Source organism: Alteribacillus sp. HJP-4, from assembly GCF_042139015.1.
Lineage (GTDB): Bacteria > Bacillota > Bacilli > Bacillales > Marinococcaceae > JBHIKY01.
In genome coordinates this window covers 115344-173014 of record NZ_JBHIKY010000007.1, presented here as the reverse complement: position 1 = coordinate 173014, position 57671 = coordinate 115344, and the positions used below count along the sequence as shown (strand labels likewise).

General features: G+C 42.3%; 47 protein-coding genes, 1 tRNA gene and 1 pseudogene (1 of these 49 only partly in view). 29 read left to right on the top strand and 20 right to left on the bottom strand.

What is annotated here, in order from left to right:
- Positions 1–81 precede the first annotated feature (81 nt).
- Positions 82–3168: a CotH kinase family protein gene (locus tag ACE4RR_RS08815; protein WP_375535047.1), complete on the bottom strand. Its 3087-nt coding sequence runs from the start codon at positions 3166–3168 to the stop codon at positions 82–84.
- 248 nt (positions 3169–3416) lie between these two features.
- Here ACE4RR_RS08815 and ACE4RR_RS08810 point away from each other — a divergent pair, with 248 nt between their 5' ends.
- The 5 genes from ACE4RR_RS08810 to ACE4RR_RS08790 all read left to right on the top strand — a co-directional run bounded on the left by ACE4RR_RS08810 (position 3417) and on the right by ACE4RR_RS08790 (position 8351).
- Positions 3417–4097 (top strand): DUF4956 domain-containing protein, encoded by a 681-nt coding sequence (locus ACE4RR_RS08810; protein ID WP_375535046.1) that lies wholly within the window; start codon positions 3417–3419, stop codon positions 4095–4097.
- 615 nt (positions 4098–4712) lie between these two features.
- Positions 4713–5435: a (Fe-S)-binding protein gene (locus ACE4RR_RS08805; RefSeq protein ID WP_375535045.1), complete on the top strand. Its 723-nt coding sequence runs from the start codon at positions 4713–4715 to the stop codon at positions 5433–5435.
- 15 nt (positions 5436–5450) lie between these two features.
- The gene (locus tag ACE4RR_RS08800; protein WP_375535044.1) at positions 5451–6872 is read left to right on the top strand and encodes a LutB/LldF family L-lactate oxidation iron-sulfur protein; all 1422 of its coding nucleotides are present in this window, start codon (positions 5451–5453) and stop codon (positions 6870–6872) included.
- A complete protein-coding gene (locus ACE4RR_RS08795; protein ID WP_375535043.1) occupies positions 6872–7576 on the top strand; it encodes a LutC/YkgG family protein in 705 nt (234 codons plus the stop codon). The genes ACE4RR_RS08800 and ACE4RR_RS08795 overlap by 1 nt, the downstream gene beginning before the upstream one ends.
- Positions 7577–7637: 61 nt before the next feature.
- On the top strand, positions 7638–8351 hold the full coding sequence (locus ACE4RR_RS08790) for a FadR/GntR family transcriptional regulator (protein WP_375535042.1): 714 nt from the start codon (positions 7638–7640) through the stop codon (positions 8349–8351).
- Between the two features lie 52 nt (positions 8352–8403).
- Here the strand turns inward: ACE4RR_RS08790 and ACE4RR_RS08785 are convergent, their stop codons facing one another.
- The 3 genes from ACE4RR_RS08785 to ACE4RR_RS08775 all read right to left on the bottom strand — a co-directional run bounded on the left by ACE4RR_RS08785 (position 8404) and on the right by ACE4RR_RS08775 (position 10930).
- On the bottom strand, positions 8404–9030 hold the full coding sequence (locus ACE4RR_RS08785) for an FMN-dependent NADH-azoreductase (RefSeq protein ID WP_375535041.1): 627 nt from the start codon (positions 9028–9030) through the stop codon (positions 8404–8406).
- A gap of 66 nt (positions 9031–9096) precedes the next feature.
- On the bottom strand, positions 9097–9522 hold the full coding sequence (locus tag ACE4RR_RS08780; RefSeq protein WP_375535040.1) for a MarR family winged helix-turn-helix transcriptional regulator: 426 nt from the start codon (positions 9520–9522) through the stop codon (positions 9097–9099).
- Between the two features lie 115 nt (positions 9523–9637).
- Positions 9638–10930, bottom strand: coding sequence for a TolB family protein (locus ACE4RR_RS08775; protein WP_375535039.1), 1293 nt, complete (start codon positions 10928–10930; stop codon positions 9638–9640).
- Between the two features lie 130 nt (positions 10931–11060).
- Here ACE4RR_RS08775 and ACE4RR_RS08770 point away from each other — a divergent pair, with 130 nt between their 5' ends.
- From ACE4RR_RS08770 to ACE4RR_RS08745, 6 genes are all read left to right on the top strand, one after another.
- Positions 11061–11510, top strand: coding sequence for a GNAT family N-acetyltransferase (locus ACE4RR_RS08770; RefSeq protein WP_375535038.1), 450 nt, complete (start codon positions 11061–11063; stop codon positions 11508–11510).
- Positions 11511–11573: 63 nt separating this feature from the next.
- Complete coding sequence (locus ACE4RR_RS08765) at positions 11574–13295, top strand: DUF2207 domain-containing protein (protein WP_375535037.1); 1722 nt, start codon at positions 11574–11576, stop codon at positions 13293–13295.
- 30 nt (positions 13296–13325) lie between these two features.
- Positions 13326–13676: a VOC family protein gene (locus tag ACE4RR_RS08760; protein WP_375535036.1), complete on the top strand. Its 351-nt coding sequence runs from the start codon at positions 13326–13328 to the stop codon at positions 13674–13676.
- A gap of 91 nt (positions 13677–13767) precedes the next feature.
- Complete coding sequence (locus ACE4RR_RS08755) at positions 13768–14085, top strand: DUF2680 domain-containing protein (protein WP_375535035.1); 318 nt, start codon at positions 13768–13770, stop codon at positions 14083–14085.
- Positions 14086–14229: 144 nt separating this feature from the next.
- Positions 14230–14658 (top strand): YueI family protein, encoded by a 429-nt coding sequence (locus ACE4RR_RS08750; RefSeq protein ID WP_375535034.1) that lies wholly within the window; start codon positions 14230–14232, stop codon positions 14656–14658.
- Between the two features lie 727 nt (positions 14659–15385).
- The gene (locus ACE4RR_RS08745; RefSeq protein ID WP_375535033.1) at positions 15386–15796 is read left to right on the top strand and encodes a hypothetical protein; all 411 of its coding nucleotides are present in this window, start codon (positions 15386–15388) and stop codon (positions 15794–15796) included.
- 355 nt (positions 15797–16151) lie between these two features.
- Here ACE4RR_RS08745 and ACE4RR_RS08740 read toward each other — a convergent pair whose 3' ends face one another.
- Positions 16152–17027, bottom strand: coding sequence for a LysR family transcriptional regulator (locus ACE4RR_RS08740; protein WP_375535032.1), 876 nt, complete (start codon positions 17025–17027; stop codon positions 16152–16154).
- Positions 17028–17151: 124 nt separating this feature from the next.
- Between ACE4RR_RS08740 and ACE4RR_RS08735 the strand changes: the two genes are divergently transcribed.
- Positions 17152–18249 carry a citrate synthase gene (locus ACE4RR_RS08735; protein ID WP_375535031.1) on the top strand — a complete coding sequence of 366 codons (1098 nt, stop codon included), beginning with the start codon at positions 17152–17154 and terminating at the stop codon, positions 18247–18249.
- 105 nt (positions 18250–18354) lie between these two features.
- On the opposite strand, the gene ACE4RR_RS08730 is transcribed toward ACE4RR_RS08735, so the two are convergent.
- Genes ACE4RR_RS08730 through ACE4RR_RS08705 form a run of 6 tightly spaced genes read right to left on the bottom strand, consistent with a single transcriptional unit; the run spans position 18355 to position 26530 of the window.
- Positions 18355–20166, bottom strand: a complete 1812-nt coding sequence (locus ACE4RR_RS08730) for an IucA/IucC family protein (protein ID WP_375535030.1) — start codon at positions 20164–20166, stop codon at positions 18355–18357.
- Complete coding sequence (locus ACE4RR_RS08725; RefSeq protein ID WP_375535029.1) at positions 20163–21389, bottom strand: MFS transporter; 1227 nt, start codon at positions 21387–21389, stop codon at positions 20163–20165. Before ACE4RR_RS08725 ends, ACE4RR_RS08730 begins: the two co-directional genes overlap by 4 nt.
- Positions 21352–22665, bottom strand: a complete 1314-nt coding sequence (locus tag ACE4RR_RS08720; protein ID WP_375535028.1) for a lysine N(6)-hydroxylase/L-ornithine N(5)-oxygenase family protein — start codon at positions 22663–22665, stop codon at positions 21352–21354. The genes ACE4RR_RS08725 and ACE4RR_RS08720 overlap by 38 nt, the downstream gene beginning before the upstream one ends.
- Positions 22658–23245, bottom strand: a complete 588-nt coding sequence (locus ACE4RR_RS08715) for a GNAT family N-acetyltransferase (protein ID WP_375535027.1) — start codon at positions 23243–23245, stop codon at positions 22658–22660. The genes ACE4RR_RS08720 and ACE4RR_RS08715 overlap by 8 nt, the downstream gene beginning before the upstream one ends.
- The gene (locus tag ACE4RR_RS08710; protein ID WP_375535026.1) at positions 23235–25004 is read right to left on the bottom strand and encodes an IucA/IucC family protein; all 1770 of its coding nucleotides are present in this window, start codon (positions 25002–25004) and stop codon (positions 23235–23237) included. The genes ACE4RR_RS08715 and ACE4RR_RS08710 overlap by 11 nt, the downstream gene beginning before the upstream one ends.
- Positions 25001–26530 (bottom strand): pyridoxal phosphate-dependent decarboxylase family protein, encoded by a 1530-nt coding sequence (locus ACE4RR_RS08705; protein ID WP_375535025.1) that lies wholly within the window; start codon positions 26528–26530, stop codon positions 25001–25003. The genes ACE4RR_RS08710 and ACE4RR_RS08705 overlap by 4 nt, the downstream gene beginning before the upstream one ends.
- Positions 26531–26805: 275 nt before the next feature.
- Between ACE4RR_RS08705 and ACE4RR_RS08700 the strand changes: the two genes are divergently transcribed.
- From ACE4RR_RS08700 to ACE4RR_RS08690, 3 genes are all read left to right on the top strand, one after another.
- Entirely contained in the window at positions 26806–27276 is a 471-nt protein-coding gene (locus tag ACE4RR_RS08700; protein ID WP_375535024.1) for an acyl-CoA thioesterase, read from the top strand.
- Positions 27277–27888: 612 nt separating this feature from the next.
- Positions 27889–28686 (top strand): HAD-IIA family hydrolase, encoded by a 798-nt coding sequence (locus tag ACE4RR_RS08695; protein WP_375535023.1) that lies wholly within the window; start codon positions 27889–27891, stop codon positions 28684–28686.
- Positions 28683–29873: a sn-glycerol-1-phosphate dehydrogenase gene (locus ACE4RR_RS08690; protein ID WP_375535022.1), complete on the top strand. Its 1191-nt coding sequence runs from the start codon at positions 28683–28685 to the stop codon at positions 29871–29873. The genes ACE4RR_RS08695 and ACE4RR_RS08690 overlap by 4 nt, the downstream gene beginning before the upstream one ends.
- Positions 29874–29892: 19 nt before the next feature.
- On the opposite strand, the gene ACE4RR_RS08685 is transcribed toward ACE4RR_RS08690, so the two are convergent.
- Entirely contained in the window at positions 29893–31008 is a 1116-nt protein-coding gene (locus ACE4RR_RS08685; protein ID WP_375535021.1) for a GntR family transcriptional regulator, read from the bottom strand.
- A 241-nt stretch (positions 31009–31249) separates the two neighbouring features.
- Between ACE4RR_RS08685 and arfA the strand changes: the two genes are divergently transcribed.
- From arfA to ACE4RR_RS08670, 3 genes are all read left to right on the top strand, one after another.
- Positions 31250–32746 carry an arabinosylfuranosidase ArfA gene (gene arfA, locus ACE4RR_RS08680; RefSeq protein WP_375535098.1) on the top strand — a complete coding sequence of 499 codons (1497 nt, stop codon included), beginning with the start codon at positions 31250–31252 and terminating at the stop codon, positions 32744–32746.
- Positions 32747–32758: 12 nt separating this feature from the next.
- Positions 32759–34240 carry an L-arabinose isomerase gene (gene araA, locus ACE4RR_RS08675; protein ID WP_375535020.1) on the top strand — a complete coding sequence of 494 codons (1482 nt, stop codon included), beginning with the start codon at positions 32759–32761 and terminating at the stop codon, positions 34238–34240.
- A 296-nt stretch (positions 34241–34536) separates the two neighbouring features.
- A complete protein-coding gene (locus ACE4RR_RS08670) occupies positions 34537–34767 on the top strand; it encodes a hypothetical protein (RefSeq protein ID WP_375535019.1) in 231 nt (76 codons plus the stop codon).
- 157 nt (positions 34768–34924) lie between these two features.
- Here ACE4RR_RS08670 and ACE4RR_RS08665 read toward each other — a convergent pair whose 3' ends face one another.
- Positions 34925–35617 (bottom strand): L-ribulose-5-phosphate 4-epimerase, encoded by a 693-nt coding sequence (locus ACE4RR_RS08665; protein ID WP_375535018.1) that lies wholly within the window; start codon positions 35615–35617, stop codon positions 34925–34927.
- 197 nt (positions 35618–35814) lie between these two features.
- Between ACE4RR_RS08665 and ACE4RR_RS08660 the strand changes: the two are divergent.
- Positions 35815–37532: pseudogene (locus tag ACE4RR_RS08660) on the top strand (ribulokinase).
- Between the two features lie 191 nt (positions 37533–37723).
- On the opposite strand, the gene map reads toward ACE4RR_RS08660, so the two are convergent.
- Positions 37724–38473 (bottom strand): type I methionyl aminopeptidase, encoded by a 750-nt coding sequence (gene map / locus ACE4RR_RS08655; protein WP_375535017.1) that lies wholly within the window; start codon positions 38471–38473, stop codon positions 37724–37726.
- A gap of 133 nt (positions 38474–38606) precedes the next feature.
- Between map and ACE4RR_RS08650 the strand changes: the two genes are divergently transcribed.
- Positions 38607–39134, top strand: a complete 528-nt coding sequence (locus ACE4RR_RS08650; RefSeq protein ID WP_375535016.1) for a macro domain-containing protein — start codon at positions 38607–38609, stop codon at positions 39132–39134.
- Between the two features lie 8 nt (positions 39135–39142).
- Here ACE4RR_RS08650 and ACE4RR_RS08645 read toward each other — a convergent pair whose 3' ends face one another.
- From ACE4RR_RS08645 to ACE4RR_RS08635, 3 genes are all read right to left on the bottom strand, one after another.
- The gene (locus ACE4RR_RS08645) at positions 39143–40495 is read right to left on the bottom strand and encodes a gluconate:H+ symporter (protein ID WP_375535015.1); all 1353 of its coding nucleotides are present in this window, start codon (positions 40493–40495) and stop codon (positions 39143–39145) included.
- A gap of 53 nt (positions 40496–40548) precedes the next feature.
- Positions 40549–41568, bottom strand: coding sequence for a zinc-binding alcohol dehydrogenase family protein (locus ACE4RR_RS08640; protein WP_375535014.1), 1020 nt, complete (start codon positions 41566–41568; stop codon positions 40549–40551).
- Positions 41569–41755: 187 nt separating this feature from the next.
- Positions 41756–42382, bottom strand: coding sequence for a class I SAM-dependent methyltransferase (locus tag ACE4RR_RS08635; RefSeq protein ID WP_375535013.1), 627 nt, complete (start codon positions 42380–42382; stop codon positions 41756–41758).
- A gap of 142 nt (positions 42383–42524) precedes the next feature.
- On the opposite strand from ACE4RR_RS08635, the gene ACE4RR_RS08630 reads away from it, so the two are divergent.
- A complete protein-coding gene (locus ACE4RR_RS08630) occupies positions 42525–43673 on the top strand; it encodes an N-acetylmuramoyl-L-alanine amidase (protein ID WP_375535012.1) in 1149 nt (382 codons plus the stop codon).
- Between the two features lie 219 nt (positions 43674–43892).
- On the opposite strand, the gene ACE4RR_RS08625 is transcribed toward ACE4RR_RS08630, so the two are convergent.
- Positions 43893–43967, bottom strand: a tRNA-Arg gene (locus ACE4RR_RS08625).
- 636 nt (positions 43968–44603) lie between these two features.
- On the opposite strand from ACE4RR_RS08625, the gene ACE4RR_RS08620 reads away from it, so the two are divergent.
- The 5 genes from ACE4RR_RS08620 (at position 44604) to ACE4RR_RS08600 (ending at position 50897) form a co-directional block, all read left to right on the top strand.
- Positions 44604–44897 carry a hypothetical protein gene (locus tag ACE4RR_RS08620; protein WP_375535011.1) on the top strand — a complete coding sequence of 98 codons (294 nt, stop codon included), beginning with the start codon at positions 44604–44606 and terminating at the stop codon, positions 44895–44897.
- A 205-nt stretch (positions 44898–45102) separates the two neighbouring features.
- Positions 45103–46095, top strand: a complete 993-nt coding sequence (locus ACE4RR_RS08615; RefSeq protein ID WP_375535010.1) for a S8 family peptidase — start codon at positions 45103–45105, stop codon at positions 46093–46095.
- 522 nt (positions 46096–46617) lie between these two features.
- Positions 46618–48879, top strand: a complete 2262-nt coding sequence (locus ACE4RR_RS08610; protein WP_375535009.1) for a nucleotide sugar dehydrogenase — start codon at positions 46618–46620, stop codon at positions 48877–48879.
- A gap of 146 nt (positions 48880–49025) precedes the next feature.
- Positions 49026–49979 carry a CpsD/CapB family tyrosine-protein kinase gene (locus ACE4RR_RS08605; protein WP_375535008.1) on the top strand — a complete coding sequence of 318 codons (954 nt, stop codon included), beginning with the start codon at positions 49026–49028 and terminating at the stop codon, positions 49977–49979.
- Positions 49980–50207: 228 nt separating this feature from the next.
- Positions 50208–50897, top strand: a complete 690-nt coding sequence (locus tag ACE4RR_RS08600; RefSeq protein ID WP_375535007.1) for an acylneuraminate cytidylyltransferase family protein — start codon at positions 50208–50210, stop codon at positions 50895–50897.
- A gap of 281 nt (positions 50898–51178) precedes the next feature.
- On the opposite strand, the gene ACE4RR_RS08595 is transcribed toward ACE4RR_RS08600, so the two are convergent.
- On the bottom strand, positions 51179–52840 hold the full coding sequence (locus ACE4RR_RS08595; protein ID WP_375535006.1) for a polysaccharide biosynthesis protein: 1662 nt from the start codon (positions 52838–52840) through the stop codon (positions 51179–51181).
- 199 nt (positions 52841–53039) lie between these two features.
- Between ACE4RR_RS08595 and ACE4RR_RS08590 the strand changes: the two genes are divergently transcribed.
- From ACE4RR_RS08590 to ACE4RR_RS08580, 3 genes are all read left to right on the top strand, one after another.
- Positions 53040–53912 (top strand): alpha/beta hydrolase, encoded by an 873-nt coding sequence (locus tag ACE4RR_RS08590; protein ID WP_375535005.1) that lies wholly within the window; start codon positions 53040–53042, stop codon positions 53910–53912.
- 222 nt (positions 53913–54134) lie between these two features.
- The gene (locus ACE4RR_RS08585) at positions 54135–55346 is read left to right on the top strand and encodes an acyl-CoA dehydrogenase family protein (protein WP_375535004.1); all 1212 of its coding nucleotides are present in this window, start codon (positions 54135–54137) and stop codon (positions 55344–55346) included.
- Positions 55347–55709: 363 nt separating this feature from the next.
- On the top strand, positions 55710–56444 hold the full coding sequence (locus tag ACE4RR_RS08580; RefSeq protein ID WP_375535003.1) for a sulfite exporter TauE/SafE family protein: 735 nt from the start codon (positions 55710–55712) through the stop codon (positions 56442–56444).
- 143 nt (positions 56445–56587) lie between these two features.
- Here the strand turns inward: ACE4RR_RS08580 and ACE4RR_RS08575 are convergent, their stop codons facing one another.
- Positions 56588–57671, bottom strand: partial view of an SLC13 family permease gene (locus ACE4RR_RS08575; RefSeq protein WP_375535002.1) — the 3' portion only. The gene runs 725 nt beyond the window's last position; 1084 of the gene's 1809 nt are visible here — the last part of the coding sequence; its start codon lies beyond the right edge, outside the window — the gene reads right to left on this strand; it ends in the stop codon at positions 56588–56590.

Sequence of the window (57671 nt, the reverse complement as noted above, 5' to 3'; positions counted from 1 at the left end):
TACATACGACTTAGGCGGTGTTTTTCCTGTTTCCTATTATTATATGATCTACTAAGGGACGCTGAATTGTTTTGTTTGACGCTACTGTATTACTTCAAAGCTGTCGATATTTATTCGCTGGCCATTTGAATTTTGATTTTGGCCACCTGTCACTCTAATTGTCAGAGTGTGCTCTCCATAGTCAAGCCCCTCAACTGAATATATCTCCGTTTGGTAGGCGGGTTCTTCAGCGTAGGTATCCACTTCCTCTGGAGCTTCTCCATCAACCTCAACTTCAGCAATTCCCTGTGTCTCAGTTTGATATCCGAACCATCGAATTCCAGTGCCTTCAAATGGAATCTCGATGTAATCTCCTTCCTCATCACTAAAAGTAGCATTTCCATCGTAGTATGTGTCATTTTCTCTGCGCTGCCAATTTCCTTCATAGTGAATCTCCGGATGAGTCTGATTAAAGATTCGAGCTTCATCAGGAATGTCTGTGATAGTCAGGCGAATCATAGATATAACTTCATCTTCTTCATTGTGAATAGTAAGAAGTCCTTCTCCATTCCCTTTGGCTGTGAAGGTATCTTCATTTATGTCCCCTAAACGAGGACTGCTGATTTCCGCATATTGCCCTTGTTCACCAAATGCTTCAGCCAGATTCAAATCTTCTCCTACCTCCAGAGAAATGCTGTCTTCTTCTACATTTTTTCCTTCTACCTGTATAGTTCCAATCTCATCACCATTGCTGTCAGCTACCTTCACCTCGGCTGAAGCGGAGGCATTTGCTGTCAGATTACCATTTTTATCAGTATCGACGTCTTCATTCTCTGTGGAGAGCACTGCCGGCTTACCGTCCACTTCAATTTTGAGAGAGCTGTCAGCAATATATTTTCCAGACCATTCCCCATTTTCGAGGGGCACCTCTTTACCATAAACCTGAATATCATGACCGCTATCCATATTAAATGCAAGATGTAAATATCCACTCACGTCAAATTTATCAACAAGGTGGGCGTACATAAAGTCCGGCCTTTCCTGTCCAAATTCCCGCATTACATTCACATGCTCATGCCACTCATTCATATCTGCTGGTGCTTCCCAGCGTTCAATATTCCGCTCCATTTCTGGTTCATACAACTCTTCATATTCATTCAGTTTCGTCGTTACCCTGTCCGAATTAAAATGTGTATTTAAATAATGAGAAAATTTCCCAGTAAATTCAGCACGGAATTCCTCATTCTCAAGCAGGGATCGAAGCAAAAACGTGGACCAGTCATTTGGATGCCACTCACGGTTGTCTGTGGCTGTGGCAAGATCCAGCGTGTGATGAGCGGAAGTCTCAGGCACTCCTTCCAGACCGTAAGAAAAATCCAGATCAAAAATAGTCCATTTCCATTTCCCGTTTGGTTTCTCTCTCCAATACCTCGTATTATTATGGGGCCAGTCCGTATTTCTTGTATATATCTCAGCAATATTGTAATCAATGAAACTGTCAATATCCATTAATTCATTCACGTTGGCATACACGTCAGGGTCTGAAATATCGTGATCTCTAATGTATTCTTTCATATTTTCATAGTGACGGTTGTTCCCTGAACTTGCTTCTGAATTGTTTTCCAGCAGTTCCAGATTTTCCTCGAGAATACCATATTTATACTCAAAATAATGGTGGTCCACCCGCTCGCGCAGATTATATACACCCCAGTATTCCCCATTTAAATACAGCTGTGCAGGCTGCACTGCCTGAGTTTCTACATTGAATCCATCAATGAGCTCCTGCAGAAATGCATCTCTGAATACGGTTTCGTCCCAGTCGTTTCCAGAGCTGCGCAGAAGGAGGCGATTATATTCACTCTGCTCTTCATTTTCAAAAAGTGGATATGCAAACGTATTTTCAGAGCTGTAATCAGCACGACCGTACAAACGGAAAGACTTCTTAGGCGCATGTCTGCTCGCATTTCCGTGAAGTCTTATTCCTGCCTGCTGATGGATCATCTGTGTTTGATCCGGCTTATACATTTCAACCGTTACTTCTCGTTCCCACTGCTCGCCGGTTTGCATATAATTAGCGTTTTCATGGGGATTATCAGCATTCTCATCATAACCTGGTCCCTGAGCATATATGCCGGTGGTATCTCCGAAAAAATCATCAGGATTCCCAGATACAGACACAATTGGAAAAGTACTTTCCTCTCCGATTACATAAGAATTAGCAGTCAATGCTCCAGGATTATCATAGCGGTCGAAAAACTTTGCTTTTACTACAGTGGTTTCTTCTACTTCAATTGGTTCGGTGTATTCTCTTGAATTTTCATCCGGTTCGCTTCCGTCCAATGTATAACGGATAGTTCCTTCTTCGTTTAATAGCTGACTCAATTCAATGGTTTGAGGGTTTTCGAAAGACCCTCCTTGTTTATTAAACACGACTGCGGCTTCCGGATCCTCTATATCTACATTTTCTACTTGGTCGTATAATGGTGCAAATTCTTCTATATCAAACCCAGGATTCCCCGAAACAAATACTCTCTGAGTCAGGTGAGGAAGGTCAAACAGAGGAGAAAAATCTTCAATGTGGTTATTTCGAAGATTAATATCCTCCAGCTCACTGAGCTCTGATAAAACGGATATGTTTTCAATCTGATTATTTCGCGCATTTAGGGTTATGAGTGAACTCATATTTTCAAGCGGAGCTAGATCTTTAATGCTGTTGCCGCGGACATTTAAGTCAGAAAGTACTCTCATCGAGGAGAGCGGAGTCAAGTCCTTGATGCCTGTATCCCTGACATCCAGAGAATCTAACCGTTCCATACCTTCTATGGAGGACAAATCTCCCAATTGGTTGCCGCGCAAATTTAAGCTCTCTAAGTATATTAAGTCTTCTAGTGGTTCTATATCTTCAATGCGGTTTCCCTGTAAATCCAGATCCCGCACAGTTATAAACTTTTCAATACCTTCTATAGAAGTAATACCTTTATTGCTTAAATCAAGTACATCCACTTCCTGCAGATCTTCCTGCCTTACCGGACCGGCAGGTTGTTCGAGCTCCTCCCGCACAGCGGCTTCAAGATTTTCATCTTCAAAATTTACATCACTGCTGTCTGCCAGGAAAAACACTGCAGCAGCAACAGCAAATGCAATGGGGAGCAGCATCAATGCCGTAATTCTCTTAAATATCTTTTTCAACGCACGGACCCTGCCTTTCTTTACAGCATGCTAATGGAAAATAAGACTTTGTACATTATAACAGAATCCATAATCCGCAGACAGACTCTGTTTAGATAAGCAGTCCTGATTTTTTTCCAAGTGTTTCATCTAAGTGTAAAATCAAGTAAAATAATTCATGACCTACTCTATAACAAATGGTATAGTTATTACTTGGGGTTGGGGGATAAATACTCACATAGGGGACACTTAAATAAGGGGATATTTTAATGAGTCAATTTATGGATGAAATTAGGAATTTTTCGGACTTCACGACGAGGGCAGTAGTGTTAGAAGGGGCAGCAGCAATAGGGTTAAGTTTTCTGCTCAGTCTTATCATTACTTTTTTATATAAAAAGACCCATAAAAGCGGCCGTTATTCGCAATCTTTTGTACATACCATTATTATTATGTCGTCCGTTGTAGCGATCATAATGATCGTAATTGGAAACAATATAGCTGTAGCATTTGGGCTTGTCGGAGCCTTTTCTATTATTCGGTTCCGAAGTGCAATGAGTGATCCGAAGGATATTGCTTTTATTTTTTTTGGAATGGCTGCCGGAATAGCCTGCGGTCTCGGGTTTTATATGCTGGCTGTTATGTTCACGATAGTTTTATCGATCTTAATTTATATTCTCTTCGCATTTGATTACGGCGGTATAAAAGGGTCATATAAATCCTTGAAGATAACAATCCCAGAAAACATGCACTACGAGAATGTTTTTGACGATATTTTCGAAGAATATTTAGAGTATCATCAATTGAATATGGTTGAAACGACGAACCTGGGAACAATGTATCAGCTTACTTATCTAATTGCGAAAAAAGAAACGATCAGTGATAAGGATTTAATGGATGCCATCCGGGAACGCAACTCGAATCTAAAAGTAGCCATTGGAATGGCAGATTAAAATAGAAAATACGGAGAGTGGAAAGAATTACTATATATTTAACGTATTGATCGTGCTGCCTGGCGAAGCGTTTTGACGGAGCATATATTAAAAACTCATAATGAACAAACAATCCAGACAGTTTCCGTAGAATCGTCTGGATTTTGCAATAAATAAATTTACTTTTGTCCCATCTTCTTTTTTGTGAGGTCTTGGGTTATTCGTCTAATTCCACTTCTTTAATAAATGGGATTTCCCGGGAAATATATATGTCGAATTATGGAATAAATGTTATCGAGCAACAGGAATGTGCGGAGTAGAAAAAGACAACTAAAACAACTATTGAAACCGTTCACAAACATTGATATTATGAAATCACTTACATATAGACATCGGATGACCATATGACATTATGTGTATTTTAAGAAGAGGATGAAAGGAACAGTCACTGTAGCGGCAGGATTTATTGAAAGATAAGGCGAATTATTCAGTAAGGCTTACGACAATTTTTTACGTTTTTTGCCTGGGAGGGCCGGTTATGTCTTTATCCCAGGCATTGCTTTTAATACGGGTACACTATTCGTTGGAATAATCACAAATATGGGAAACAAAAAGTCAAAGGAGGGGCAATAATTTATGAAAGTATCACTCTTTATAACCTGCCTGGGCGATATGTTTTATCCTGAAGTAGGAAAAGACATGGTAGAGCTTTTGGAAAGACACGGCTGTGAAGTCGATTTTCCTGAAAATCAAACCTGCTGTGGACAGCCCGCATACAACAGCGGCTATCATAAGGATGCAAAAAAAGCAGCCAGGCATATGATTAAAACATTTGAGCAGTCTGAGGCTGTGATTACTCCATCAGGCTCGTGTGCGGCCATGCTGAAGGAATATCCATCACTGTTGGCGGAGGAAGCTGACTGGAAGGAACGTGCACAAAAGCTTGCGGAGAAAACATACGAGCTTACTCAATTTTTGTACCGAGAACTTCATATTGTGGACACCGGTGCCTCTTTAAAAGGAAATGCCACTTATCATACCTCTTGTCATATGAGCAGGCTTCTCGGAGAAACAGAAGCACCCTACCGCCTGCTCTCGAGCGTAAAAGGTCTTACATTGAAAGAGCTGCCAAACAAGGATGACTGCTGTGGGTTCGGAGGGACATTTGCCGTTAAGATGACTTCCATATCTGAACAAATGGTTGACGAAAAAGCAGAACATATCGAAGAAACAAAGGCTGATATATTAATAGGAGCCGACAGCGGCTGTTTAATGAACATCGGCGGCCGTTTGTCCCGACAGAAGAAATCTGTGAAAGTAATGCATATCGCACAGGTATTAAACAGCAGAGAAATATAAAGAGGAGGGATATTCATGCCTATGAAAATTGGGGAACGCTCTTTTGAAGGGCGTGTGAAAAAAGGTCTGGACGATACATTCATGCGCGATTCCGTTCGTTCGGCGCAGGGAAGGTTCCAAACACGAAAAGCAGCGGCTTCTGAAAAGCTTGGAAATTGGGAGCAGTGGCGGACTTTGTCTGAAGAAATTCGTTCCCATACTCTTGAAAATCTCGATTTCTATTTAGAGCAGCTGAGCAATAATATAGTGAAAAACGGAGGACATGTATTTTTTGCGGAAACGGCAGAGGAAGCTAATCAATACGTGAAAAAGGTTGCTGCGAAAAAAGAAGCAAAAAAAATTATTAAAGCCAAATCGATGGTGACTGAAGAAATCAGCATGAACGATGCTCTTGAAGCAGCCGGCTGCGAGGTAATCGAGTCAGATCTCGGCGAGTATATACTGCAGATTGATGATCACGATCCGCCCTCGCATATTGTAACACCGGCTCTTCATAAAAACAGGGACCAGATCCGGGATACTTTTAAGCGGTTAAAAGGCTATGAAAAAACTTCCAAGCCGGAGGAATTGACTCAGTTTGCGCGTGAACAACTGCGAAAAGAATTTCTGGAGGCCGATATCGGGATAACCGGCTGCAACTTTGCCGTAGCCGAATCCGGCAGCATCTCTCTTGTGACGAATGAAGGAAATGCCCGGCTCTCCACAACGATTCCTAAAACACACATCGCTGTGATGGGGATGGAGCGCATTGTTCCAACATGGGAAGAGCTGGATGTGCTCGTAACTATGCTCTGCCGCAGCGCTGTTGGCCAAAATCTAACAAGCTACATTACAGGATTGAGCGGTCCTCGAGAAGCAGGAGACTTAGATGGACCAGAAGAATTCCACCTTGTCATTGTAGATAACGGGCGCTCCAACATTCTAGGAACGGCTTTTCAATCAGCACTTCACTGTATTCGATGTGCGGCCTGTATCAATGTATGCCCTGTATATCGTCATGTGGGCGGTCACTCATATGGTTCCATCTATCCAGGACCGATCGGGGCTGTGCTTTCCCCGCTTCTGGAAGGGTACGATGATCATAAGGATCTGCCCTATGCTTCAAGTCTATGCGCGGCCTGTACGGATGCCTGTCCTGTTAAAATACCGCTGCACGAACATTTAATTGAGCACAGAAGAGTAATTGCAGAAGAGAAACGTACTCCGCTTTCTGAGTCCTACGCCATGAAAGGGTTTGGTCTTGCCGCAAGCTCTCCACGGCTGTTTGAAATGGCTGCAAAAACAGCACCGGCAATGCTGTCGCCATTTACAAAGGATGGAAAAATAGATAAAGGGCCAGGGCCGCTCGGCGATTGGACAGAAGTCCGCAGTCTGCCGGCCCCAAGTAAAGAGCGTTTTCGCGACTGGTTTAAAAATAGAAAGAAGGGGGACTCCTAATGGCGGAAGGAACGATGCAGAATCGAGAATCATTTTTAAATAATATTGCTGAAAAGCTTGGCAGAGACAGGCGCTCAGAAAATGTAGACAGGCCGCTGTATTCGATTGAACCGCAGTGGGATGTGATGAAGGAGTTTTCAAGAGAAGAACTTATCGGAGTATTGAAGGAACACTGTAAGACTATTCATACAGACGTTAAAGAAACCACTGCTGCTCAGCTGGAATCTGCAATAGATGAAGTAATGGGGGAATATCAAGCAGATAAAGCAGTGACATGGGATGATCCGAGATTTTCTGACTTTGGATTAACTCCCTTTCTCGAACGTTCCGATGTTGATGTGTGGGGGGCTTTTCCAGATGATGAAAATATTAAGATTACTGAAAAAGCGGATGTCGGAATCACCTTTGCTGATTATACTTTGGCTGAATCAGGGACGGTAGTTCTTATGAATGGAGGAGGAAGAGGTCAATCTGTCAGTCTGCTTCCTACTTATTATATTGCCTTAATTCCAGTAAGTACCATCGTTCCAAGAATGACACAGGTAACGAAAAAAATACATGAGAAAGCAGCTGCCGGAAACCGGGTTCCCTCGTGCATCAATTTCATCTCCGGACCAAGCAACAGTGCTGATATTGAGATGAACCTGGTCGTTGGTGTTCATGGGCCGGTCCGGGCTAGCTATATTATCATTCTCGATAGGTAATGGTAATGCCGCTGTGGTACAATAGGCTGAACGAGCACGCAATGAAAGGAACACGCCCTGTATGAGTTTTAAACAAATTCAATCCAAAAAAATTTCCGAAATAGTCAGGGAACAGATTGAAAATATGATTAAAAACGGAGATATTCATCCTGGAGAAAAACTCGATTCTGTCGTTCAGCTCTCAGAACAATTTCAAGTCAGCAGATCAGCAGTGCGAGAGGCACTTAGTGCATTACGGGCGGTCGGCATCGTCACCATTAAGCAGGGGGAAGGAACGTTTGTAAATAATTATGACTTTTCGGATGTTCTCGATCCTTTAAAAGCGGAACGAATTATCTCAAAGAAAGAGATGCTGGAGTTATTTGAAATTAGAAAAATTATGGAAGTGGGCGCTGCCGAACTTGCGGCGATGAATAGACAGCAGGAAAACCTTGCTGCGATGGAAAGAGCACTACAGGACATGAAAAAAGCAAGCGGGAAAGACAATGTCGGGGAGAGTGCGGATGTTGCTTTTCACCTTGCAATTGCAGAGGCCTCTTCTAACAATATTATGGTTGATGTGATGCAGCAGCTTTCCGATACCCTTCGAAAAACTATGTTTGAAAGCCGCCGCGTCTGGCTGTTCTCTGAAAAAAAATCACTGGAGCGGTTATATGAGGAGCATGAGGACATTTATTGTGCCATCGCGCACGCAGATGCAGAACGGTCAAGAACTGCAATGTTAAAACACTTGACTAATGTAGAAGAAGCTTTGAATAAAGGGCTGAACATATAATAAAACGCCTGGATTGCTAATAGTTAAGCAGTTCAGGCGTTTCTCGACTATATTAAAAGCTGCTGGCTGCATCTGCTGCTTGTTCAAGTCCTTCTCCAATAATTTCTTCCGCTCTATCCGGAAATTGATTATGACCTTCCACAATAATGGTTTCGATATCCTTTATCCCAAAAAAATCAAGAATGGTATGAATATAATTTACAGCCATTTCCTTTGAAGCAGCCGGACCTTCAGAATAAACACCTCCGCGGGCGTTTAACACCGCTACTTTTTTATCTTCAAGCAGACCTATTGATCCTTCAGCCGTATATTTAAATGTAGTGCCTGCCTGGCACAGATAATCTATATACGTATGAAGAGCTGCAGGAACAGTGAAGTTCCAAAGTGGAAGTGCAAAGACCACCTTGTCCGCATCCAGGAACTGCTGTAAATACCCTTGGACTAAATCGGCTGCTTTTCTCTCTGCCTCTGTAAGTTCAAGCCCCTGGCTGCGTTTGAACATTCCATTTATTTTATCAGTATCATAGTAAGGAAGGTTTTCTTTGAATAAATCAAGTTCGGTAATGTCATCTTCCGGATGACTTTGTTTATAGTGCTCGAGAAATGTGTCATAAAGTTTAACGCTGACTGATTGATCGCTTGGCCGAGAGTTTGCTTTAATAAATAGTACCTTTTCCAATTGTGTTTCCCTCCATCATATATTTTTTCAGCTCGATAGTTGTTATAGCAACTAAACAATAAAAAATTATTCCACATTTCGGTGGATAATGGATAATAAACGGCGCAGCTCAGTGATTTCTTTATCCGTAAGACCACTTGTCACCATCTTGTGAAACTCCTCTGCGATGGGAATGACTAGTTCCCCGAGATTATGTCCTTTCTCTGTTAATGAAAGTTTTAAGGATCTTTTATCCCCGGCTGTATGAACCCTTTGAATAAAACCTTTTTTTTCCAGGTTATAAGCCATACGGGCAACGTTCGTTTTATCCTTATTCAGCTTCTGTGAGATTTCATTTTGAGTAAGGCCGTTTTGTTCCCAAAGCAGCATCATAATCAAATTTTGTTCAGGAGCTAGATTATAGTCTGATAGCTTTTCTTTAATATACCCTGTTAGCGCAAGGTCAGTTTGATGAATGGTAATACTAATGTAATCACTCAGCGTCCATTTCAATAGATATTCACCTGCCAACATTACTAACTATTCAAGCTGCTGCACAAATTCCATCTTAATAGAACTGCTTATATCCGGTCAAATAATCTGCTTGAACAAAAACAGCTCCTATTTTTTAAGGAGCTGGCCGGAAACGTTTCAGTATATAGGCAAACGCTAAAATAATCAATGAACAGACGGCAAGGCTTCCGGCTAAATTACCTAGTCCGAGCATTCCCCAAGGATCAAACAGAGGCGAAAATAAGCTTGACAAAAATAGAAGACTGCTTAAAACAAAGCTTGTCACTGCCGGCCGGTAAGTTTTCTGCCTGTAGTTCCAAACTATGGTCAAAAGGATGCCAAGTAAAGAATAGAGGCTTATTGCCACATACCTGTTTGAAAAAGCAGCAGCACTGGCATAGAAGAGTGGTGTACCCTGCTCCTCCAGACCATTGATACTTATCCTCTCCGTTTCTCTGTTGTCAAGATTAATAGAATGAAGGCTGTAGTTTACAGGATCTTCAGGCCAATCCCTGTCTTTTAAAAATAACATTCTATCATCTTCATGAAAGAATACAGGTGCTTCTACATTTGTATTGGTATTTGTTAGCCTCTGACGATTCCCTGAGTCAGTGTCAAAAAGGAATAATTCATACTCGTAACTGTCATTTCCAACCGAGTTATCCACCATTACACTATAGGCAAGGGCTTCTCCATCCGGCGAGAGCGTCGGATTATATACTTCCCCGGTAAAGCGTTCCATTTCTGTGGAAATGTCGGGATCATCATTTAAAGAAAAGCTCATTACCTCTTCAGTATCTTCCTCAAAAGAGCTGTATAATAAAAAGCTGTTATTTGGATCTACAGAGAGATTATCCATTATATAGTAGTTCTGCTTCGACAGCTGTTTAGTGGTTTCGCTTTCTCGGTCATAAGCAAATAAATCAAATCCACCTGCAGCTTCTCCATCTTCAGCCTGCCAATCCTCGGCAGCAATTCCTATGTAATAAATCATTTCGCTGTCTGGGGAAAACACAGCATCTTCAATGTGTATATCTTCCCCGGTAATTTGTTCCGTTTTTTTTGTGCCTCTGTCCTGTATAAAAATAGAGGATACTCTCTGGGAAGAAGCGGATAAGTATAATAATTCTTCTCCATCCGGGGAAAATTCCGGGTTGGTCACATCCCCGTCTGGAGAATGGGATACCTGTTCAATATGATTACCTTCTCTGTTCGATGTGTACATCTCCATATCCCCGTTTTCATAATAAGAAAAGGCGATTTCTTCATCGTCGGGGGACATCGCGAGACTCCCAGCAAGTCCGTTATAAAATCTATAAGAGTCGTAAGTAACAGAAATAAGAATGGAAGCGGCCAATAAGATAATTATAGTTATTATGGAAACTAGTAAAACTCTATTACTTTTCATATAATCAATCCACCAGCAATAAAATATAATATGTACGTCTTTAATAATACCATTATCCTATAAAAAGGAATAATGTGCTACAATTATCCTGATATTTTTATCGTGATTAATAAGGGGAATTAATATAGTAATGTATCAGATTAATAAAATTAGTAATCTTGAATACGAAGAGTGGTTTGAACTCATTAAACAGAGTAAAGCCGAGGGCATTCGTTTTCCGCCCAGGCTGGAGAAAGAATACGCAATTGGTATTCATAGATGTCAGCAGCCCGAGGAAGCATTATTCGGTATGCAGGATGATAAGAATAAATTAATTGCTGTCGGAGGCGTGAACTGCGATCCTTATTCTGATTTCGTAAAGGTGGGCAGAGTGAGAAGATTTTTTGTTTCTAAAAAGTGGAGAAGAACCGGTGCAGGGAGTTCACTTCTAGAAGCAATGATTTCTTTTTCCCGCGATCATTATAATTTTCTTGTTCTCTATTCAGATTCCGAAAGCGCTTCTTCCTTCTATGTATCTACTGGATTTGAACGTACTGGGGATTTTCCGTATTCTACCCATATGATGAAGCTTTTGAGATAATTATATGAAACCTTATTTTATTCTCTCGCGTAGATTTATTGAAGGAAAGCGGGTGCAGTTGAAATGACATTTAATCAGTGGATATTTATGTTCATCCCGGCGTTGTTTCTGCTTATGCCTCTGCATGCGTCTGCAGCGGATTATTCCATCACAGGCACGACGATTGATGCGTTTTTGCAGGAAGATGGCAGCGTCGATGTAGAAGAGTCCCACACCTATGAATTTGATGGGGACTTCAATGGAATTACTCGTGAATTATTCCCGAAAGAAGGGACAAATATTACAGATTTAAAAGCTGAGGAAAATGGTGAATCATTAGAGGTGGAAAAAGAGGAAACCATGTACCGGATTTTCCGCGGCGGGGAAGATGAGACCATAACGGTGGATATTTCCTACCATATTGAAGACGGAGTAGATGTTTTCCCGGATACTGCCGACTTTTACTGGCCCTTTTTTGACAGCAGCAATGAATCTGAGTATGAAAATGTAATCGTCACGGTTCACCCGCCCGCGCAGACAGATGAAGTCATTGCGTTTGGATACGATGAAGCATTTGAAACAGAAGAAATCCAATCGAACGGCTCTGTTATATTTGATTTAGGAGAAGTCCCCGAAGGTACGAAAGGAGACATTCGGACAGCTTATGATAAAGAATTGTTTCCTGCGGCTTCTCTCACTGCTGACCAGCCAATGAGAGATAATATTTTAGCTGAGCAGGAAGAGGGAATTGAATCAGCTGCGGCACGTGAACACATGCAGGATCGCCTTACGGTTATAGGCTGGGCAGTACTGCCGGTTATTTCACTTGCCTTATTGGGATTTTGGGTAATGATCTGGATTCGAACTCAAATGAAATATGCGGCGGTCAAACGCGATTTTCAAACGGCAGGAAGAATCCCCAGACAAAAAATGAGTCTGCCCGCGACGCTGGTATATACCAACTATCAATCACTGCCGTCAGAAGCACAGCCTGCCGCTTTATTAGATCTGGTCCGAAAAGGCTATGTAGAAAAACTCTCAGATACGCGCTTTAGGGTCTTGACTCGTGACGGAGCTCTGGCGCATGAGAAGGTGCTGCTGAACTGGCTGTTTGATGAGATTGGAAAAGATGGAGAGTTCAGCTTTGATGACTTAAAGGCTTTTACAAAGAATAAAAAAAATCACGCTGCTTACCGAAGTATTCAAAATAAATGGCAGAAAGAAATTAAGAATGAAGTGAAGATACGGGAACTATATGAAGACTATACAAAATGGCGTTGGATTTTTGGAGTGGCAGGCCTTATTATGATCCCGCCAACTATTATTTTTCCGATTTTTGGTCTGCTGGGAGGTCTGTTCGTGTCCCTTCTTCTCCTGATTGCGCTTATAGCAACAACGGTCTTTTTAAATATCAGGACCGTCGAAGGGGCGGAAATCTCTTACGAATGGCGGAAATTTAAAGAAGAGTTTAAAAACCTTACACCAGCAGAATGGAATGCCTGGTCCGAGGATGAACGAATGCGGGCGTTTATTTACGGCATTGGCATTAACGATAAATCACTGCGCAGGAAAAATGAAGAGCTTTTGTCTTTATTTAAGAATTCTACCGCGAGTGCAGGAGGTTCTCTCCAGTCTGCCGGAACGTATTCAGGAGCGGACCTTACCACGATTGCTCTGGTGGCTCCAATAGCCTCCAGCAGTTTCCAGTCAGCAAACGCTTCAGCCAATCCAGCTGCCAGTTCTTCCGGAGGAACCGGAGGAGGTACCGGTGCGGGAGGCGGTGGCGGTGGCTCTGGCGCATTTTAATAAAGATTTTTTTAGGAGGAGGTGGAATGGATGTTTGAAAGAATTGATACGATCGTGCTTAAAGTAACAGAATTAGAAAAGGCAAGCAGGTGGTACCAAGAGTACTTGGGTCTGAACGAAGTTTTTAAAGGAGAAGGGTACAGGGTACTTCAGGTAGGAGGTGGCGATACTCCTTTAACATTAGAGCACAGGTCCGAAGGCCATCCTATTAAGCAGAACCTTTCCTATCCAATTTTCTTTCCCACGGATCTTGAAGGAGCATATCGGCAGCTGAAGGAGAAAGGCGTAGAAGTAAGTACAATTAAATCAGACGGGACTAATTCATATTTTCATTTTTATGATCCGGATGGAAATCGTCTGGAGGTCTGTCACTGGTCTTGAAAACGGGAGCTCTGTACATGGAAAAATAAACCACACATATATTTCCCTTCTCTATGAACATTAAGAACAATGAATGAAGGAGGGATAATTTATGGTGCGAATGATACTGGCTGCGGCAGTATTTACCTCAGCCATTTTATTCACTGCCCCATTACAGGCCGCAGAAGAGCAGGAGTCAAACGTGGCATTGACGGAGAAGCAGCAAAGTGAGCTGTCTGGCATGTATGATGAGGTGTTTGAAACGAAGAAAGAAATAATGGAAAAGTACGTGGAGTATGGAGTGTATTCTCAGGAAAAAGCAGAGAAGATGAATAAGTATATGGAAAAGCATCACCAGCAGCTTGAAGATAACAATTTTATTCCAACCTGGCCCCATCATCATGGAAAAAAGGCTCATCATCACGAATAAAATATCAAAAGAGATCCAGTTTACAGGGTCTCTTTTTGTGTTGAATCGAGGAAGGCTGGGCGGACATGCTTCTTTTATGGAAGATCAGTAAATTTAACCTGTTATAATCGGCAGAAGAAATCTGATAGCAAAGGGAGAATTACAATGAGCGGTAAAAATGTTAATGATTACCTCGAAGAAGGGATTTATGGGAAAAAAGAAACGAGGCCGGATGAAAAACAGCGTTTTCTCGGAACTTACAGGGAGCGGGTGATCATTGCTCTGACCAAAAAACAGGTTCTCGAAAAAGGTATTTACCCTGAAGTAGAGGAAGCGATGAAAGCCCACCCGGGTGCTACTTTATTAATTAATGGAAAGCTTGCATATGCCACATTATCACCATATACGAAACTGGCATCCCACCACAGTATTCACGCCCGGCGTGTCTCGAACATGAATCGAAAAACGGACATTGGGCTCGTGCTCGATGCTGGACGTGCTGTTGAACATAAAGAAATATTTGTGGAAAAAAAAGAACCGGAGGATAGTGCTGAAGGCGAAAAACCGTGGTGGAAAAAATTATTAGGTATCTGACAACCGGCCAATGGAGCCGGATTTTTGTTTAACAGCTCACAGTATTTTGTTAGGTGTTAATTTCGGAGAACTGTTTCTGCTGACAATAAATCAGCAAAGCAAAAATTGAAAGAGAGTCAACCACTGAGTTCAAAATAATTTCACGTATCATAATTTTAAAAAATATACCCGATATGGGGGCTTACTTATAGGCGGATTTCTAAACTGCGGATTTGCCGTAAGTAATATCGAACTAGATTATTTCTAAATGGGAACTTCTACCATTCTCACTATTGTTATTCAACAATTTTCGTATTACTATAAATTTAATATACAAACAGGGAAATAAAGTGATTCCAATTAGAACCAAAATGGTCGATCAAGCGTTTGACTGTTATTACTTATTAAACCTGCTAATTTCCTTACAGGGTACTCCAAAGCATATCTGCATGCATCATCTACTACTTATACAGCCATCCAGTGTGCAATTTCCTCCTTCTTCCATTGGATCACACATCTAAAAATCCTTTCCGTATCTTTTTTTGAAGTGGAAAAACTACAAGCTTCACCAGGGGAGTCGTTTCTCAAAGTCAAGGTATCATCCTCGAAGCCCTAAAAAATTTACCAGGTATTTAAAATGAAAAATAATCGCTACAAAAAGTAGAAAACTGGGAGGAGGGAGTGTAAAAATATTGAAGAAAAAACTTTCCTATCGATAGTCTATATTATTAAAAGGAGGACCGGGTAAATGAAAAAGAAATTCGGCATTGTTTTGGCGGCTTTTGTTTTGTTCGCTGTTTTTGTTCCTTTAACCGTATCTGCAGAAGTCAGGCCAACCGGGGCAGGAGAATGGGATTATGTAGGGAGTAGTGATTTTAAAAATAGAGATGTAGACCTTGGTCTATGGTTTACTAATTATGTACATTCTGGCGGAGGAAATTTTATGGCTTGCGTAGACCCTACTAAAAGGCAGCATTCATATGCACTTTGGGAATATGATCCTTCAGCTTCAAAAAAAGTAGCTGCGAAAACCAGCAATGGCGGTTGTTTGACATTTAATAATATCGGTTCTTACGTAGATGGTGCGAATAATAAAGCTGAATTTATGCTGTCTACAACTAACCCTGAAGGTGGAGGAGGAGTCACATTCTGGGACTAATCGGTACCAGGAGTCTCAGCATAGAAGCTTCTCTATTTTTATAATTTTCATAACAAATGAGGCCGGGACATAACGGCCTGTGAAAAGTAAAAGCGCTTCCGATTATCAAAAATGATAGTCAGAAGCGCTTTATTTGATCCTGATAATAGATGAAAGTACGACCGGAGTCGCCGCGTCTTGCGGCAAATGGATTGTGGGCTGGATACGGACAGGAGATCCATTATTTTATTAAATTCTGATTGGAGAAAATAGCGGAACCAATGTCCGGAGAACCTGCAGTGGCTACCCGGCTTTCGCCTTCTAGACCTGGTGGCAAACCAAGTTTTTCTTCGATCGTAAAGAAGATATAGCTTTCTCATATCAAGCTGCGAAGCTTATTTATAAACGCATTTCCCTCCATACTTTCATTTTTCCAAATTACATAGGAAGAGGCAGAGGGAAGCTTCACATTTCCGGCGGGCACCTCCAGCATCCTTCCTTCCGCCAGTTCACGCCGGACGGCGGAGCTGGGCAGGATTGAAAAGCCGATTCCTTCTTCAATAAATCGTTTTGTAACGTGAACCTGAGATACTCTCATTGTACGAAAATAAGGGTGCAGGTTTTTTAATTCAACTAAAACGTCCTCCCAATAGTCAGGATGGTTGTGTGTAAGCAGCACAGAGCCCTGAATGATTTCTTCCAGTTCTATCGGCAGGCTGGATTCACTGTCTCCACCATCATGCGGAGATACGATCAAAAGAGGCTCCTCCTGAAATTTCTCTGTGTGAAGTCCCGGAAACTCGTGTTTTTTTCTCGCAAGGCCGACATCTGCTTTTCCCTGCATAATTTCTTCAGGAATATCCTCCGAATCAATAACGTGGATATCCACCTCGACATTTTTATGATCCCTGATAAACTGCTTTACCCAGTACGGTAAATAAGTAGAGGCGAGAAATGGGGAAACAGCAATTGTTAAGGTCAGTTCATAGCCCTGCCGTTTTTTGTCGAGAAGACTTTTTCCAGATTCAAAGGATTCGAGTATACTCCTCGCATGGGGAAGGAAGTCTCGGCCGAATGATGTTAAGTACACTCTTCTGCCCTTTTTTTCAAATAATGGAACACCAAGTTCCTTTTCTAATTGCCGGATATGCACAGTTACCGATGGCTGGGAGATATAGAGCTTTTCTGAGGCTCTAAAGTAATTCTCATAGACAGCTGCTGTAAGAAAGGTTCGAATCCACTGCATATTCATGGCATTCCTCCAAAAATGATTAATAAATTTAATTAATTATACAATAATTATTTAATATTATTAAATGGATCAATCGTATACAGTATAAGTATAATAATTATTTTTATAGGGGGAGAGGATTCCTATGAATAAAGTATTGAAAAAGGGCCTTGAAGGCACTGTGGTTGCAGAAACAACCATCAGTTTAGTTGATGGGGAAAAAGGAAAACTTGTGTATCGCGGCGAACCAGCAGAGATTCTTGCGGAAGATCGAAGCTTTGAAGAAGTCTGCTGGATGCTTTGGAACGGAAACCTTCCAGTGAAAGGTGAATTAGAAAAAGTAAAAAATGATTTCCTACTGAATAGAGAACTTCCAGAGTATGTATTTAATATACTAAGGGAACTCCCGCAGGGGATGCCGATGATGAGTGCCGTCAGGACAGGTATTTCTGCATTAGGAGATGAATATTATCAATGGCCGCCTACAATTAACGAAGCAGTAAAGCTGACAGCTGCTGTGCCGGTAATTATAGCTGCCCGGTGGAGGATGCAGAATGAGCTGGAGCCTGTGCCTCCTCACTCTGAGCTTGACCATGTAGAAAACTTTTTGTATATGCTGACAGGGGAGGTTCCACATCATTCTCATGTCAAAGCTATGACCGCCTATTTTATACTGACCATGGAGCATGGATTGAATGCCTCTACATTTGCAGCAAGAGTCATTGCCTCCACTGAAGCAGATATGGCGTCGGCAGTCACAGGAGCGATCGCCGCAATGAAAGGATCATTGCATGGAGGCGCTCCGAGCGGTGTGTTTGATATGCTCGAACAAATCAAGCATAAAATTAAAGCAGAACCATGGCTTCGAGAACAGATAGAAGGTGGAAAGAAGCTGATGGGTTTCGGACATCGTGTATATAAGACCACAGATCCGCGGGCAGAAGCGTTAAAAAAAATCACTTCTCAGCTGACTCAAGACGACCCCTGGCTGGAGCTTGCCCATTACGTAGAAAACAAAGCTATCACTCTTCTTCATGAATATAAGCCGGGAAGAAAACTTTATACTAATGTAGAATTCTACGCAGCAGCCGTTCTGCGTGCAGCTGACATTCCTGCTGAGCTGTTCACACCGGTTTTCACAGCAAGCAGGATGGCGGGATGGACAGCACATATAATCGAGCAGGCTGAGGATAACCGCATTTACCGGCCACAGGCGATATATAGACCAACTGAAAAGCTTTAAAGTAAATTTAAATAACGTTTTCTTCCGTAAAAGCTACTGTGATAAGAAGAGCATAACAGCTTTTTATTAAGAAAAAGGGTGGATCATTTCTGATCCACCCTTTTCTTAATGATTACTATGAACTTCTTTAGTCCGCATAAAAAATAATGCATTGTCTACGGTGCCATGTTCGGACGCGTGCGGCCGGTCATCACCGTCGGCGTACCCATAATCAAGCATGCGGTTGCGATTCAGGCATAATTTGGTCATTTTCGGCCGGAATAGATTAAATAGTTCAAACCGATCTGCCGATTCAGGGAACTGCTGCTGGTATGCTTCAATACTCTGGGCGGTGAAGCTCCAGAAATCTTTCTCATAGACCAGGTCTGCTTCATCGAGGATATCTGCAAGATACCTGAAATGGCAGATAAACAGTCCGGTAAAAATAAACTGTACAAGCCCCTCCGGACCTTCACTGCGAAGTACTCGTTTCAGATCATCAGGTACATCCGTTAATTCGGGCAGCGGCTGATCACTAATATTTACGTCATCTACAAAGTCTTTCATGATTAAACGGTGCGGAACGTAATCTTTCAGTGACACAATCGTGTTTTGACCGTGCGGAGAAAAAACAGTTCCATATTGGTATAAATAATGAAGCAGCGGCGGCAGTATCGCAGCGCAAAGCTTTTGTATCCACTCTTCTGGAGAAAGCCCTGACCTTTCCATAAGCTCCTGCACAAAAGGCTTGTCCTTGGAATCTTTGTGAAGCAGTGCAGACAGGGTGATGGGATGTTCATCTTCGTCTATTTCGTTGTATATACTTTCACGCCAGACTGTTCCGAGCAGTTCTAAATATTGATAAGGTGCTTTATCGAGAGCATGGTAGGAATCGTGTGAGACATCGATTGTTGCCACTTCACCAAGCAGACCAATGTTGCAGGTGTCTCGTAGAAAGCTGTCTTTTGACTTAATTGATTTAACCCAGTCTGTTACCTTCGGAGCGATCGTGGTTCTCTCACTCGGCAGTCCACGGTAAACCAGTGTATTTAAAATGCTTATTGGCAGCTTTACGTGATACTTTTGTTTTTCATCAATGTTGACAAAGGTCCGGATTGATTGCTGTGGAAGATAGGCATCATTAGAATAACCTAGCGGGATAATGCGGGCGTCTGCCAGGTAGTCAGCAAATAAAGGAATAATGTTGTGTTCCCACTGCCATTTGTGTACTGGTACGAAAAAATATTCTTCCGGCTTCGCTCCTGCCTTCTCTACCTGGGAACGAAAAGTGTGCAGCTCATTGTCAAGAAGCTCCTGCTGCATCAGTCTTTCATAGGACACTTCTTCTGTCGATTGAAAGGTGGCGGCAGATTCGTGGACCGCAATCCAGAAAAGTGTGATAGGCCGCTTATGCTCCGGTGCATAATCGAGATAATCCTTATAATTAAAGCCTATTCTTCCTTTATTATAAGTAATCCATGGGTGACCGCTCATTTCTCCCTCCAGCTCTGCATAATCCATTTCTGCGAGGGTGCCGGCAGTCGTTTGTTTATCCAGCAGATGGCAGTCGGCTACAAGTGTATGGTAATACTCCTTTAATAAATGTCCTGCTGTTTCACTAGTAATTGGAGCATGCTGCTGCAGCTCGATTAAAAAGTCACTTGCTGAAAGTGCCAGTGAGCCGCCATCTTTATTCTTTTCAATTGTATTTTCATAGACATGATAGCTCTCAAAGAATCGAGTTTTTGCCTCGAATGTGTAATGAATGTTTCCCAAGCGGACCTTTAATGACTGAAGACCATTCTCGGTCATCTCTTCCTTCTCTGCCTCAATAATTTTTTCGTATAAAAATTCCTGCAGCATTTTTCCGACGAGGCGGCGGTTGGCTAATTTCCAATTTTCTCTCCGAACAGGGGCAAGCTCACTTGATGAAATCATGTGATATCTTCCTTTCTTTTTCCTGCGTTTGAATAATAGGGGCTTTCTATTTTCTGATTTTCTCCTGATAAATGATAGAGGGCTGCGAAAGCTCCCATGAGTATAAGAGCTCCGGCAAGAAACGGTACAGCATGTCCAGCTGCTGAAGCCGTATAAGCAGCCGCAAGCGGTGCTGTTAACAGGGCAGCATTTTGAAAAAGTAATAAGAGACTGTAAGCATATGAAGTATTGCCGGCGTTTTGTCTATGAAAAAACGAAGCATCTATTGCGGCCTGGCCTGAAGCAAGAAACACACCATATAAAACCCTTGCTGCTGCAAACAGCCAAAGCGCCGAGACACCCCATTGAATAAATAATGTAACACTAAGAATGAAAACGGCCAGGACAGAAAAACTGAGGGCATTATTTTTTGTCACCCACTTATGCATCCACGGCATTACGAGCAGCGCTGCAGCGTTCGGAAGCATAAATAATATACTGCTCATGAATGTCTCGGTGAAAAACGTGTTTTCCGCATAGAGTGTAAAGTAGGGGCGGATGACATTGTTCCCTAAATGAAAAGCAAACACGGCAGCACCGAACAGAAAAAACATGACGACAGGTATGCCGAGACCAGCGCGTTGAAATTTTCGTTTTTTTTCTATACGTACAGGGGAAACCGGAAGCTTTGCTCTTGAAACCCATAAAAGGAGAAAAAGCAACGCATCGATTAACGCCAGCAAGAGAAATACACGCTCCGGGCTTTGATGCATCATTACGACGGCTCCACAGATAGACGCACTAATGATAGCCCCGTGAAAGAGAAGCTGGTAGTGCCTGGACGTTGAAGCCGCACCGTTTGTTTCGGCGAGCAGAGGATATATAAGCAGCAGGCTGCTTTTCACTGTCAGCATCAGCACGGTGATAAAAAGAAATAGCGCAGGCGTATTGGCAAAGGCTAAAGCTCCTGAAAAAAATGGGGAGCATCCAAGTGCAATTAGAAAGAGCCGGCTTGTTCCAATTTTCTGCGACAGCTTTCCCCAAATCGGGGTAGAAATCATAACGGCAAGACGACATGCAAAGATAAAGAAACCTGTGAAAGCTGTTCCGTTAATGGAAAACACCTTTTCAAAGAATTGCGGATAGAACGGAGACAGAAGCACTTCTGAAAAGATGGAAACAAACAGACACAGGCAGAGCAGACGCCTAGCTGCTGCGCTGCCAGCCGAATTGCTGGAAGACATTTTTCCTACGGACAGGATAAACTTCCCGTCCTGCTAACTGATTGATAATAATCGCATTCCGGTGGGCGCCGAGTCCAAGGTCTGGTGCTCCGACTCCATGGGTATGCATTTCTCCGTTTTGGACAAAAACATGGTTTTGTTCATTTGTCTGTCGGACACTATATTGTTCATCAATCTGCAGAAGCCCTTTCTCGTCTCGCTGAAGGAAATGCTCGATTCCTTCTAAGAAGGAAGGAGAAGCCTGTTCGTAGCCTGTTGCAAGAATCAGCTGGTCGGTCTCGACCGTAAGTTTTTCCTGTAAATGAACTTCTTCTAATTCTAATAGGATGCTTCCAGCTTCTGTTTCTTCCACACTTGTCATTTCTGTCTGCGCCTGCAGCAGTGCGCCCTGGGATGTATTTCCGATCGACTGCTCGTACAGCTGATCATAAATAGCAGCTATTGTATCCATGCTGATTCCTTTATAAAGAAGAGACTGCTGTTTAAGCAGCTTATCTTTCGTTTTCGAATCCAGGTGATAGAAATAGCTGGTATATTCAGGAGAGAAGTGCTCTAAACCGAGCTTCGAGTATTCCATTGGAAAAAATCCGGGAGAGCGGGTGTACCATTGAAGCTGGTATCCATGCTCCGGTTTTTCGATTAGTAAATCGAGAAAAACTTCAGCTGCACTCTGTCCCGAACCAATGACTGTAATCGTGTTCTTTTCCAGGATTTTTTCTTTGTTTCTTAAATAGTCTGCAGAGTGGCACATCTTTCCCGCACTGAGAGCTTCGGCAGATTTCGGAACGGTCGGTTTCGTGCCAATTCCCATGGCAAAATGACGGGTGTGATAATATTCGATCGTGTGGTTATCATTATTTTGTACTTTTATTTCATAGAAACCCTGTTCCCCGGAGTAAGTGACGTTCACTACTCTGTGCCCGAACCGGCAGGAGGGGAGCTTAGCAGCTGTCCAGCGGCAGTAATCATTGTATTCCTGGCGTGGTATATGAAACTTTTCATAGAAATAAAAGGCATAAAGTCTATCCTGTTCCTGCAAATACTGAAGAAAGGTGTACGGGCTTTTTGGGTCGGCCATTGTTACAAGATCAGCAAGAAAAGGAACCTGCATCGTCGTTCCGTCAATAAGCATTCCGGCATGCCATTGGAATTCAGGGTTTTCGTCCAGAAACAGTCCTTCCAGCTCCGGAGTCTGATCCAGCAGGGCAGCCAGCCCAAGATTAAAAGGGCCGATTCCGACGCCGATAATGTCATAGATTTTATCCGGTTTATTCATGTCTATTCATCCTTTCAAAGGTTTCACGTCTGCATACCATGAACAGGCCCCGTTTGTCAGGAAGATCGACAGGCTTCACAGGCTCAAATCCGCATTGTTTAAAGACGTGGATCATTTTATCATTTCGTATGTCAGGTTCTGCAACAACTCTGGTGGTTCGTTGATCTTCAAATAGAAATGCAGTCATTTCCTCTAATAGTGGCAGCGCATAGCCTTTCCCGATATCGCTCTCAGGTCCGATTAAGAGGTGGATGCCTTGATCATAAGGCTGTGCATGATAATACCTGCCGATAATATCGTCTGCCGCCCAATATGCTTCCCAATAGCTCATTGAACGGCCATTCAAGCAGCCGATATAGAGTGATTGATGTGTATCAGCGAGAGCTTTTTGCAGGTGATTTTTATATTCTTCTCTTGAGAAATTTAATTGCCAGAAGGGAATCACATGCTCGTTATGCATCCATTCGTGCAGCAAAGAAAAATCCTCTGTTTCTATAACCTTCCGAAATTGAATTTCCTGTCCGAGTACTGGAGAGTATCTTCTGTATGAAAACACCGGCGACTCTGTATTATGAGCCATGGACAACACGCTCCCTCGCATTCAGCGGATTCGTAATATTGACATACACCGATTGAGTAGCTAATGATCCGGTCAATTCATCCATGTCATAAAATCTAGTTAATAGATTTGCTTTTGATGGAATGGTTTCCTCATGCAGCAGACTGTAAAGAAGAGGAGAATCTGGATGTAAGTGGCGCAGGTCGTCAAGCTCGCTGCGGAGCACGTCGATGAGCTCCTCTTCTTCAATCAAACCAGTAGAACCAAAGCCATTGATTAGACCAAATAAATGGTTAATAAAAAAATAATAGCGGAAGCGTTCATCAGCAATCGCATCGCTGCAGATTGTGTCGCTCTTCTTATTCAAGTCCGGCAGGAACGAACGAAGGTGATCTGCTTTGGACTCGCAAAAATAGTAGCCTTGATTATCCCGGTAATAAAATGTTTCCGGATAGCCATCTTTCATTTTCAGCACAGAATTCTGCTGATGGGCCTCTAGTGCAATGCCATGCGTGAAATATAGCCATGCCATTGGCTGCAGTGAGATCGATAAATATTTTCGGAACCAATCTTTACTGATTTCTTCGGTGCTTCGATTCTCATTATTCGAAAGCTCACGGATTATTTCCGTCAGCATGCTGCTGTCTTTTTCAAATGGATCTTGAAACAGGCCGGCAGCAAGAGATACTTCCTTTGCTTTTTCTCCTTGAAAAGGGTTTTGCCGGATGATGGTTTCAAAGCCTGTCTCTGTCTTCCCGTGTAATGTTATATATGCCGGATCCCGTATTACCTGAAAATGAGGAAAATACGAGGCAAGCTCTTCTCCAACCCTGCTGTGCAGAATGTTATCTACTTCCACGCCGCGCTCAAGCTCTTTTAATTGGTTTACTCTAAGAGAATTGGTCACTTTCACAGGTATAGAAAACTTGAACATATAAGGTGAATCTTCATGGTACAGCGTCCGGATTGAAGATGTAGCTGAATAAGCTTTCCCCTGCGCTCCAAGGTATGCCAGTTTTCCATTCTGCATCATGTCAGCAGTTTCAGGATTATATAATAACTGTTCTGCCTGCAACGGGTGAACAGGTATGAGAGAATAATCGTCAGCCTTTAAATAATTATCTTTAAAATTCTCCTCTATCTCTGAATCTTGCAATAGTTCATTTTTGATCATAGTTGTAGCGGTGAGTTCCTCAGCAGAATGCTCTTTGACAATCGAATGATGAGCCCGGAAGTAATGAAGCTGAAAAGCTCCTTTCATTTCGGGAGAATAGTTGTTTCGGTCTGTTTCGCGGTCCATACCCTGCCTGCTTTTAGGAGTGGGATGGAGTAAATGTCCGAGCAGGAGAGACTGCTCTGCTTGAATATATGTTTGGTGTGTGCTGTACAGTGATTCATCACTGCTTCGGCTCTCTAAAAAAGAAGCCGTCAGGTCGTAGCTTTGTAAAATACGCTGCATCATTTCTTCTGTATCTTGATGGTGGTTATGCTCAAGCGCTAATTCCTTTAAAAGCAGGGAGCACAGCAGAGTCACGTCAAGCTCAAGCCAGTCAGGTGCACCCTCAGCTTTGTAATAGAGAGGAAACGAAAACAGATGGCGGTGAGTTATTGATTGGTAACGGACCGGTAAAAACAGCTCCATGTGCTGATTTTTCAATGGTAAATAAAAGCCTTCCGACGCGGACTCTTGTTTTGCCCATGTTCCTTGATTCGTTTCTCTTAAATAACAATTAATAAAGCTCTGCATGGCGGCGTTTGCTGCTAATTGCTCTGCACTCATGCGTAAACCTCCTTTATTTTTTGAAGCTCTATTTCTCGTCCTGTGTCTGTCACTTCCTCAATAAGCTTCTTTATGTGAGACATATTAGTAAGCGGGTTGAGCAGGGTACATTTTAAATACTGAACACCATTTATCCTTGTTTTTGCAATCACTCCCCGACCGGAGGAATAAAGCTGCTGTTGAATATTTTTATTGATTTCATCCTCCAGATGGCTCCCGCGGTATAAGGAATCATGAAGTCGGTAGCGAAAGACTACAGCATTCATTTCCGGTTCTATTACGAGTTCAAGTGCTGGATGCACTCTAATTTCCTGAGCCAAAAGTGCCGTTGAATCAAGTGACTGATCAATCATTGCTCCCCACTTATCTGTCCCGAGGGTTTTCAGCGTTACCAGAACCTTAAGGGCATCAAATCGGCGCGTAGTTTGAACAGAACGGTCTACTAGATGAACAATACCTGCTTGTTTATCATCTTCCGGATTTAAATAATCTGCCTGGTGGGCTAATAGATTGAAAGAATGTTCGTTTTTTACAAGAAAAGCTCCGCAGCTTATAGGCTGGTAAAATAATTTATGAAAATCGACAGTGATAGAGTCAGCATGGCGGATACCTTCAAGCTTATCTGCATGCTGACTGCTCAACACAAGGGCACCTCCAAATGCTGCATCTACATGAAACCAGATATTTTCTTCCCCGGCGAGGTCTGCAAGGGCAGGGAGCGGATCGATGCTGCCAAAGTCAGTCGTGCCTGCTGTTCCAACAATCGCTAGTGGAACGTCCCCATTACTTTTTAATTGCTCAATTGCCTGGATAGTATGTTCGATAAGCATTCTCTTCTTATCGTCTGTAGGTATGGAAATGACAGCTTTTTCTCCCAAACCGAGCTGGGCAGCTGATTTTTTTACTGTAAAATGCGCTTCCTCTGAACATAATATTTTGAAGCGGTGGGCCTGCAGGGGAAGTCCTGCATGTTTCACATCATGTCCAAGCTCATGCAGGCAATAATGATCTCTTGCCATAAGCAGCCCCATATAGTTCGATTGAGTACCCCCAGTTGTAAAAGTGCCGGCTCCTGAAGCGGGAAGTTTATACAGCCTGCAGAGCCACTCTGTCATGTGCTGTTCTGCTGCCGTTGCAGCAGGACTCTGATCCCATGAATCCATGGATTGATTCAGTGCACTAACGATCATGTCTGCGCAGATTGCAGGAATCAGAGGGGGGCAATGAAGGTGGGCCATCGCTTGAGGATGGCTGATGTTCATGGAATGCTGAATGATATTTTTTTTGACAGCTGATAATACATTGGAGAGTGAATGTGGTGATTCTGTATGAAATAGCATCTCTGCAATGTCGCTGTGCAGCTTTTGTTCTGATTTCCACTTATAGGGAACGTCGGAATTCTGGTAAAAATCTGATAGAACTTCAGCTGTATGCTCCAATGCAGCTTTTACGTGGGCAGAACCGGAATGAGACGATATAAAGTCTTGTTGAAATACAGCATTGCGATATTCTTGGACAACTGGCATAGGTTCCCCTCCAGAAATTTTATTTAAAAGATATTGAAAATCATTCTCAATTGATGACTAAAAAAAACAGAGCTGAATGGCTCTCTTTTGAACACCTATCACATTAATTGAAAATGATTATCAACGTCAATAGATTTTTTAACAATTGGTTCTAACGATGTGTAAATCTCAAAAGACGAACTAGGTCTATTCCAACGAATGGATTACTGTTTTCCCAACACCCGTAAAAGGTGTTATTATCCTACTAGCACGAAAAAAAGGAAGTGTAACCTATTATGGAAAAAAGAACAGTACAATATTCGAAATCAATACAAACAAGACTGGTCCTGCCGCCGGACACAAATCATCTTGATACCATATTTGGAGGGAAAATCCTTGCTTATATTGATGAAATAGCCGCTGTAGCAGCAATGAAGCATTCCAACAGCACCGTGGTTACAGCTTCCATAGATTCTGTCGATTTTGTCTCTTCTGCAAAAGCCGGGGAAGCATTAACTCTTGAAGCTTCTCTCACTTATACAGGAACGAGTTCAATGGAGGTTTATGTGAGAGTGACCGCTCATGACATGATACATAATATCGAAAAACTGACGACTGAGTCTTTTCTCACAATGGTAGCGGTAGATGAGGACGGAAACCCTGTGGCAGTACCGGGTCTGCGTCCAGAAACAGAAGAAGAAATACGCTTGTTTGAAACTGCTCCTGCAAGAAGAGAAAGTCGAAAAAATCGAAGTAGAACAAGATAAAAACAGCCGTCTTTCGCTTCCGGGCTCCTCAGATATGGCTGAAGATTTTCGAAAACATGCACCATATTACACCAGCGATTCAGGTTCTTGAAAGAATAAGAATTTGTTGATTTCATCCCTGCAGGCGGACGCTTTCCGTGGGGCTTGTCTTCAACTAATTCAGCCTCAGCGAAGCTTCGTCAGAATGGATTTTCAGACTTCGCTGATCCCAACGGAGTCGCCGCCTTCCGTTCTTCAATCTGAGTATAATCACCATAAGGGTGACTTTGAATATCCCGTTTTGAAATTAATTCAAGGCAAAGAATGACCGTACGAAAGCTGACATGTTTAAGTGTCATCTTTTTTCATAAGAGAAAGTAAAGATTGTGTTGATTTCATCCCTGCAGGCGGACGCTATCCGTTGTCCGCAAAACCTGAAAAACCGGCTTGCTTTGGGCATTTAGCGGAATCAGTTTCCGCAAAACTGTCCGAGCTGTCCAGCTTACTTTTAGATAGCCATACTCTGCGTTCGGTCAATTTCTAACGAGAACAGCGCTTTTAAAAAATAAGAAATTGACAGATTGGCAGTACAAAATTATAATTAACTTATACGTACAAGTTAGGGGATAATCTATGAATCTTCAATTAAAGAACATTCAAGCATTTTTGATAGACATTGATGGTACGGTTTTTACAGGAAATAAGCCGATTGAAGGAGCTATTGACACACTGCTGCACTTACAAAAGCTTGGTATGCCCTTAGCGTTTTTGAGCAACCGCGGTAACATTTCAAGGAAAGAAGCACAGCAGAAGCTTAAGCGGGCGGGACTTGAAGTAAAGCAGGAGGAAATTATTTTATCCTCTTATGTCGCAGCTGATTTTTTAAAGAGTTATTATCCTTCTCAGACTGCCTGGGTGTTTGGAGAGCAGGGGCTGGCCGATGAATTGGAGGAAGCAGGAATCCAGCTTTCTACTGAGCCTGAAAAAGCAGACTGGCTGGTCGTTTCCCTGCATGAAAGGTTAACCTATCGGGACATGAACAACGCCTTCCGGGCTGTAAAGCATGGAGCCAGAATTCTAGCTACAAACAGTGACCGCTCGTTTCCACGGGAAGATGGTGAAGCTATTGATGTGGCAGGTATGCTCGGAGCAATAGAAGCAACAACCAACCGCCGCGCAGATGTCATAGTGGGGAAACCGTCGCATTATATGGCACAAAAAGCGTTACAGCAGCTTGGTATTACGCCAGAAAGGTGTGCCATCGTTGGAGACAGCCTCGGCTCCGACATAGCGATGGGAAGGATGTTCGGATTGAAGACGATACTTGTCTTAACAGGAGGTACGAGTGCGAAAGAGGTGGAAGGATTGGATAATGCCCCCGATTATATTTTTCCATCTATTACATATTTAAAAGACGGAGGAAAGCTATGAACCTTTCGGAAGATATTGTGTCTTTCATGAACGAATGGGATGTATCAGCATTGCCGATCAAACAAATCGAAATAGAAAATGGCAGTATTACGTCGATTGTTCCCTTTATTCGAAGTCAGTCATTTCAGCATGCAATTGTCGTAGTAGACAGACAGACTTACAGAGCAGCTGGGGAAAAGGTAAGAAGGCTGCTGGAAAAGTCCGAATATGCATTGAGCATAATTGAACTTGAGGAAAATCACCTCGGGCAGGTGAACGCAGATGAAGAAACTGTGATGCAGGTTTTTGTTAGCATGCCGGAAGAAGTGGATGTATTACTAGCAGTCGGCGCAGGGACAATTCATGACATCGTCCGGTTTGTCAGCAGTAAAATGAAGCTGCCGTTTATATCTGTTCCTACGGCTGCCTCCGTCGATGGCTTCACATCGAAGGGAGCTCCGCTTATTTTGAAAGGAGTAAAGAAGACGATCCAGACAAGCTCGCCAATTGCAGTCTTTGCGGATTTGGATGTGTTAACGGCTGCACCTTCCCCATTAACCGCTGCTGGTTTCGGTGATATGCTTGGAAAATACACATCACTTTTGGATTGGCGCATTTCCTCTGTCATAGGTCAGGAACCGTTTAGTGACAAAGCTTGCGCTATAACGAGCAGTGCATTACAGGAATGTATCGATCATGTAGAAGATATTGCAGCTGGTACTGAAAAAGGACTCGGAGTGCTGATGGAAGCACTTATAACTTCAGGCATTGTGATGCTGATATTGAATTTTTCAAGACCCGCATCCGGAGCGGAACATCATTTATCGCATTATTGGGAAATGATGCTATTGAAGGAGGACAAAAAGCAGCTGCTGCACGGTGCAAAAGTAGGGGCAGCCTGTCTATTAATCAGTGAGCTGTACCATCGCGAGAAACCTTTTTTAGAAAAAGAAATAGAAAAAGTGAAAACCTGTGATCCGCAGGATAAAGAAGCTCTGCAAAGTGCGATGCAGCAGCTTCCCAAACCATCTCAACTGAAGCTCTATTTAGAAAAAGTCGGCGGCTCGGTGAGCCCAGGTGAATTAGGGATAGAAGAAAAGCTAGTACAGGAAAGCTTATTCGAGGCCATTCACCTGCGTGAACGCTGCACAGGTTTGTGGCTGTTAAACGAAAAAAAATCTGAAGCGCTCGTCTATCCACTGCGATAAAATAAGTTCAGGCTTCTTATTAAGTCTGTGTATTCATTTCTTCAGATTCTAACTTCCTTGTTGATTGTCTAACAACCAACTCAGGCTCATAAACAATCGAGCCTGTCTCTTTTTTCCTGCCGGGCTTATTTTCAATAAGGTCAATCACCATTTCAGCAGCCATTTCCCCCATTCTTGATTTTGGATGCTTGATGGATGTGAATTTAATTTCGGTTGCTTCCGCAAAATGGGAGTCATCATAGCCTACGATGGAGATGTCCTCCGGCACCTTCAAGCCTTGCTTGCGGATTACCTCCAGTATTTGAATCGCCAGTTCATCGTTATAACAGACGATTGCTGATGGCCTGCTAGTTTTCTGCTGCAAAAGCTTCGCTGTTTCTTGGGCTGGCTTCGTAAATTTCTCGCTGGTCGCATAGGTAATAATATTTGTAGGGTCTAAACTGATACCATGCTGGCGGTGAGCTTTTAAAAAGCCTTTCATTCGTCTCGTTCCCTGCAGATCATCACTTTTAAAAATACCGATGATATCTTTGTGTCCGAGATCAAGCAGGTGTTCCGCGGCCATATAACCGCCTTTTTCATCATCCATAATCAGGCTGAGCGGCTCGAGTTCTTCATAATAGGCGTTAATCATCACATAAGGAATCTGCAGATTTTCAAGATTTAAGTAATAATTTATATTCGGGTTTGTAAATGAGCTTTGTGTCGGTTCGGCAATTACCCCTTCAACTTGCTGGCTCAAAATATTTTCGAGAGCAGTTCTCTCTTTTCCCACGTCGTTATTCGTGCTGAAAAGAATAACGTTATACCCTCTGTCACTTAAAATTCGTTCTGCCCCGCGGATAATGTGGGGGAAAATGTAATCGGATAAATACGTAGTGACGATAGCAATGCTTTTACGGGAATGATGCTGAATCAATTTAGAGCGGTCGGCACAAAAAGTTCCTACTCCATGTTCCCGGTACAGCCACCCCTCACTTACGAGCTCACCGATTGCCTGTCTGATTGTGTGGCGGCTGACATTGAATTGATTTACAAGTTCATACTCAGAATTTATTTTTTGGTGGGCCCGGTACGAACCATCCAGTATTTTTGATTTTATATGCTGTTTTACGTTTTTGTATTTAGGAGCCATAGTACACCTCATCTTCCTTCCTATAGACCATACTATTATAAAAAACTTGAACGTACAACTAAAAAAGGATAGAGAATCCTCAAAATTATTAATGAAAGCGATTGCTAAATCTTTCTGGCTGTGTTTAAATAAAAGTATCTTATACGTACAAGTATAGACAAATAGTATTTGTTTTATTCATTGTACGAACATGGCCAAAGAAAGGATGACCGATGTGGCAGCGAACGTAACAAATGCATCTATGATTGTGGATAAAGACTTCACTATTTCTGATATTGACGAACGTATTTACGGTTCATTCATCGAACACCTCGGAAGAGCGGTTTATGGGGGCCTTTATGAACCAGACCATCCACAGGCAGATGAAAGTGGATTTCGAAAAGATGTGATGGAGCTTGTGGAAAACCTTCAGGTGCCTATTGTGCGGTACCCTGGAGGAAATATGGTGTCTGCTTATAATTGGGAGGATGGTGTCGGTCCGAAGTCGGAACGTCCGCGCCGTCTTGAACTTGCATGGAGTACGATTGAAACAAATCAAGTAGGAACGAATGAGTTTGCAGAGTGGGCAAAGAAAGTCAACTCCGAAGTAATGATGGCTGTAAATCTTGGCACCCGCGGTATTGATGCAGCGAGAAATTTACTGGAATATTGTAATCATCCGGGAGGAACCTTTTATAGTGATTTAAGAAAAAAGCACGGATATGACCAGCCTCACAACATAAAAACGTGGTGCCTCGGAAATGAAATGGACGGTCCATGGCAGCTTGGAGGGAAAACTGCAGAGGAGTACGGCCGCCTCGCTTATGAAACCGCCAAAGCAATGAAGATAGTAGATCCCTCGATTGAACTGGTAAGCTGCGGAAGTTCGCATGCAAAGATGCCGACCTTTCCTCAGTGGGAAGCTACCACTCTTGAACATACCTATGAATTTGCCGATTACATTTCTCTTCACCAATACTATGGTAATCACGATAATGACACAGCAAATTATTTAGCCAAATCCCTGGACATGGATAATTTTATTCAATCCGTTATTTCAACCTGCGACTATATTAAAGCAAAGACACGAAGCAAAAAGACAATCAACTTGAGCTTCGATGAGTGGAATGTCTGGTTTCATTCCACGGATGCAGATAAGAAGCTGGAGCCGTGGCAGGTGGCACCGCCTCAGCTGGAGGATGTTTATAACTTTGAGGACGCCTTATTAGTTGGGAATATGCTTCATTCAATGATAAAGCACTCCGATCGAGTAAAAATTGCGTGTATGGCTCAGCTCGTAAATGTTATTGCCCCCATCATGACCGAAAACGGAGGAAAAGTCTGGAAACAGACGATTTACTATCCTTACTATTACACCTCCGTGTATGGTCGCGGAAAAGCCCTAAAGCCAATTATACATTCTCCAAAGTACGATAGTGCTGAATTTACCGACGTCCCATATTTAGACTCTTCGATAGTATATAACGAAGCAAAGGAAGAGCTTGTCGTATTTGCCACGAACAGACATTTAGAGAATACGCTTCTTGTAGAATGTGACATCCGCTCGTTTGAAGAATTTGAATTACTTGAGCATGTGGTTTTAGAAAATGATGATCCAAAAGCAGTAAACACAAGAGATCAAGAAAACGTGAAGCCTCATCATAATGGAGAGTCTTACACAGACAATGGCATTCTGCAGGGTGTACTGCCGAGAATGTCGTGGAATATGATACGACTTCGTAAAAAGAAAACACAGTAAGGGAGGACCAATATGTTAAAAATACTTCCATATGAAATATGGTTCGTAACAGGAAGTCAGCATTTATATGGGCCGGAAACATTAGAGGAGGTAGAGCGCCACTCCAAAGAAATCGTTCAGGGAATTAATGATAACGAAGCCGTGGCTGCTCCGGTTGTTTTTAAAAAAGTAGTTACTACCTCGGAAGAAATACGGGTACTTTTCACAGAAGCTAATAAAAACGATAATTGTGCCGGGATTATTACATGGATGCATACATTTTCCCCCGCCAAAATATGGATAAATGGTTTAAATGCACTGCAGAAGCCGCTTCTACATCTGCATACCCAGTATAATGAATCAATTCCGTGGGATAGCATTGATATGGATTATATGAATCTGCATCAGGCAGCCCATGGGGACCGGGAATTTGGATTTATTACCGCCCGTATGAACATTCCCCGAAAGGTAGTCTCCGGCTATTGGAAATCACACAAAGTGGCAGAAAAAATAGGCCGGTGGTCCAGGATCGCAATTGCTTATTCAGAAGGAAGAAATATCAGAGTTGCCCGCTTTGGGGACAATATGAGAAATGTAGCGGTAACAGAAGGAGACAAGGTAGAAGCTGAAATGAATTTCGGCTGGAGTATTCAAGCCTATGGAATCGGTGATTTAGTGGAATATATTAATCAAGTTACCGAGGACGAACTGGATTCACTGCTTGCTGAATATAAAGAAACATATAAAATTGCCAGTGATATTAATTGGGAATCTGTCCGGGAGCAGGCGAGGATTGAAGCGGGCATGGAGAAATTCTTAGTGAAGGGAGGCTTCAATGCCTTTACAACAAACTTTGAAGATCTACACGGCATGAAGCAGCTGCCCGGCCTTGCAGTTCAGCGTCTGATGGAAAAAGGATATGGTTTCGGCGGGGAAGGGGACTGGAAAACAGCTGCCCTTGTGCGTGTTATGAAAATAATGGCGGATGGAAAAGAAACCTCCTTCATGGAGGATTATACGTACCATCTCGAAGAAAATAATGAACTTGTCCTTGGTTCTCATATGCTCGAAATCTGCCCAAGTATCCAAAAGCAGGGAAGCAGAGCTTCGGTGGTAGTTAATCCTTTAACGATGGGTGATAGAGAGGATCCGGCAAGACTTGTATTTAACGGAATGGCTGGAGAAGCAGTCAATGTTTCGTTGATTGATTTAGGAAACCGACACCGCCTTGTTGTGAATGAAGTAACAGCTGTCGATGTGGAACATGAAATGCCAAGCCTGCCTGTAGCCAGGGTGCTCTGGAAAGCCAGGCCATCTCTGCATGAAGCAGCGGAAGCCTGGATCACGGCCGGAGGAGCTCATCATACATGTCTCTCGTTCCAACTGAATGCTGAGGACCTCGAAGACTGGGCAGAAATGACCGGTATTGAATGTGTGGTCATTGATGATCATACGACTCCTCGGGAATTCCGTAATGAATTACGCCAGAATGAGGCATATTGGTCCTCCCGATAATGATGTAGATATCACTTCGTTGACAAAAGATGTGGATAATAAAAGGCTCCTGTCAATGCTGGAGTCACAATGTTCTCATTGCAGTAAACCTTTGAAAGAGCAATCGGCACTTTTCGGCAATCGGCACATGGTTCAGCTAAAATATGCCATGGATCAGCGAGTTTTTGTAAATCATCAGCGAAAATTTGAATTTCACCGGCGCTTTTTCAAATTTCATCAGCGTTAATCGAAGAATGATCAGCGAAGTATAATGTACGTTATTTCTGTCGGGCAAGATTTAAGCTGACATAACATGAGTGGCTGGGACAAAAGTATATTATTTATTGCAAAATCCAGACGATTCTACTGAATCCGTCTGGATTGTTTGTTTGTTAATTATGAGTGTTCATCATATCTCCGTCAAAACACTTCGCTTTCCAGGGGCACGACTCGAGCCTCCCCGGCAGAAAAACGCTGCCTGTGGAGTCTCGAGACTCGTGCTGTTCCTCGACGCACAGGACGTGCTAGTGTCGATGCTGGTCTCATGACGTGGCCGGTTTTAATCGACCAGGAGTTTTCGCATTTTTGACTACACAAGGGACCTGTTTTCTCATTCGAAAGAATTTAATATTCGTCTTTCAAGAGACAATTTTTGATTTGTCCCAACCTCTATTTGAGTGAAATTCGGCAAAAATACTAATTTCATTATTGTCCATAATAGGCATTTTTGCCATGTTTACGTTCATAATGCTTGTTTAAAATGTATTCTTCGAGATTCTCGGTGGCTGGATCAGAAAGAAGCTGTCTGGAAAGGTAGGTCATTTTTGCTGTTTTTTCCAGTACTACTGCGTTATGAACAGCATTTTCTGGAGATGTGCCCCACGCAAATGGAGCGTGTCCCCGTACAATTACGCCAGGAACTTCGAGAGGGTTTCGATCTTTAAAAGCCTCAATAATCACCGTACCAGTGTTCTTTTCATACGCTTCTTCCACCTCGTTCTTTGTGAGCTGACGGGTGCACGGGATCTCCCCGTAAAAATAATCCGCCTGGGTTGTCCCGGCACAAGGAATGGATTGTCCAGCCTGGGCCCAGGCTGTTCCCCAGTCCGAATGCGTATGCACAATTCCTCTTATTTCCGAAAAAGTTTTGTACAGCTCGATATGAGTGGGCGTATCAGAGGAAGGTTTTAAACTGCCTTCGACTGCTTGTCCAGACAAATCAACCAACACAATATCTTCCGTTTGTAAATCCTGATATGGCACACCTGACGGCTTGATAGCCATAAGTCTGCTTTCCGGGTCAAAACCGCTGACATTTCCCCACGTAAACGTCACGAGCCCATATTTTTCAAGAGCCTGATTAGCATAGAGTACTTGATTTTTCAAGTTTTCGAGCAAAGCTATCACCTCAACGTAGAATAAAAAATAAACAAGTTTGTACGTACATGTTAAGTAAATAGTATGGTAATATATAGAGATAGTCAAGCTGTAAGATGATTATTAATTAAGAAAATTTATTAAAAAAGATTGTATTTCCAGTATTTTTTTCATATACTTTATATAAGTTGTACGTACATGAGGAAGGAGAAAAATATATGAACAAATATACGATTGGAGTAGATTTCGGCACTCTTTCAGGCAGGGCTGTCATTGTGGATGTGAACAGCGGGGAAGAATTAGCTGCATCCTCCTGGGATTATCCCCATGGCGTAATGGATGAAACACTTCCATCCGGAGAAGCACTCCCTCACGACTGGGCTCTACAGCATCCAAATGATTATTTACATGTGTTAGAGAACGTAGTGCCGGTAGCTGCAACCAAAGCAGGCATAAATAAAGAAGATATCATCGGAATTGCTATTGATTTTACAGCCTGCACGATGCTCCCGGTGGATGGTCAAAATACACCTCTTTGCTTTCATGAAAAATGGAAGAAGAATCCGCACAGCTGGATAAAACTATGGAAGCATCATGCAGCACAGCCGCAGGCAAACCGCTTAAATGAGGTGCTGGAAAAACATCGGCCTGATATTCTGCAGCGCTATGGAGGAAAGTTATCCTCTGAATGGATGATTGCTAAAATTATGCAGATTGAAGAAGAAGCTCCTGCAATTTATGAAAGCACCGATCAATTTTTGGAGGCGGCGGATTGGGTTACCGCTCAAATGACGGGTGTCATAAGAAAAAACAGTTGTACAGCAGGTTACAAAGCAATTTGGAATAAACAAGAAGGACCCTTAGATCACAAAACCTTGAAAGCGCTCTCTCCAAAGCTTGAGGATTTATATGAAACAAAGCTTAGAGGGGAAATCTATCCACAGGGAAGCAAAGCGGGAGAGCTGACACCGGCCATGGCTGAAAAAATGGGACTTACACCAGGTATTGCTGTCGCGGTCGCTAATGTTGACGCGCATGTTAGTGTGCCGGCGATGGGAGTAGTGGATGACAAAAAGCTTGTTATGGTTATGGGAACCTCTATCTGTCATGTTGTCCTTGGCCGCGAAGAAAAAACGGTCGAAGGAATGTGCGGCGTTGTAGAAGATGGAGTCGTCCCTGGATATTTTGGCTTTGAAGCGGGGCAGTCCGCCGTTGGGGATATTTTTTCCTGGTTTGTGGAGAACAATGTGCCCGCCGAGTACAAGCAGGAAGCGAACGAAAAAGGAGTGACGATCCACGAGCTGCTCGAGCAAAAGGCAAGTCATTATCAGCCGGGAGACACAGGCCTGCTCGCACTTGATTGGATGAACGGTAATCGTTCTGTACTCGTGGATACGGATTTAACCGGCATGATTCTAGGAATCACACTCAGTACCAAGCCGGAGGAAGTGTATCGTGCCTTGATTGAAGGTACAGCTTTTGGAACTAATAAAATTGTAAAGAGCTTTCAGGAAGCCGGCGTGCCGATTGATACTCTTTATGCCTGCGGTGGTCTATCATTCAAAAATAAAATGCTTATGCAAATATACAGTGATGTAACCAATCTGCCTATCTATATCGCAGAAAGTCAGGAGCTGCCTGCAGTCGGTTCATCCATGTTTGCGGCAGTTGCGGCAGGAAAAGTAAATGGCGGCTATGATTCTATTGAAGAAGCTGCTGAAAAAATGTCGCGTATTCGCACAGAACCAGTGCTGCCGAATGAGGAGCGGCATGCAGTGTATCAAAAACTCTACGACGAATACAGCAGGCTTCATGATTATTTTGGACGAGGAGAAAATGATGTTATGAAGCGATTGAAGGACTGGAAAAAGAGAAATACGTTAAAAGCATAGCAAAGGAGAGCTTATCCATTTCGGATGAGCTCTTTCCTGTTTGATCTAACACGATTTCGCTGATGAAAATCAAAAAATCGCTGATCATTTGCGAAAAAACGCTGATCAATCTCGAAAAATCGCCGATGAGATTCAAAAAAACGCTGATCACACACGGAAAAACGCCGATAGAACTCAAATTAACGCTGATCCTTCTCACGTGAATACACAACTTTCCAGAGCAGACCAGAAATTTTCAGTCCTGTTCTGTCAATATAATTGGGCCGTTCTTCGTGATTGCTATCGTGTGCTCAAACTGAACAGACAATTCACTGTCTTTTGTTCTGGCAGTCCAGCCATCTTCTTCGATATACATTTCGTGGCTGCCTGCATTGATCATCGGTTCAATGGTAAACACCATCCCTTCTTTTAAACGGTGCCCTTTGCCGGGAGGACCTATATGTAAGTAGAAAGGTTCTTCGTGGATATCTTGGCCAATGCCGTGGCCGACGAGATCACGGACGACTGAGAATGAATGAGATTCTGCATGCACCTGAATAGCGTGGCCTATATCCCCTAACCGATTTCCGATTATAGCCTGCTCAATACCTTTATAAAGGGCTTCTTTTGTGACCTTGTACAATTCTTCCGAGGTTTTCGAAACCTTTCCGATTTTATACGTCCAGGCGGAGTCGCCTTTCCAACCTCTGATATCAAACACTGTGTCGATTGTAACGAGATCTCCGCTCCGCAGTGGTTTTTTACTGGGGAATCCGTGTGCAATCACATCGTTGACGGAGGCGCACGTAATATATGGATAATTGCGGTAGCCGACTAAAGAAGTGGCAGCGTGATGTTTTTTGGCAAAATCTTTAGCAAATAGTTCAATATCCCAGGTGGAAACACCTGGCTTCATCATAGGAGCTATTGTGCGGTGAAACTCTGCTACAAGCTGATTTGGTTTTCTTAAAAATTCTATTTCGCGGTCCGATTTTAAAATAATCATATAATCCCTCCACTATTATTGAACAGCGTACAGAATTCAGCAGAACGATACAATGAAATAGTCTTTTCCCTCACTAGATTTATTTATTGTAAAAAAAGGAATAGGCAGATAAAAGCGAAGGGAGTTTTATCAAATGGATATAAAATGGCAGGGTACAGTTCTTGAGTGCCGGCAGGGAAATATAGCGGATCAGCCTGACATCGAAGCGATAGTAAATGCTGCCAATGCTGATTTAGTTATTGGCGGAGGGGTGGCAGGAGCGATTCATAAAGCAGCGGGCCCCGAGCTGACTGAAGCAGGAAAGGAGCTGGCACCAATCAAACCTGGAGAGGCAGTTATCACAAAGGCCTTCCACCTGCCGAACAGCTATGTGATCCACTGCCTGGGACCCGTGTATGGAAAAGATAAACCAGCAGAAAAGCTTCTGCGTGATTGTTATCGCAATGCTTTACAGCTTGCAGAAGAGAACCAAATAGAAAGCGTTGCTTTTCCTGCAATTTCCACCGGAGCTTTTGGCTATCCGCTTGAACAAGCTGCTTCAGCTGCCGTGTCCGAAATCGTCGAACAAGTAACACATGGCAAGTACGTAAAAAAAATTCGATTTGTATTATTTAGTGAGAAGGATTTCGAAATGTATCTAGCCCTCCTGCGACAAAAATAGAATTCTATTTATACAAATACACTCAAAAGCAATACAAACAGTAATCCTGAAATAGAAATAATGGTTTCAAGCACAGTCCATGTGCAGAACGTTTCTTTGATGGACAGGCCAAAGGATTCCTTTACGATCCAAAAACCAGTGTCATTCACATGGGAAGCGATAATACTGCCGGCTCCAGTTGCAAGAACCATTAATGCTAAATTAACATCTGTACCCTCCATTAAAGGTAGGACAAGTCCTGCTGTAGTTAAGGCAGAGACGGTTGCAGACCCCTGTGCTAATCTAATCACAGCAGCAATCAACCATGCCAGCAGCAGCGGGGAAATGGCGCTTCCTTCAAATATGGCAGCAACATAGTCACCGACACCGCCTTCAATTAATACTTCTTTTAAAGACCCACTGACACCAAGAATAAGAAGCAGCATGCCGATTGCTTTAACAGAGGTTTCCGCCGAGTTCATGAGCTGGCGCATGGGAATATTTCTGGCAATTCCCATCGTATAGATGGCGAGTAATACTGATAAAAGCATAACAGTCGTCGGAGAACCTATCATCGTTACAAAATCGAAGAAAACATTTGCAGGTATATTGAAAGACTCCTGCAGCAGTGAAATAATAGTCGATAAGCTCATTAGTATAACTGGAAACAAGGCTGTAAATGCACTGATTCCGAATCCGGGAGTGTCCTCAAGCTTCTTTTGCTCCGTATCCGATAAATTTGTAATGATCCCCTTGTTTTCACCCCGAAAAGCAGATGGGACGAATTTTGCTGCAAATACTGTAAATATGGGTCCTGCAATAATGACTGTCGGAATAGCTATAATAAACCCATATAACAGCACCATTCCGATATTAGCCCCGAACTGTTCCGAAATGACAGTAGGTCCGGGGTGCGGAGGTAAAAATGCGTGCGTGACGGACAGTGCAGTTACCATCGGGAGTCCGAGATAAAGAAATGAAATTTTTGCCTGCTTTGCCATTTGATAAACAATCGGAATTAATAATACGAGGCCTACTTCAAAAAACAGAGCAATGCCGAGAATAAATGCAGTAGTAACCACAGCCCATTGAATAGATTTCTCTCCGAATTTATCAATCAAAGTAATCGCAATCCGCTGCGCTCCGCCTGCATCAGCAATTAGTTTTCCGAGAATCGCACCGAAACCAAATATTAAGCCGGTACTTCCTAATGTATCACCAAAGCCAGCTTCAACAGAATCGACCACGTCAGTTAATTGCACTCCGAGTGCAATCGCTACTAAAAACGAAACAACTGCGAGCGATATGACAGTGTGAAGCCTGCATTTCATAATGAGAAATAATAATAATAGAATTCCAAGCGCAGTAATGACGAGTGGCATAAGTATCTCCTTTCAAGCTGCATTCTCTCTAGTTGCTTGAGAGCTATGTTGTCTTAATCAAATGCTATTACAGCTTTTCGAGCGATCTCAGGATTATTTTCGATAAAGTCTAAGGCGCTGGTAATTTCATTTAAAGGAAATTCATGTGAGATCAATCCGAGTTCTGCAAGTTTTTTCTCCGAAATTAAATCAATTACTCTTGTAAATTGGTTTGTATGGAGCCGGGAACCTGTGATCGTTAACTCTTTCTTCGTAATTAGTACCTGTGGAATGGAGGATGGAGCCTCATTAAAACCTAATACCACTACATTTCCTGCAATGGATGCTGTTCTCACACTTAATTCAAAAGTGTGGGGTAAGCATACAGAGTCAATTACCACGTTAGCTCCTTCTCCGACTGTATATTCATTAATTCTTTCCTCTATATCATCTTCCTGCGGATTTATAATAAAGTCTGCGCCAGATTCTTGGGCAAAGCTTAATCTTTCCTGAGTCAGGTCGGAGATGATCACAGTTGCCCCTTGGATCTTAGCCATTTTTAAAATGCTGATGCCAATCGGGCCGGCACCTTGAATAAACACTGAATCTCCTGGCTGTACATTTCCTCGTGTAACTGCTTGAGCACCTATAGTATAGGGCTCTGCCAGCACAACTTCATTCCAATCTATCCTGGAGTCTACCTTTAAAATATTTTGTTCAGGCAGAACGAAGAATTCGCATAGGCCGCCATCCTGATGGACGCCGAATACAGATAAATCCCGGCATACGTTTGGTCTTCCGTTCCGGCATGCATAACATTTACCACAATGGCTAATAGGATCTACTACAACGTGGTCACCGGCGGCGATTGAGCTTACCTCCGCTCCGGTTTCAATTACTTCTCCGCAAACCTCGTGTCCTATAATTCGTGGATAGGCTGCAAGAGCATTAGTGCCATGAAATATGTGCATATCCGATCCGCAGATTCCAACCCTCTTCGTTTTAATCAAAACTTGGTTTGCCTGGTTTATTTCCGGCTTTGGCAAGTCTATTAATCTAATACTTCCCGCTTCGAATATAGAGGCTGCTCTCATTACCTTCCCTCTTCTCCTATAGTAATCGCTTACAGAACGATAAACCCATTTTTGGAAAACGTTTACTTACAAATGCCACTCTACGACAATCACTTTTAAAAATCAAGATTAATTATGTCTGCTTTTGTTGAGCAATGTCATCACTTACTCTTTTGTCCTATACTTTATTTCTGCTAGATTGATTACTTTAGTGCACAGCTACGGCGCAATAAAAATCCATAGATTGATTTTTGGGCTGTTCGATTCTGATGTTTGAATAACCTTCATTTTCTAGTAAGCTTTTAACTTCTTCTCCTTCCGGAATATTAAAAGAAAACCCATAATCCTCGGAAGTCCATTGAGATAGAACAGTTTTGGAACGAAATCCAATGGCCAACTTTCCTCCTGGCTTAAGCACCCGCTTTATTTCACGCAGTGCCTGTCGACGGTCAGACCAAAAGTAGATGGTGTTTACTGTAAAAATCTTATCAAACATTCTATCATCAAAAGGAATTTTTTCGATATTTCCCCGTTTGATTTGTACCCGCCCTTGTTCGATGAAAGCTTTGTTGCGTTTGGTCGCGGACTGGACCATCGTTTCGGAAAAGTCCAGCCCGAACACACGAGTATCCTTCACTTTCTCTATGATTTCAGCTATATATTTTCCGTTGCCAAAACCGATTTCGAGTACATAATCCTGCTCTTCAATGCCGAGATATTGGATAGTTGCTTCGTTCATCTCTCCATTTTTTTTATTCATAAATTTACCCAATATCTTACCCATAATGCCTGTTGGTTTTCGAGATTGGCTGACCTGGTACTTTTTAAACCCCATTATTTTCCTCCTTGGTCTGTACTCTTGTACAAACAAAATTCAATACTATGAGTAATATATTACGGGAAGTAAGTAACATTATTTAAGTAATTAAATTAAAAATATTTCCCAATTAGAAATATATCGTTACAGAGGGAAGAAGGTGAAAAAAATCACGAAAATATTCATTGATCCGGGACACGGCGGGAATGATCCAGGCGCAAATGGAAATGGGTTCATTGAAAAACACCTAACTTTAGAAGTTGGTTTAAAGATAAGAGATATGCTGCAGGAAGAATACGAAGACGTGGAGGTTAGGATGAGTCGAACGAATGACTCGTTTATCTCCCTCGATCGACGAAGCAGAATGGCTGTGGAATGGGGTGCAGATGGATTTGTGTCCGTTCATTTTAATGCGGCTTCCATTGAAGCCAGCGGTACGGAAACGTATATGCACAGTAATTCTAATCTTCCAGGGTTACGGAATAATCTGCATTCCTCTATACTCGCAGCGCTGAGAACTCAAGGCACAGTTAATGATAGAGGACTGAAAAGGGCGAATTTCGCTGTTTTAAGAGGCACTTATCAAAGCATGAGAACGGCCCTCACAGAGTCCCTTTTTCTTACCAACCAGAGAGACGCTGCTTTACTCAGGCTGCCTGGAACTATTGATGCCATCGTGTCAGGGCATGTGGAAGGCATTGCCAAAGAGTTTAATTTAAAAAAAGCGGTGGTCGATCGGGACACTCTTCAACAGGGTGACCAGGGAGTGCTCGTGAGACAATTGCAGGAGGATCTATTAAAAGTAGGTGAGAAGCTTCCGAATTTCGGGGCTGATGGAATTTTTGGGGCAGAAACTACTGCCGCTGTACGTTCTTTTCAACAAAAACATGGGCTGATAGTGGATGGTATTGCCGGCCCTCAAACGTTAACCAAGTTAAAAGAAGTACTGCAGAAATTAGAAAAGGAGGAAATTTATTTGAATTTGAACAGTTCTAATAGAGAAGAATTGGCGCAGATGTTCGAAACACTTTATAACGCTGGGAAATTAGATTCAAATGAGCATGCCCAAAAAGTGAGGCTGGGGACATTAGAAAAAGATAAAGCTATCTTTATTCTGGCTAAACTTATATTCGAAGAAGTGAAACCAACATCTCAAGTACCACAAAGCTCTCACAAAGCCAGTTGGGAAAAAGCTACGCGTAAAGGCTTGTTCAATGGAAGTAATCCACGGGAAAGCGTAAGCCGGGAACAACTTTCCACGGTATTAGACCGCGCCGGACAGCTGGATACACTACCGGATAAATCATAAAAATTTTGATGAAAGGGATAGAAATGATGGCTGCTTTAAAGATGGCAGCCATCATTTTTCCTATAAATATTAAACTGGATAATTAACTAGGCAGTATAACTACCTCAAGGTAGTGTGTAAATGATTTTATTACAATAATACTGGTTTTCCTGGTGATGTTAGGATGGCGTGCTTGTATCTATGGAGATTTTAATAAAATGCAGGAGAAGAAAAAAGATATGGCGCCCTAGACAGGATTCGAACCTGTGACCTACAGCTTAGGAGGCTGTTGCTCTTCCTCTGAGCTACTAGGGCAAGACAATAAATATTAATATATCAGCAGTTTCAATAGATGTCAAAGGCTGGGTAAATCTCAACCGCAGGCCGTTTGCTAGATACGCATCATTAAGCCATATTCTTCAGCAGTAATCAGTTTACAATTTTAATTAAAATTTGTAACGCATTACATACTACATTACTAGTTTTATAATATTAGTTTCCAATGTTTATGTAAAATCTATTACATTATCTAGATTTTATGTATATGAGTTCTTCTCATTTATTTACTTGAATTAATATACTTAATAAACATTCCGTTGAGTATAATACGCAATATGGAGGTGTTTTTTACATTTTAAGGAAATTATATATTAGAAAATGGTAAATATTTATTTAATAATAAGGGGGAATCTATTAGGTCTCTCTTATAAAATCAGCTTATTTCCCGTTAGTAATAGGAAAATAGTTCAGGTCAAATCGTTAGTATGTAACTATTGTAATTATAGGTAACATTTGGTAAATTCATAATTAAGTCTACCTGTGGCCATTAAAAAAACCCTTTTTCTGTTTAAAAAAGGGTGGGATTTCTAATGGCTCGGTTTAACTTTTGTAGAAAGGAGGTACACGCTGTGTTCAATTTGGCATGGCACCTGCATGCTGGAGGTGAGCAAATTGATAACGGTTATTGCGAAAAAGGTGCAAAAGCATTTACTTCTCAGCTTTTTACTAACTACGGCTCTAACCACAGGTATCGGAAGCTTTTTGGAGGTTAATCTTATTGACCAGCTGGGACTATCTCCTTACGCGGTAACAGCTGCGTGGAGTGCTGCGTTCGCTGTGCTGCTGATGCTGTCATTTGTGCCGGATATCATGAAAAAGCTTGGTTCAATTATTATCAGGTCATTAAAGAAATTTTGCATGTTTGTGAAAACGGAGTGGAACAAAGCAGACAGCGGAAAGAAATAAAACAATAATATTTCGTTAATATTTGTTTACATTACCTTATTATGTAAGTATTGACTAAATTCTATAATAAATGATTCGACGGCGAAGTTCAAGTGAAAATCACAAAATATTTTAAATTAGAGAAGTTTGACCTGGTTTATGTTGGCAATAAATTGGAAAAAGAAGACTGACGACTTCTCCTAAATAAAATGAAGAGGTGATGTTGATGAACAGAGAAATGCGTTTAATTCCTTTTCGAGTCGAAAAAATTATGAAAGCTGCAGATGAAAATATCCCCCAGGGAATCGAAATGATTAAAGCACCGAAACTATGGGAGGAAGATTTCAAAGGAAAGGGTAATGTGGTGGCGGTAATTGATACCGGCTGTCAGCCTGATCATCCTGATTTAAAAGACCGGATTATTGACGGCAGGAATTTTACTGATGATTATAACGGGGATAAAAATAATTTTTCCGACAATCAGGGACATGGAACACACGTTGCAGGAACGGTAGCAGCATCACTTGATGACCAGGGAGTGGTTGGAGCGGCTCCGGAGGTTTCTCTGCTTATCTTAAAAGCTCTTTCAGGAGAAGGGTATGGATCGTACCAAGGAATTATTGACGCGATTCATTATGCTGTTGATTGGCGCGGTGATAATGGAGAAAGAGTACGAGTCATCTCAATGTCATTAGGTGGTCCTAATGATATACCGGAAATGCATGAGGCAATTATAAGGGCGGTGGATAACAATATAGTTGTAGTATGTGCTGCCGGAAATGAAGGAGACGCCAATGAGGCTACGGAAGAAATAGCCTATCCGGGATATTATAAAGAAGTAGTTCAAGTAGGGGCTGTAGATTTTGATAAAAACTTAGCTGAATTCACCAATTTCAATGATGAAATTGATTTAGTGGCGCCTGGGGTAAATGTGCTTTCGACCTATTTGCAAAATGAATATGCAAGATTATCAGGAACATCCATGGCCACTCCTCATGTTGCAGGAGCTGCTGCGCTCATCATAAATCAGTGCGAAGAAGATTTCGGCAGAGAACTGACAGAGCCCGAAATTTACGCGCAATTAGTAAAAAGGACTGAATCATTAGGGAACAGCAGAAGTATGGAAGGAAATGGCTTGTTGATTCTCACAAAATATGAAAGTAGTCCTGAAGATAAAAAGAAGCGGGCTGCCAAGGTTTCTTCACAAAATAAGCAGTAAATGAAAGGGTTTGGGAACAATTAAATATTTAGCGATACATCATTGGGAATAGGGTATTCTTTTTCTTCTGCGGAAAAAGAATATCCTTATTTTTTGTGACATATTATTTTCATTTGATGAAAGCCAATTTTTTAGACCATACGCTGAAGTTGGAGGCTTTCCATGGGGTTGGATGCCGACAGGAGTTCCCTTATTTTTTACTTTAAGAACGGAAGGCATAACCGACGCGGTATTTTTCTGGTTCCTTTCGAAAATCAATATCTTCAAAAGACTGATTATAATCAAACGTCATCCAGACACCTCCACTTATGTGATTCCCTTCCCAAAAAATTGAAAACAGGCACTTTATTTATTAACGACAATCGTCCCGGCGGCAAGATCATAAATCGACTGCTTGTTTTTGGTGAAGAGCGCAGAAAGAATATAATTGCCTAATTCCCTAAATCGCAGAACCCTTCCATACCCTCTACATATAAGTAATTAGTAAAGATATATGTGGAAAGGATACGGGAAGCTATGTATATGAATGAGATTCTCGTTACGGGATGCGCCGGCTTTATAGGTTTTCATATGGCGAAACGACTGCTTGAAGAAGGGCACACAGTAGTCGGTGTTGACAACTTGAACACCTATTATGAAGTACAACTGAAAAAGGATCGTCTCTCTCAATTGGAACTACATGAGCGGTTCACTTTTTATAAGGTAGATATCAAAGAAAAAGCCGCTATTGAGCAGATTTTTTCAAACCACCAAATTGACAGAGTGATTCACCTTGCTGCCCAGGCGGGGGTGCGCTACAGTCTGGACCACCCAGATATTTATGTGGAAGCAAATGTGCAGGGCTTTCTTAATATACTTGAGGCGTGCCGGCATCAGGAAATAAAGCATCTTCTATATGCCTCTTCAAGTTCAGTATACGGTGCGAACAGTCAGCTTCCTTTTTCAGTAGAGCAGCGGGTGGATGAACCACTCAGCTTGTATGCTGCTACAAAGCGTGCAAATGAATTAATGGCTCATACTTACAGCCATTTATTTAATATTCCTTCCACAGGCTTGCGTTTCTTCACGGTATATGGTCCTTGGGGCAGGCCGGATATGGCACTTTTTCATTTCACGAAATCTATTTTGAACGAAAAAACAATTAATATATTTAATGATGGCAGCATGAAAAGGGACTTTACGTATATTGATGATATTATTGAAGGAATTTACCGGCTGCTTCCTATTTCTCCGGTATCCTATCAGAGAAAAGACAGCTTTAGTATCGCTCCGGCTAAAGTATATAACATCGGAAATAATCAGCCGGTCGAACTTATGGCGTTTATTGAAACAATAGAAAAAAAGCTTGGTAAAAAAGCGAAAAAGAAATATCTGCCGCTTCAGCCGGGGGATGTGACGGAGACATTTGCAGACGTGGGGAGCCTCTCAGCCGTAACAGGGTTTAAGCCATCCACTTCCATCAATGAAGGGGTAGGGCGGTTTGTGGAATGGTATCTTAATTACTATGAAAAAAATTCCGGTAAGGTTGGAGTAGTAGGTCTTGGGTACGTTGGCCTTCCGACAGCAGTCGCTTTCGGTGAAAAAGAAGAAGTAATCGGGTTAGATTGCAATAAAGAACGAATCGCTCAGCTCAATGAATATCAAACAGGAGAGGTGGAAGCTGAACTACTCCAAAAAGCGGCAATTACATTTACGACAGATGCAGAAAAGCTGAAAGAGTGCAATTTTATTATTGTGACTGTCCCTGCACCTATTAATAAAGCAAAGCAGCCTGATTTATCACAGCTGCGAGCGGCTTCCCGAACAGTAGGATCCGTGATGCAGAAGGGAACAACGATTGTCTATGAATCTACTGTCTATCCGGGTGCGACAGAGGAAGTATGTATCCCTATCCTTGAAAATGTATCAAAAATGAAAGCAGGAAGAGATTTTTATGTCGGTTATTCTCCGGAACGAATCCATTCCAATAATAAAACGAGAACCATAAATAAAATAGACAAAATGGTGGCCGGCCAAAATGAGAGGACGACGGAAACGGTGGCAGCTAAATATTTAACCGTAGTGGAAAAGGTGAATAAAGCTTCCTCGATAAAAGTGGCAGAAGCAGCAAAGGTAATTGAAAACACTCAGCGGGACTTAAATATTGCGTTAATGAATGAATTGTCCATAATATTCAATAATCTTCAAATCGACACGAAAGAAGTTCTGGAGGCATCCAGGACAAAATGGAATCCTCACTTTTTTTCACCTGGTCTTGTAGGAGGGCATTGTATTGGAGTAGATCCTTATTATCTTATATATAAAGCGGAAATGACAGGATTTCATCCGCAGGTCATTCAAGCTGGAAGAAGAACGAATGATTTCATGCCAGAGTTTATTGTCCAGTCTTTGGTGAAACAGCTTATGCTGCAGGGTAAAACGCTTAATCATACAAACATTACAGTTCTCGGAGCCACCTTCAAAGAAAATGTAACCGATATCCACAATTCTAAAGTGGCTGATATGATCAACTGCCTGAAGGAATACGGAATGGAGGTACAGCTTCACGAGCCGGCAGCTGATCCTGAAGAAATTGATGCTGCATTCGGCATCTATCCAATATCAGCAAATGATTTAAAGACTGCTGATGCAGTGATATTGGCTGTTCCTCACCGCTGGTATCTCGAACAGGATTGGATTTTTTATAAGAGTCTGCTGCACGAAGGAAAAGGGAGAATTATCGATATTAAGGGGGCGTTGGACCCATCAGGCTGTCCGGAAGAAATTAAGCTGTGGAAGCTGTAAAGGACGATTAACAGGGCATGTGACCATTTTGGATCTTTTCGAATACAATAAGCTAAGAGCATTTCATCTGTCTTTTTTACTGCCGGTTACAGACTGGGGCTGAGTGCTCAAATGAACTTCTTCATTTAATAAAAGGGATGATGGATGTGCAAGCATATCAGGCTGATTTACTAAGAAGATTTTGGATTGCTTATGGCTGTGGAGCTGCTGCGCTGATGCTGGTCTTCTGGATAACTGTTAATGTAAGGCTGGACGGGGAGTGGAATCTTGAAAAAGAAATGATTTGGGCTGCAGCAGCTATTCTAATGCTCGTACTCACATCATTAAGTGTAATATCAATTCTCTCTGAAAGGTTCCACCCTTTATATCAAAAGCATCAAATAGATGGCTTTTTGGTGCTGGGCAAAGCTCCGTCACTTAACTTGTTTCAAAGCCTTCCTGCCCTAAGAGATGCCGGGATGTATGATTCGAGAGGAAGAAAGCTGATTACAATTTGGGACCCCGACTCCTCTCAGGCAGAGGGGTACCGCAAGTGCCAGCTTCACATAGTTCTAAAAAATATAATGAAAAGCCCCCAGGTAATTTCAATTACTGCTCCCCATTCAGAGGATGGGATCTCCGTCACAAGTGGAAATCTGGCTGCGGCGTTTGCACAGGCCGGCTACCGTACGTTGCTATTGGATGCGCACATCCGAAATCCCGTTGGGCATTACATGTTCAAGACGGCACGATCCCCAGGATTCGGAAACTATCTCGAAGGTGAAGCCGAAATAACAAAAATGATTCAGCCAACTTTTCTTCCTAATCTGTACTTGTTAGGCCCGGGTAATATAACTGAACAGAAAAAGTATCGGCTTAGGGAAGAAGCTATCTCTGCGATGTATGAGCAATTAAGAGAGCTTTATGATTATGTCATTATAGATTGTCCTTCTGTTGAAGGAGATGCGGATGCCCTACTATTTGGAAAAGCTGCAGATCAATGTATCCTCGTCGTAAATTACACAAAAGGTAAGAATTATGCACTTCATAGTGCCAGAGATCAGCTTATAGAAGCAGGGGTTCCCCTTCGAGGAATATTTTTGAATAGATGGAAAAAATAAAGTCTTATCCCGTTGTAAGGGATAGGATTTTTTTTGGGTTTCAATAAGCTGAGGCATCCGCCCCTATTTTGGCTTAACACATTTAGATTTTCTTTACATATCAAACGTTTGTCCGTTTCCAATAAGGAGTTATTGAATATAGCTATAGTATATTAACCTCGAAAAAGTTTGGCACATGCTTTGGCTAGAGAATACGCCACCAACAGGGTTACGAAGAGGTGTTTACAGATGATAAATAAGAAACGTGTGTTAGGGGTGATACCAGCTGGTACAGCCTCCACAGAGACAGCCCGCAAAAATATCCTCCCGCTGGCAGGAAAACCATTGATCGCCTGGACGATAGAAACAGCTCAGGAATCAGCATACATTGATCAAATACTCCTGTTATCAGATGATGAAGATATTATTAGGTTTATTTCTGTTTGGGCTGATGAAGTGTTTCTCTTAACACCGCCACTAATGGCTGCATCACTTCCCAATGGGGCAGAATCAGTACTCTATGCACTTTCGATAGTGCCAGGATTTGACTATGTTGTTTATCTGCATCCATCTTCACCGCTGCGTACTTCCGATGATATTGATTCGTGTCTCGAGTACTGCGAGGAAGCAGCAGTTCCTTCCTGTATTACAGTCTCTAAAGCAGTACCTCCCCCATACTGGCTATGTGAAATAAATGACGAAATAACACTTTTACCGGTAATGAAAGGTCCATACGGCTATCAGCGAAATGAAGTGCAAACTGCTTATGTTCCCAATCGGGCTGTTTATACAGCGAATGTGAAATGGCTCCTCGACCAACAAAGTTTCTTTAAAGAGGGGGACACGGTAGGGTGGATGATGCCGGAGGAACGCTCTATTATTATTGAGTCTGATATAGATTTTATCTTCTGTGAATGGGTTCTCTCCAAATATATTTAACGTTTTGCAGCAAAAGTCCTCTTCAAAATCTTTGATTTAGGTGAAGAGGTTCACTAAATACTGGAAGAATCGCTTTCCTAAAAGGCAAAGCGGTTTTTTGTATAATACGGTGCTTTTTGGGGGGGGACAGCGGGACCAGTGTCCGGAGAACCCGGTGGCTGCGGCTGGTCTTTCTTATCTCCAACACCATGTCAGAATAATACTTATGAAAAAAACTTTAATTACATTAAAGCAAAAAACTGCCCAATAAGTCTTTGGCTTGACTTCAGGGCAGGATGTCATCAATATAAATTATTTTCTGAGCTTTTGTATGAAGGTAGATGAGTTCGTAATTTTTCTTTATATGCTTCGGGTGGAAGCCATTGATCCTGTGAGCATATTTTATCGAGTTGTTCGAGTGCAGTAAAAAGTTCTTCTTCTGAAAATAAGTCTGGCTTTGTAATAAATATTAATTCATGCTTTGTAGAGTCATGGTTATCATCAGCCGTCAGCATTTCTTCATAAAGCTTTTCTCCTGGCCTGATTCCAGAAAAGGTAATGTCAATGTCTTTATAAGGCTCGAAGCCAGATAGTCTGATAAGATCTTTGGCAAGATCAACAATTTTCACGGGCTTTCCCATATCGAGCACAAATATTTCTCCGCCTATCATATAAGAACCGGCTTGAATGACCAACTGGACTCCTTCCGGGATGGTCATGAAATATCGTACCATTTCAGGATGCGTCACAGTGACGGGACCTCCTTCAGCGATCTGCTGTTTAAAAAGAAGAACTACACTCCCGCGGCTCCCCAGTACATTTCCAAATCTTACGGCAGCATATTTCGTATCACTTATCTTGTTATAATGCTGTATAATCAGCTCTGCAAATCTTTTTGTGGCCCCCATGACACTGGTTGGGTTCACTGCCTTATCAGTTGAGATTAAAATAAATCGTTCGGTATGAAAAAGATGAGCACATTCCGCCATATTTTTAGTGCCTATTATATTATTTTTAATCGCTTCCTGAGGCTGCTTTTCCATCAAAGGTACATGTTTATGGGCCGCTGCATGAAAAACTACCTCCGGCCTGTGCTTCTCAAATATTTGTCTCAGTCTTCGTTCATTCTTTACGTCAGCTATTATACTAATGAAATCTGTCCCGGGGTGCTTTTTCTGCAGTTCATTTTCAATCATGAAAATACTGTGCTCACCTTGACCAAGCAGCAATATCTTTTTAGGTGAAAAGCGAAGAATCTGCCGACAGAGTTCTGAGCCTATCGAACCGCCTGCTCCTGTTACAAGTATAACCTTATCAGTCATATAATCGCTGATCGGCAGCATATCGAGATGAATGGATTCTCTTCCAAGCAGGTCTTCTACTTTCACGTCACGTATCATGGAGAGTGAAATTCTTCCTTCAAAAATATCAACCAGCCTTGGGATCTTTTTTATTTTTACATTGCTCTCCCGACAGAGCTCGACGATTTCCCTGATTTCCTCTTTAGGTGCGGAAGGAATTGCGATAATAACTGTATCAATACCCAGATCTTTAATACGTTCAGGAAGCTGGCTTCTGCTTCCGATTACTCGCACTCCGCAAATTTTTGAGAAATGCTTCTCTCGGTCATCATCAATAAATCCAATCGGCCACAGACTTGATCTAGATGTGTTTCTTAACTCGTTTGCGACAATTTTTCCAGCACTCCCTGCCCCGACTATTAAAGCTATTTCTCTTTTTTTCAACATATGCTTCGTCGGATGCTTCGGAAAGCCTTCAATTTTATTGGAAAAAGGGGGCAGGAAGTACAGAGTGCCTGCCCACAAGGCAAAAGCGCTCACTATCCATAGCCATTGATTGGGCTGACCAGAAAAGAAGGAGTAGAGAAGTAAAACAGTCAGCATCGAAAGAAATGTGATTGTTAAACCTGTTCTTTTTCTGGCAGCACTGTGATGTTCTGGCATCATTTTTCTTCCTTTCCCACATCAGCATGTTACTTATATTCTATTGCAGAATAGGATCAGCTGGAGCGGCGTTTCGGCAATGAAACATACTTTTTTGAAAATAGAGAGGGGCCTATCATCCGAATATTGATTAATTTTTCCAAGAAAGAGGGTATAGGTACTTTTATATGGATCATTCAAAAAAGGAGGATGTTTTTTAATGGCGGATATTGAATTTCAATACGTAAAAACAAATGGAATTACGCTTCATACGGCGGCCGCTGGACCGAATGACGGTCCGCTGGTGGTACTTCTTCATGGATTTCCGGAATTTTGGTACGGATGGAAAACCCAGATGGAATCGTTAGCCAATGATGGCTACCGGGTGCTTGCGCCGGATCAGAGAGGATACAACAAGAGTGATAAACCATCCGGGATTGACAGCTATACGCTTAATCAGCTCCGCGATGATATCACGGGATTAATTGATCTATATCATCGTGATCAAGCGGTTATCATCGGCCATGATTGGGGAGGAGCAGTAGGATGGCACATTGCTGCGACAAGACCTGAATATGTAAAATCCTTTATTCCAGTCAATATTCCACACCCGGCTGTAATGGCCAGAGTTTCAGCTGCTTACCCAGTCCAGTGGATGAAAAGTGCCTATATGGTGTTTTTTCAGCTGCCTGATAAACCCGAACTCGCTTTACGTTCGAATGATTTTCAAGTTCTTGCCCAATTCATGCAAAACACGAGTCAGCCCAACACTTTTTCGGACGAGGATATGGAGAAATATAAAGAGGCGTGGAAACAGCCTCATGCACTTACTGCCATGCTGAACTGGTATCGTGCCATACGTCGGGGTGGTGCAGAAGGCTTCCCGTTTCCGAAGGTGAGAGTGCCAACCCGTCTTATTTGGGGAAAAGACGATTCCTTTTTATCTGTAAAGCTGGCAAAGGAAACATTGAAGATATGCGATGAGGGGGAACTGATTCTCGTAGACGAGGCAACTCACTGGGTTCATCATGAGCATCCGGATATAATGGATAAATTGATAAAAGAATTCTTAGTAGAGAAAATGCCGGTTTAAATAATGATTAAGGTAAAATGGAAATGCCTATTGACATCAGCACAGATCTTTATTAATGTTTAGATTAATCAGATAATTTTTAAACTGTAAATATTCAAAGCTGTCCACCGCCCGGCCAGCTGCTTGAATATTAAAACCAGTTTTCTCGTCTGCGCCTTTTGTGTGCCTGGATGGAAAACTGGTTTTTTTGTTCCTTAATAAAGTAGAAAAGGTGGTATAACAATGAATTTTTCATTTTCAGAAGAACAGGAAATGGTGCGTAAAACGGTAAGGAGTTTTGTCGATAAGGAAATAATGCCAAACATAGGGGAATGGGATGCGGCTGCTCATTTTGAAACATCTATTCTTAAAAAGCTGGCGGATCTCGGATTGATGGGGATCTGCATTCCAGAGCAGTACGGGGGGAGCGGGATGGATTACAACACGCTCGCCATTGTCTGTGAGGAGCTCGAGCGAGGAGATACTGCTTTCCGGACTGCTGTGTCGGTTCACACGGGCCTAAATAGTATGACGCTTTTGCAGTGGGCAACAGAGGGGCAAAAGCAAAAATTTCTCTATCCTCAGGCGAAAGGTGAAAAGGTTGGGGCCTTTGCGTTAACTGAACCGGATGCTGGATCTGATGTTTCTGCTTTGAAGTCGAAAGCAGTCAAAGAAGGAGACCAATATGTTCTGAATGGTTCTAAAACGTGGATTTCTTTATGTGATGCCGCTGATCATTTTCTTGTATTCGCTTACACTGATAAAAGCAAGGGTCACAGCGGTATTTCTGCCTTTATTGTGGAACGGGACAGAGAAGGCTTTTCTTCAAAAGCGATTAAAGGTAAATTAGGCATCCGTGCTGGAAACACCGGGGAGATTTTCTTTGATAATGTAAGACTCCCGAAGGAAAACCTGCTCGGGGAAGAAGGAGAAGGTTTTAAAATCGCTATGTCCGCACTGGACAACGGACGATTCACTGTAGCTGCAGGAGCATGCGGACAGATAATGGCTTGTCTTGAAGCTAGTGTTTCGTATTGTGAAGAACGTAAAACATTTGGCAAAGCGATAGGCAAGCATCAGCTTGTCCAGCAAATGATTGCAAAAATGGAGGCCGGCCTTCAGATGAGCCGCCTGCTCGTGTATAAAGCCGGAGAGTTAAAAAATCAAGGAAAACGCAGTACAAGAGAAACCTCGCTTGCAAAATGGCAGGCTTGTGATTTTGCGAATGAATCAGCGAACGATGCCGTTCAAATTCATGGGGCTTACGGCTACTCCAATGAATATCCGGTAGAGCGATATTTGCGTAACTCCAAGGCTCCTGTAATTTACGAAGGTACACGAGAAATTCATACGATTATGCAGGCACGCTATGTACTTGGCTACAATGAAGATAAACCTCTAAGAAAATCATTGCCATCATGGCCGTTTCAGCAGCAGGAAGAGCCTGCAAAATAAAATTGGTCAGAAGGAAAGGATCAGCGGTTGAACTGCTGATCCTTCTATTCATTTATTGAAACTTTCTGGTAGTGGATAACTTCCGGTGGTCTTTTCCAAAGCGGAGCTGGAATACTGAAAGACTAGGCCGGAAAGCAGGATGCGGACAGGAGATCCGTTATTTAATGCAATTGTTCTATTTATTAGAAGTTGGGGACAAGAGGTACGCTATCTGCCTGAAAGGCGGCTAATTCTTTCACAGCAGCCCCTCGGTTCTGTTTTTCTCCAGTAAGTATTGCTTTATGAACTCTCGTTCGTGCTTTTTATTTTCGTCTTTGCGATAATAGAATAAGTGTTTTTAACTTGAGCAGGAAAGGTTCCAGAATGATGTATGCAGAGATTATATTTATTTTCGTTGTATTATTCATAGGAAGCTTTATGCAGGGAGCCAGCGGGTTCGGCTTTGGATTATTCGCAATGAGTTTTCTTCCATTTATTTTCACACTCAAAGACAGCGCACTGCTCGTCATAGTCTTGTCGCTAATTACAGCTGCCAGCATTCTTGTGAAGTTAATGAAATACATAGAATGGAAAGGTTTAATTTATATTTTAAGTGCTGCTTTAACAGGCAGAGTGGCAGCTTTTTTTGTTCTTCATAATTTTGGAGAAATGGATGCTTTAAAACGTATGCTCGGCTTTGTTCTTCTGGGGATGGTTGTATATATATTTAAAAAAAAGAAACCGCTGAAAAGCAGTGCCATTCCTCCTGTACTGCCACTTTCGCTTGGTTTTTTAGGCGGCTTTATCGGGGGAGTGTTTGTTGTCGGCGGTCCGTTTTTTGTTTTTTATTTTCTGCTTGCCTTCCAGGATAAATACGCTTATACTGCAAATCTTCAGGCCGTGTTTGCAGTCACCAGTGTTTTAACCGTAATAATGCATTGGGTCAGCGGAGATTTTTCAGCTTCGTTTCCTCTGTACTTTCTAATTGGTATGATTAGTGTTTTGATCGGCACACGTATAGGAATGCGCTGGATGGGAAAAATCTCTCAGGATCAGGTGCGAAAGCTTGCTGGTGTAATAGTAGCTGCTTCTGCAATCAATATCATCGTTTTCACCTAAAAAAGAGGGTCAGCCGCCAGCACTGCAACTGGTGCAGCGCGGAGGCCGCGTGCATGAAACTAGTGAGACAAAAGTATATTATATATTGCACAATCCAGACGATTCTACTGAATCAGTCTGGATTGTTTCTTGCATTTGAGTTTTTATATCCAGAATAGGTTGAGCATAGCAATGGTGGTAACCATCACAATAATACTGAGCGGCAGGCCGACTTTAATATAATCCGTAAAGCGATACCCGCCGGGGCCGTAGACGATCAGATTTGTTTGATAACCGATTGGTGATAAGAAGCTTGCGGATGCCGCAATTGTGATCAAAATGATCATGGCCAGCGGCTCAAGTCCTGTATGATTAGCAGTTTCCACGGCTATTGGAAACATAAGAACAGCAGCTGCGTTGTTCGTCATAACTTCTGTAAATAAGCTGGTCAGCAGGTACATAAGCACGAGAATTCCCAGCATTCCGAGCGGGTCAGCGACATCAATAAGGTGGTCTGCTATCCATTCGGCTGTGCCCGTTTTAAACATAGCTTCTCCAATACCAAAAGCACTGGCAATCAGGAGAAGAACATTGAACTGAATGCTGTTTTTTGCTTCGTCTGCAGAAATTATCTTAAAGATTAAATAGAGCAGAACAGTCATACTCATGGCCTTGAACATAGACAATACATCGAAACTTACAAGGCCGATCATAGCTGCCAATGTACCGATCGCAAGCCACGCCTTTTTGTCTCCAAGTCTGTTAAGGAGTGGGTGGTCTTCTTTTTTATATGGGGTAACGATATAAAAATCATTCGATGCTGCTGCACGGTCAGTAAAGTCCACACCAGCCAGCAGCAGTAAAGTATCTCCCGGCTTCAGAACAATATCACCGATCTTGCTGTGTATTCTCTCTTTGTTACGATGGACAGCAATAACACCCGCATCAAATTTAGAACGAAAATGAGTTTCTTTAAGACGGCGGTATAAAAGGGATGACTGATGAGAAACAACAACTTCTACCAGCTGTCCTCCGTTTCCATTTTTCAGTTTATCGAGGGAAACTTCAGATCCTGTTCTAAGCTGCAGGCCTTTTCGATTTTGCAGGTCAGCGATTTTGCTGATCAAGCCTGTGAAAATCAAGCGGTCATTCACTTTAATCTTTGTTGTATTTTTAACCGGAAAAATTCGTTCTTTCTTTCTAATAATACCAACAAGATATAAGCCTTCTAGATTTCGAAGGCCGGCT

Coding starts and splice junctions, on each gene's coding strand:
- ACE4RR_RS08810 (WP_375535046.1), top strand. CDS start 3,417: ATGAGTCAATTTATGGATGAAATTAGGAATTTTTCGGACTTCACGACG.
- ACE4RR_RS08805 (WP_375535045.1), top strand. CDS start 4,713: ATGAAAGTATCACTCTTTATAACCTGCCTGGGCGATATGTTTTATCCT.
- ACE4RR_RS08800 (WP_375535044.1), top strand. CDS start 5,451: ATGCCTATGAAAATTGGGGAACGCTCTTTTGAAGGGCGTGTGAAAAAA.
- ACE4RR_RS08795 (WP_375535043.1), top strand. CDS start 6,872: ATGGCGGAAGGAACGATGCAGAATCGAGAATCATTTTTAAATAATATT.
- ACE4RR_RS08790 (WP_375535042.1), top strand. CDS start 7,638: ATGAGTTTTAAACAAATTCAATCCAAAAAAATTTCCGAAATAGTCAGG.
- ACE4RR_RS08775 (WP_375535039.1), bottom strand. CDS start 10,930: ATGAAAAGTAATAGAGTTTTACTAGTTTCCATAATAACTATAATTATC.
- ACE4RR_RS08770 (WP_375535038.1), top strand. CDS start 11,061: ATGTATCAGATTAATAAAATTAGTAATCTTGAATACGAAGAGTGGTTT.
- ACE4RR_RS08765 (WP_375535037.1), top strand. CDS start 11,574: ATGACATTTAATCAGTGGATATTTATGTTCATCCCGGCGTTGTTTCTG.
- ACE4RR_RS08760 (WP_375535036.1), top strand. CDS start 13,326: ATGTTTGAAAGAATTGATACGATCGTGCTTAAAGTAACAGAATTAGAA.
- ACE4RR_RS08755 (WP_375535035.1), top strand. CDS start 13,768: ATGGTGCGAATGATACTGGCTGCGGCAGTATTTACCTCAGCCATTTTA.
- ACE4RR_RS08750 (WP_375535034.1), top strand. CDS start 14,230: ATGAGCGGTAAAAATGTTAATGATTACCTCGAAGAAGGGATTTATGGG.
- ACE4RR_RS08745 (WP_375535033.1), top strand. CDS start 15,386: ATGAAAAAGAAATTCGGCATTGTTTTGGCGGCTTTTGTTTTGTTCGCT.
- ACE4RR_RS08740 (WP_375535032.1), bottom strand. CDS start 17,027: ATGAATATGCAGTGGATTCGAACCTTTCTTACAGCAGCTGTCTATGAG.
- ACE4RR_RS08735 (WP_375535031.1), top strand. CDS start 17,152: ATGAATAAAGTATTGAAAAAGGGCCTTGAAGGCACTGTGGTTGCAGAA.
- ACE4RR_RS08730 (WP_375535030.1), bottom strand. CDS start 20,166: ATGATTTCATCAAGTGAGCTTGCCCCTGTTCGGAGAGAAAATTGGAAA.
- ACE4RR_RS08725 (WP_375535029.1), bottom strand. CDS start 21,389: ATGTCTTCCAGCAATTCGGCTGGCAGCGCAGCAGCTAGGCGTCTGCTC.
- ACE4RR_RS08720 (WP_375535028.1), bottom strand. CDS start 22,665: ATGAATAAACCGGATAAAATCTATGACATTATCGGCGTCGGAATCGGC.
- ACE4RR_RS08715 (WP_375535027.1), bottom strand. CDS start 23,245: ATGGCTCATAATACAGAGTCGCCGGTGTTTTCATACAGAAGATACTCT.
- ACE4RR_RS08710 (WP_375535026.1), bottom strand. CDS start 25,004: ATGAGTGCAGAGCAATTAGCAGCAAACGCCGCCATGCAGAGCTTTATT.
- ACE4RR_RS08705 (WP_375535025.1), bottom strand. CDS start 26,530: ATGCCAGTTGTCCAAGAATATCGCAATGCTGTATTTCAACAAGACTTT.
- ACE4RR_RS08700 (WP_375535024.1), top strand. CDS start 26,806: ATGGAAAAAAGAACAGTACAATATTCGAAATCAATACAAACAAGACTG.
- ACE4RR_RS08695 (WP_375535023.1), top strand. CDS start 27,889: ATGAATCTTCAATTAAAGAACATTCAAGCATTTTTGATAGACATTGAT.
- ACE4RR_RS08690 (WP_375535022.1), top strand. CDS start 28,683: ATGAACCTTTCGGAAGATATTGTGTCTTTCATGAACGAATGGGATGTA.
- ACE4RR_RS08685 (WP_375535021.1), bottom strand. CDS start 31,008: ATGGCTCCTAAATACAAAAACGTAAAACAGCATATAAAATCAAAAATA.
- arfA (WP_375535098.1), top strand. CDS start 31,250: ATGATTGTGGATAAAGACTTCACTATTTCTGATATTGACGAACGTATT.
- araA (WP_375535020.1), top strand. CDS start 32,759: ATGTTAAAAATACTTCCATATGAAATATGGTTCGTAACAGGAAGTCAG.
- map (WP_375535017.1), bottom strand. CDS start 38,473: ATGATTATTTTAAAATCGGACCGCGAAATAGAATTTTTAAGAAAACCA.
- ACE4RR_RS08650 (WP_375535016.1), top strand. CDS start 38,607: ATGGATATAAAATGGCAGGGTACAGTTCTTGAGTGCCGGCAGGGAAAT.
- ACE4RR_RS08645 (WP_375535015.1), bottom strand. CDS start 40,495: ATGCCACTCGTCATTACTGCGCTTGGAATTCTATTATTATTATTTCTC.
- ACE4RR_RS08640 (WP_375535014.1), bottom strand. CDS start 41,568: ATGAGAGCAGCCTCTATATTCGAAGCGGGAAGTATTAGATTAATAGAC.
- ACE4RR_RS08635 (WP_375535013.1), bottom strand. CDS start 42,382: ATGGGGTTTAAAAAGTACCAGGTCAGCCAATCTCGAAAACCAACAGGC.
- ACE4RR_RS08615 (WP_375535010.1), top strand. CDS start 45,103: ATGAACAGAGAAATGCGTTTAATTCCTTTTCGAGTCGAAAAAATTATG.
- ACE4RR_RS08610 (WP_375535009.1), top strand. CDS start 46,618: ATGAATGAGATTCTCGTTACGGGATGCGCCGGCTTTATAGGTTTTCAT.
- ACE4RR_RS08600 (WP_375535007.1), top strand. CDS start 50,208: ATGATAAATAAGAAACGTGTGTTAGGGGTGATACCAGCTGGTACAGCC.
- ACE4RR_RS08595 (WP_375535006.1), bottom strand. CDS start 52,840: ATGCCAGAACATCACAGTGCTGCCAGAAAAAGAACAGGTTTAACAATC.
- ACE4RR_RS08590 (WP_375535005.1), top strand. CDS start 53,040: ATGGCGGATATTGAATTTCAATACGTAAAAACAAATGGAATTACGCTT.
- ACE4RR_RS08585 (WP_375535004.1), top strand. CDS start 54,135: ATGAATTTTTCATTTTCAGAAGAACAGGAAATGGTGCGTAAAACGGTA.
- ACE4RR_RS08580 (WP_375535003.1), top strand. CDS start 55,710: ATGATGTATGCAGAGATTATATTTATTTTCGTTGTATTATTCATAGGA.